This window comes from Agromyces protaetiae, assembly GCF_030866785.1.
GTDB lineage: Bacteria > Actinomycetota > Actinomycetes > Actinomycetales > Microbacteriaceae > Agromyces > Agromyces silvae.
The window spans coordinates 226645-283014 of sequence record NZ_CP133018.1; the positions used below are offsets into that span (position 1 = coordinate 226645).

General features: G+C 70.3%; 56 protein-coding genes (2 of these 56 cut by a window edge). 34 read left to right on the forward strand and 22 right to left on the reverse strand.

What is annotated here, in order from left to right:
- Together QU602_RS01085 and QU602_RS01090 are read right to left on the reverse strand one after the other, a co-directional pair.
- Nucleotides 1–629, reverse strand: the 5' portion of a protein-coding gene (locus QU602_RS01085) for a carbohydrate ABC transporter permease (RefSeq protein ID WP_308798284.1). The gene continues 274 nt to the left of window position 1, outside the view; 629 of the gene's 903 nt are visible here — the first part of the coding sequence; its start codon is at nt 627–629; its stop codon lies off the left edge, out of view.
- On the reverse strand, nt 629–1600 hold the full coding sequence (locus tag QU602_RS01090) for a carbohydrate ABC transporter permease (protein ID WP_308798285.1): 972 nt from the start codon (nt 1598–1600) through the stop codon (nt 629–631). The genes QU602_RS01085 and QU602_RS01090 overlap by 1 nt, the downstream gene beginning before the upstream one ends.
- Nucleotides 1601–1788: 188 nt before the next feature.
- On the opposite strand from QU602_RS01090, the gene QU602_RS01095 reads away from it, so the two are divergent.
- Entirely contained in the window at nt 1789–2898 is a 1110-nt protein-coding gene (locus tag QU602_RS01095) for a LacI family DNA-binding transcriptional regulator (protein WP_308798286.1), read from the forward strand.
- A gap of 10 nt (nt 2899–2908) precedes the next feature.
- Here the strand turns inward: QU602_RS01095 and QU602_RS01100 are convergent, their stop codons facing one another.
- Entirely contained in the window at nt 2909–3991 is a 1083-nt protein-coding gene (locus QU602_RS01100) for an SDR family NAD(P)-dependent oxidoreductase (RefSeq protein ID WP_308798287.1), read from the reverse strand.
- Nucleotides 3992–4052: 61 nt separating this feature from the next.
- Here QU602_RS01100 and QU602_RS01105 point away from each other — a divergent pair, with 61 nt between their 5' ends.
- On the forward strand, nt 4053–4631 hold the full coding sequence (locus QU602_RS01105) for a TetR/AcrR family transcriptional regulator (protein WP_308798288.1): 579 nt from the start codon (nt 4053–4055) through the stop codon (nt 4629–4631).
- Between the two features lie 269 nt (nt 4632–4900).
- On the opposite strand, the gene QU602_RS01110 is transcribed toward QU602_RS01105, so the two are convergent.
- The 11 genes from QU602_RS01110 to QU602_RS01160 all read right to left on the reverse strand — a co-directional run bounded on the left by QU602_RS01110 (nt 4901) and on the right by QU602_RS01160 (nt 13107).
- Nucleotides 4901–5230: a PRC-barrel domain-containing protein gene (locus QU602_RS01110; protein ID WP_308798289.1), complete on the reverse strand. Its 330-nt coding sequence runs from the start codon at nt 5228–5230 to the stop codon at nt 4901–4903.
- Complete coding sequence (locus QU602_RS01115) at nt 5217–5651, reverse strand: hypothetical protein (protein ID WP_308798290.1); 435 nt, start codon at nt 5649–5651, stop codon at nt 5217–5219. The genes QU602_RS01110 and QU602_RS01115 overlap by 14 nt, the downstream gene beginning before the upstream one ends.
- Complete coding sequence (locus QU602_RS01120; protein WP_373692862.1) at nt 5648–6952, reverse strand: NRAMP family divalent metal transporter; 1305 nt, start codon at nt 6950–6952, stop codon at nt 5648–5650. The genes QU602_RS01115 and QU602_RS01120 overlap by 4 nt, the downstream gene beginning before the upstream one ends.
- The gene (locus tag QU602_RS01125) at nt 6952–7416 is read right to left on the reverse strand and encodes a hypothetical protein (RefSeq protein WP_308798292.1); all 465 of its coding nucleotides are present in this window, start codon (nt 7414–7416) and stop codon (nt 6952–6954) included. The genes QU602_RS01120 and QU602_RS01125 overlap by 1 nt, the downstream gene beginning before the upstream one ends.
- 365 nt (nt 7417–7781) lie before the next feature.
- Nucleotides 7782–8528 (reverse strand): YcnI family copper-binding membrane protein, encoded by a 747-nt coding sequence (locus QU602_RS01130; RefSeq protein WP_308798294.1) that lies wholly within the window; start codon nt 8526–8528, stop codon nt 7782–7784.
- Between the two features lie 94 nt (nt 8529–8622).
- Nucleotides 8623–9306 carry a hypothetical protein gene (locus tag QU602_RS01135; RefSeq protein ID WP_308798295.1) on the reverse strand — a complete coding sequence of 228 codons (684 nt, stop codon included), beginning with the start codon at nt 9304–9306 and terminating at the stop codon, nt 8623–8625.
- A 13-nt stretch (nt 9307–9319) separates the two neighbouring features.
- Entirely contained in the window at nt 9320–10123 is an 804-nt protein-coding gene (locus QU602_RS01140; protein WP_308798296.1) for an IclR family transcriptional regulator, read from the reverse strand.
- A gap of 61 nt (nt 10124–10184) precedes the next feature.
- Nucleotides 10185–11018 (reverse strand): 5-dehydro-4-deoxy-D-glucuronate isomerase, encoded by an 834-nt coding sequence (gene kduI / locus QU602_RS01145; protein ID WP_308798297.1) that lies wholly within the window; start codon nt 11016–11018, stop codon nt 10185–10187.
- 42 nt (nt 11019–11060) lie between these two features.
- Entirely contained in the window at nt 11061–11423 is a 363-nt protein-coding gene (locus QU602_RS01150; RefSeq protein WP_308798298.1) for a cupin domain-containing protein, read from the reverse strand.
- Nucleotides 11420–12379: a C-terminal binding protein gene (locus QU602_RS01155; protein ID WP_308798299.1), complete on the reverse strand. Its 960-nt coding sequence runs from the start codon at nt 12377–12379 to the stop codon at nt 11420–11422. The genes QU602_RS01150 and QU602_RS01155 overlap by 4 nt, the downstream gene beginning before the upstream one ends.
- Complete coding sequence (locus QU602_RS01160; RefSeq protein ID WP_308798300.1) at nt 12376–13107, reverse strand: SDR family oxidoreductase; 732 nt, start codon at nt 13105–13107, stop codon at nt 12376–12378. The genes QU602_RS01155 and QU602_RS01160 overlap by 4 nt, the downstream gene beginning before the upstream one ends.
- A 77-nt stretch (nt 13108–13184) precedes the next feature.
- Between QU602_RS01160 and QU602_RS01165 the strand changes: the two genes are divergently transcribed.
- The 10 genes from QU602_RS01165 (at nt 13185) to QU602_RS01210 (ending at nt 24272) form a co-directional block, all read left to right on the forward strand.
- The gene (locus QU602_RS01165; protein ID WP_308798301.1) at nt 13185–14177 is read left to right on the forward strand and encodes a 2-hydroxyacid dehydrogenase; all 993 of its coding nucleotides are present in this window, start codon (nt 13185–13187) and stop codon (nt 14175–14177) included.
- 153 nt (nt 14178–14330) lie between these two features.
- A complete protein-coding gene (locus QU602_RS01170) occupies nt 14331–15896 on the forward strand; it encodes an ABC transporter substrate-binding protein (RefSeq protein ID WP_308798302.1) in 1566 nt (521 codons plus the stop codon).
- Nucleotides 15897–15970: 74 nt separating this feature from the next.
- A complete protein-coding gene (locus QU602_RS01175) occupies nt 15971–16918 on the forward strand; it encodes an ABC transporter permease (RefSeq protein ID WP_308798303.1) in 948 nt (315 codons plus the stop codon).
- Nucleotides 16915–17913 carry an ABC transporter permease gene (locus QU602_RS01180; protein ID WP_308798304.1) on the forward strand — a complete coding sequence of 333 codons (999 nt, stop codon included), beginning with the start codon at nt 16915–16917 and terminating at the stop codon, nt 17911–17913. The genes QU602_RS01175 and QU602_RS01180 overlap by 4 nt, the downstream gene beginning before the upstream one ends.
- A 49-nt stretch (nt 17914–17962) precedes the next feature.
- Complete coding sequence (locus QU602_RS01185) at nt 17963–19120, forward strand: amidohydrolase (protein WP_308798305.1); 1158 nt, start codon at nt 17963–17965, stop codon at nt 19118–19120.
- The gene (locus QU602_RS01190; protein WP_308798306.1) at nt 19120–20010 is read left to right on the forward strand and encodes a tetratricopeptide repeat protein; all 891 of its coding nucleotides are present in this window, start codon (nt 19120–19122) and stop codon (nt 20008–20010) included. The genes QU602_RS01185 and QU602_RS01190 overlap by 1 nt, the downstream gene beginning before the upstream one ends.
- On the forward strand, nt 20007–20852 hold the full coding sequence (locus QU602_RS01195; RefSeq protein ID WP_308798307.1) for a tetratricopeptide repeat protein: 846 nt from the start codon (nt 20007–20009) through the stop codon (nt 20850–20852). The genes QU602_RS01190 and QU602_RS01195 overlap by 4 nt, the downstream gene beginning before the upstream one ends.
- Before the next feature lie 68 nt (nt 20853–20920).
- A complete protein-coding gene (locus tag QU602_RS01200) occupies nt 20921–22423 on the forward strand; it encodes a Sapep family Mn(2+)-dependent dipeptidase (protein WP_308798308.1) in 1503 nt (500 codons plus the stop codon).
- Complete coding sequence (locus tag QU602_RS01205) at nt 22420–23457, forward strand: ABC transporter ATP-binding protein (RefSeq protein WP_308798309.1); 1038 nt, start codon at nt 22420–22422, stop codon at nt 23455–23457. Before QU602_RS01200 ends, QU602_RS01205 begins: the two co-directional genes overlap by 4 nt.
- Nucleotides 23457–24272 carry an ABC transporter ATP-binding protein gene (locus tag QU602_RS01210; protein ID WP_308798310.1) on the forward strand — a complete coding sequence of 272 codons (816 nt, stop codon included), beginning with the start codon at nt 23457–23459 and terminating at the stop codon, nt 24270–24272. The genes QU602_RS01205 and QU602_RS01210 overlap by 1 nt, the downstream gene beginning before the upstream one ends.
- Before the next feature lie 7 nt (nt 24273–24279).
- Here the strand turns inward: QU602_RS01210 and QU602_RS01215 are convergent, their stop codons facing one another.
- Nucleotides 24280–25638, reverse strand: coding sequence for a pyridoxal phosphate-dependent decarboxylase family protein (locus QU602_RS01215; RefSeq protein ID WP_308800241.1), 1359 nt, complete (start codon nt 25636–25638; stop codon nt 24280–24282).
- A gap of 261 nt (nt 25639–25899) precedes the next feature.
- On the opposite strand from QU602_RS01215, the gene QU602_RS01220 reads away from it, so the two are divergent.
- Nucleotides 25900–26337: a hypothetical protein gene (locus QU602_RS01220; protein ID WP_308798311.1), complete on the forward strand. Its 438-nt coding sequence runs from the start codon at nt 25900–25902 to the stop codon at nt 26335–26337.
- 3 nt (nt 26338–26340) lie between these two features.
- Here QU602_RS01220 and QU602_RS01225 read toward each other — a convergent pair whose 3' ends face one another.
- Nucleotides 26341–26592, reverse strand: a complete 252-nt coding sequence (locus QU602_RS01225; RefSeq protein WP_308798313.1) for a CDGSH iron-sulfur domain-containing protein — start codon at nt 26590–26592, stop codon at nt 26341–26343.
- On the reverse strand, nt 26589–27608 hold the full coding sequence (locus tag QU602_RS01230; protein ID WP_373692958.1) for an iron-containing redox enzyme family protein: 1020 nt from the start codon (nt 27606–27608) through the stop codon (nt 26589–26591). Before QU602_RS01230 ends, QU602_RS01225 begins: the two co-directional genes overlap by 4 nt.
- A 188-nt stretch (nt 27609–27796) precedes the next feature.
- Here QU602_RS01230 and QU602_RS01235 point away from each other — a divergent pair, with 188 nt between their 5' ends.
- Nucleotides 27797–28714 (forward strand): DNA-3-methyladenine glycosylase family protein, encoded by a 918-nt coding sequence (locus QU602_RS01235; RefSeq protein ID WP_308798315.1) that lies wholly within the window; start codon nt 27797–27799, stop codon nt 28712–28714.
- 17 nt (nt 28715–28731) lie between these two features.
- Here QU602_RS01235 and QU602_RS01240 read toward each other — a convergent pair whose 3' ends face one another.
- Complete coding sequence (locus QU602_RS01240) at nt 28732–29145, reverse strand: winged helix-turn-helix transcriptional regulator (protein ID WP_308798316.1); 414 nt, start codon at nt 29143–29145, stop codon at nt 28732–28734.
- Nucleotides 29146–29243: 98 nt separating this feature from the next.
- On the opposite strand from QU602_RS01240, the gene QU602_RS01245 reads away from it, so the two are divergent.
- Nucleotides 29244–31505, forward strand: a complete 2262-nt coding sequence (locus tag QU602_RS01245; protein WP_308798317.1) for an LLM class flavin-dependent oxidoreductase — start codon at nt 29244–29246, stop codon at nt 31503–31505.
- A 21-nt stretch (nt 31506–31526) separates the two neighbouring features.
- Here QU602_RS01245 and QU602_RS01250 read toward each other — a convergent pair whose 3' ends face one another.
- Entirely contained in the window at nt 31527–31718 is a 192-nt protein-coding gene (locus tag QU602_RS01250) for a hypothetical protein (protein ID WP_308798319.1), read from the reverse strand.
- A 318-nt stretch (nt 31719–32036) separates the two neighbouring features.
- On the opposite strand from QU602_RS01250, the gene QU602_RS01255 reads away from it, so the two are divergent.
- From QU602_RS01255 to QU602_RS01290, 8 genes are all read left to right on the forward strand, one after another.
- The gene (locus tag QU602_RS01255; RefSeq protein WP_308798320.1) at nt 32037–33911 is read left to right on the forward strand and encodes an alkaline phosphatase; all 1875 of its coding nucleotides are present in this window, start codon (nt 32037–32039) and stop codon (nt 33909–33911) included.
- Between the two features lie 152 nt (nt 33912–34063).
- Nucleotides 34064–35158 carry a COG1361 family protein gene (locus tag QU602_RS01260; protein WP_308798321.1) on the forward strand — a complete coding sequence of 365 codons (1095 nt, stop codon included), beginning with the start codon at nt 34064–34066 and terminating at the stop codon, nt 35156–35158.
- 66 nt (nt 35159–35224) lie between these two features.
- Nucleotides 35225–35878 carry an NADPH-dependent F420 reductase gene (locus QU602_RS01265; protein WP_373692863.1) on the forward strand — a complete coding sequence of 218 codons (654 nt, stop codon included), beginning with the start codon at nt 35225–35227 and terminating at the stop codon, nt 35876–35878.
- Nucleotides 35879–35944: 66 nt separating this feature from the next.
- On the forward strand, nt 35945–36754 hold the full coding sequence (locus QU602_RS01270; RefSeq protein WP_308798322.1) for a DNA/RNA non-specific endonuclease: 810 nt from the start codon (nt 35945–35947) through the stop codon (nt 36752–36754).
- Nucleotides 36755–36988: 234 nt separating this feature from the next.
- Complete coding sequence (locus QU602_RS01275) at nt 36989–38569, forward strand: FAD-dependent monooxygenase (RefSeq protein WP_308798323.1); 1581 nt, start codon at nt 36989–36991, stop codon at nt 38567–38569.
- A gap of 84 nt (nt 38570–38653) precedes the next feature.
- Entirely contained in the window at nt 38654–39568 is a 915-nt protein-coding gene (locus QU602_RS01280; protein ID WP_308798324.1) for an NAD(P)-dependent oxidoreductase, read from the forward strand.
- 188 nt (nt 39569–39756) lie between these two features.
- Nucleotides 39757–40404 (forward strand): asparagine synthase, encoded by a 648-nt coding sequence (locus tag QU602_RS01285; RefSeq protein ID WP_308798325.1) that lies wholly within the window; start codon nt 39757–39759, stop codon nt 40402–40404.
- On the forward strand, nt 40401–41285 hold the full coding sequence (locus tag QU602_RS01290) for a DUF1349 domain-containing protein (RefSeq protein ID WP_308798327.1): 885 nt from the start codon (nt 40401–40403) through the stop codon (nt 41283–41285). Before QU602_RS01285 ends, QU602_RS01290 begins: the two co-directional genes overlap by 4 nt.
- A gap of 21 nt (nt 41286–41306) precedes the next feature.
- On the opposite strand, the gene prpB is transcribed toward QU602_RS01290, so the two are convergent.
- Nucleotides 41307–42206: a methylisocitrate lyase gene (gene prpB, locus QU602_RS01295; protein ID WP_308798328.1), complete on the reverse strand. Its 900-nt coding sequence runs from the start codon at nt 42204–42206 to the stop codon at nt 41307–41309.
- A gap of 43 nt (nt 42207–42249) precedes the next feature.
- Nucleotides 42250–42918 carry a GntR family transcriptional regulator gene (locus QU602_RS01300; RefSeq protein ID WP_308798329.1) on the reverse strand — a complete coding sequence of 223 codons (669 nt, stop codon included), beginning with the start codon at nt 42916–42918 and terminating at the stop codon, nt 42250–42252.
- Between the two features lie 226 nt (nt 42919–43144).
- Here QU602_RS01300 and QU602_RS01305 point away from each other — a divergent pair, with 226 nt between their 5' ends.
- The 10 genes from QU602_RS01305 to QU602_RS01350 all read left to right on the forward strand — a co-directional run bounded on the left by QU602_RS01305 (nt 43145) and on the right by QU602_RS01350 (nt 51927).
- A complete protein-coding gene (locus tag QU602_RS01305) occupies nt 43145–43855 on the forward strand; it encodes a GntR family transcriptional regulator (RefSeq protein ID WP_308798330.1) in 711 nt (236 codons plus the stop codon).
- Entirely contained in the window at nt 43852–45276 is a 1425-nt protein-coding gene (locus QU602_RS01310; RefSeq protein WP_308798331.1) for a dihydroorotase, read from the forward strand. Before QU602_RS01305 ends, QU602_RS01310 begins: the two co-directional genes overlap by 4 nt.
- A complete protein-coding gene (locus tag QU602_RS01315; RefSeq protein ID WP_308798332.1) occupies nt 45257–45940 on the forward strand; it encodes an isochorismatase family protein in 684 nt (227 codons plus the stop codon). Before QU602_RS01310 ends, QU602_RS01315 begins: the two co-directional genes overlap by 20 nt.
- A gap of 27 nt (nt 45941–45967) precedes the next feature.
- The gene (locus QU602_RS01320) at nt 45968–46321 is read left to right on the forward strand and encodes a cupin domain-containing protein (RefSeq protein ID WP_308798333.1); all 354 of its coding nucleotides are present in this window, start codon (nt 45968–45970) and stop codon (nt 46319–46321) included.
- 34 nt (nt 46322–46355) lie between these two features.
- Nucleotides 46356–47324, forward strand: a complete 969-nt coding sequence (locus tag QU602_RS01325; protein ID WP_308800243.1) for an ABC transporter substrate-binding protein — start codon at nt 46356–46358, stop codon at nt 47322–47324.
- A gap of 71 nt (nt 47325–47395) precedes the next feature.
- Complete coding sequence (locus QU602_RS01330) at nt 47396–48199, forward strand: ABC transporter ATP-binding protein (protein WP_308798334.1); 804 nt, start codon at nt 47396–47398, stop codon at nt 48197–48199.
- An 11-nt stretch (nt 48200–48210) separates the two neighbouring features.
- On the forward strand, nt 48211–49002 hold the full coding sequence (locus tag QU602_RS01335; RefSeq protein ID WP_308798335.1) for an ABC transporter permease: 792 nt from the start codon (nt 48211–48213) through the stop codon (nt 49000–49002).
- Nucleotides 49003–49053: 51 nt separating this feature from the next.
- Complete coding sequence (locus QU602_RS01340) at nt 49054–49878, forward strand: ABC transporter permease (protein WP_308798336.1); 825 nt, start codon at nt 49054–49056, stop codon at nt 49876–49878.
- A 37-nt stretch (nt 49879–49915) separates the two neighbouring features.
- A complete protein-coding gene (locus QU602_RS01345; RefSeq protein WP_308798337.1) occupies nt 49916–51298 on the forward strand; it encodes an MmgE/PrpD family protein in 1383 nt (460 codons plus the stop codon).
- A gap of 32 nt (nt 51299–51330) precedes the next feature.
- Nucleotides 51331–51927: a flavin reductase family protein gene (locus tag QU602_RS01350; RefSeq protein ID WP_308798338.1), complete on the forward strand. Its 597-nt coding sequence runs from the start codon at nt 51331–51333 to the stop codon at nt 51925–51927.
- Between the two features lie 7 nt (nt 51928–51934).
- On the opposite strand, the gene QU602_RS01355 is transcribed toward QU602_RS01350, so the two are convergent.
- Nucleotides 51935–53251 (reverse strand): FAD-binding oxidoreductase, encoded by a 1317-nt coding sequence (locus QU602_RS01355; RefSeq protein WP_308798339.1) that lies wholly within the window; start codon nt 53249–53251, stop codon nt 51935–51937.
- A gap of 218 nt (nt 53252–53469) precedes the next feature.
- Here QU602_RS01355 and QU602_RS01360 point away from each other — a divergent pair, with 218 nt between their 5' ends.
- Nucleotides 53470–56370, forward strand: partial view of a cell wall-binding repeat-containing protein gene (locus QU602_RS01360; RefSeq protein WP_308798340.1) — the 5' portion only. It continues 831 nt past the right edge of the window; only the first 2901 of its 3732 coding nucleotides appear in the window; its start codon is at nt 53470–53472; its stop codon lies off the right edge, out of view.

Genomic DNA, 56370 nt, shown 5'->3' on the forward strand with positions numbered 1-56370 from the left:
AGCGGCACTGCGATCGAGACGAGGATGCGCAGTTCGCTCGCGCCGTCGATGCGCGCGGCATCGAACACGTCGCGCGGGATCTGCAGGAAGTACTGGCGGAAGATCAGGACCGCGACCGAGTTGATGGCGAACGGGAGGATCATGCCGATGTAGTTGTCCGCGAGGTTGAAGTACCGGACGACCATGACGTACAGCGGGATCATCAGCAGCTGGAACGGGATCGCCTGGACGAGCAGCACGAGGGCGAACACGAGTCCTTGGCCGCGGAACGACAGGACCGACAGCGCGTACCCGACGAGCAGCCCGAACACGAGCGTGCAGCCCACGACCCCCGCGGTCATGATGAACGAGTTCAGCAGTGAGCCGAGCAGGTCGATCGAGTCGTTGACCTCGGCGAAGTTGTTCAGCGTGAGGTTGCCCGGTAGCGGCAGCAGGCCGAGGAAGCTGGTGTCGCGCTCGGCCTGCAGCGCGCCGATGATCATGTAATAGAACGGCACGAGCGCGAGGAACGCTCCGACGATCAACAGCCCGAAACGGAACGCGGCGAGCGCGCGGCCGCCCCGGCGCGGCGTACCCGATCCGGTTCGCTCGGCGCGGCGGCCTGCCCGCGCGGAGGTGGTGACGGCCATCAGTTCTTCCTCTCCGTGATCCGGCGGGAGACCAGCGACAGGATCATCACGCCGAGCACCAGGAGCATGCCGATCGCTGCCGCGATATCGGGCTGCCCCTGCTGGATGCCCTTCTGGTACATGAGCAGTGCCGGCGTCATCGAGGCGCCGTTCGGGCCGCCGCCGGTGAGCAGGTACGGCTCGGTGAAGAGCTGTCCGGTGGTGATGATCGTCAGCAGGATCACCAACGACGTGACGGGCCGCACACCGGGGAACGTCACGGTGCGAAACCGCTGCCACGTGGTCGCGCCGTCGATCTCGGCAGCCTCGTGCAGCTCCTTCGGGACGTTCTGCAGCGCGGCGAGATACAGCAGCACGTAGAACCCCAGGTTCTTCCAGGTCACGTACACCGCGATCAGGGGCATGATGAGCTCGCGATTGGCCAGCCACGACGGGGATGGCGCGAGCTCGCCCAGCACCGAGTTCAGCACGCCGTTGCCGCTGAACACGAAGATCCAGACCGCGAGCGTGGCGACCGATGCGGTGACGTACGGGATGTAGTACGAGACCCGGAAGAAGCCCTTCCAGTGCACGACCGAGTCGAGGGCGGTCGAGAGCAGCAGGCCGAGGACGACGGTCAGCGGCACGTTGATGACGAGGAAGATCAGGAGATTGAGGAACGCCTGGCCGACCGCCGGGTCCGAGAGCACCTGCTGGAAGTTCTCCAGTCCGACGAACGGATGCGGGACCTCCACGCCCGGCGCGGTGAAGAAGAAGTCATGCAGCGACATCCACACGCCGAACCCGAACGGCACGAGGAACACCACGATGACGAATGCCGTGTACGGCGCGCTGAGCAGCATGCCGAGCGGGTTCTCGCCGAGCCAGCGCTGCAGGCGCCGGCCCGCAGGCCGGGTGGGACCGGGCCGCGCGCCGGCGGGGTCGGCGCCGGGAGCAGGCGACCGGGTGCCGCGGTCGAGAAGAGAGGTCATGCCACGTTCGCCTTGCGGTCTGGACGTCGATCGACGTCGATCAGGTGGGTGCTCGAGTAAGTAAACCGGTTTGAACACAAGACGTCAATCTCGACCGATGGGTCCCCGGTGCGCTTGTGATTCTCGATGAGTCGCAACGAGCGAACCGGATTACTAAATCTGGCCTAAACGCGCGCTATGATCAGGGCGTGGAAGCCCCGCACCCCGACCAGCACGATGTCGCCGCCCCGGCATCGCCCATCGTGCCCGCCCAGAAGCACGACGCCCGCGAGCGTCGGGTCACGATCGGAGACGTCGCCGCCCGGGCGCGGGTGTCCAAGAGCGCGGTCTCGTTCGTCTTCAACGGTCGCCCCGGTGTCGGCGAGGCGGCTCGCGGCCGGATCCTCGAGGCGGCTCGCGAACTCGACTGGCGCCCCGACGCGCGGGCGCGAGCGCTCTCGCGGAGCCGGGCGCAGGCCCTCGGGCTCGTCATCCGGCGCGAACCCGAGCTGATCAGCACCGACCCCTTCTTTCCGCAGTTCGTCGCGGGCGTCGAAAGCGGTCTGTCCAAAGCGGACTATGCGCTGGTGCTCCAAGTCGTGCAAGACGAGGAGTCCGAGCACGCGGCCTACATCCGGTTCGCGCATGAATCCCGCGTCGACGGAGTCTTCCTCACCGACCTGCGTACCGACGACGAACGTCCGAGCGAGCTCGCCCAGCTCGGTCTGCCGTCGGTCCTTGTGGGGCCTGCGGCGCCCATGGCGGACGGCCTTCCTCCGATCGGGCTGGACGACGCGGCCGGCGTGCGGCGCGCCGTCCGTCACCTCTCCGCGCTCGGGCACCGGCGCATCGCCCACGTCGCGGGCGATCCCAGCTACGTGCACTCCGACGTGCGCCGTCGGGCGTGGGCCGACGAGCTGTCGCAGCTCGGCCTCGAGCCGGGCCCGGTCGTGGTCGCCGACTTCACCGGCGCCTCAGGAGCTCGCGCGACCCATGAGCTCCTCGACCTGTCTCAGCCGCCGACCGCGATCGTGTATGCCAACGACCTGATGGCGATCGCGGGCATGTCGGTCGCGACCGATCGCGGCATGCGCGTGCCGGCAGATCTTTCGATCGTGGGCTTCGACGACATCCCGATCGCCCCGTACGTCGTGCCGCCACTCACGACCGTGCGCCAGAGTGTCGTCGAATGGGGCCGGGCCTGCGCGCGGACCCTCGTGGCGCTCGTGGAGTCGCGCGAGCCCGACGAGGTGCACCTGCCCCCGGTGGAGTTCGTGGTGCGGGGCAGCACGGGCCCGCTCAGAGACCGCGAGATCTGAGCGGCCCGGATCAGGTCGCCGACCAGCCGCCGTCCGAGGCGAGCACCACGCCGTTGATGTTCACGCCGTCGTCCGAGAGCAGGAAGGTGATCGAGGCCGCGAGCGCCTCGGCCTCCGCCGCGTCCGGCAGGATGGCCATGGCCTGACGCACGCGCTCGGCGCCGAGCGGGGACGCGAAGGTCGCCTCGATGTTGGTGATCGTCGGGCCGGGCGCGACGGCGTTCACCCTGAGCCCGCTCGGACCGTACATGAACGCGGTCGACTTCGTGAGGCCCACCACCGCGTGCTTCGAGGCGGTGTAGGCGACGCCCGCGGCGGAGCCGCGGAGTGCGGCCTCCGAGGCGGTGTTCACGATCGAGCCCTTGCCCTGGGCGAGCATGACCGGAACGACCGCACGCATGAGCTTCATCGTGCCGTCCACGTTCACGGCGAACACGCGCTTCCAGACCGCATCGCTCAGCTCACCGATCGGCGTCATGTCGTCCATGATCCCGGCGATGTTCGCCAGCCCGTCGATGCGTCCGCCCGCCGCGGCCACGATCTCCGCGACCTTGGTGTCGTCGGTGATGTCGGCCACGAGCGTCACGATGGCGGCACCGGCATGCTCGGCCGCGAACTCGTCGAGGCGTTCCTGCGAGACATCCACCGCGATCACCCGGCCGCCCTCGCGCGCGATGCGCGATGCGGTCGCGCGGCCGATGCCCGATCCGGCGCCGGTCACGATGATCGTCGTCCCGGCGAATCGGCCCTGGTCGATGCGCTCGGTCCATTCGGGCAGCGGCGCGACGGCGGGCGTATGCACGGCGGTGCCCTCGGGTGCTTCGGACGCGGGCTCGGGGGCCTCGGCGGTCGCTCCTGGGGCGGGCACATCCCCCGCCGCGGCGCGGGCGACGAGCTGGTCCACCATCTCCTGGCTGAACTGGCCCTTGCTCAGCTTCACGAGCCGTTTGAGCGCGAGCCGGCTGACCGGCCGCAGCACGTCGGGGCTCTGCCCGGCCTGGGCGAGCAGTTCGCGGATGATCGGGCCGCCGACCGGGTGCTCGAGCCAGGTCTTGATCGAGTCGTCGCCGGTGAGGGTCTTCGGGTCGCTCATGCGGATGCCTCTCTGGGATCAGCTACTCCGGACATCGATGTCCGGTAGTACGCTAGCACCCGTGCCTGATCCGGGGAAGACCGCATCCGCGGGCCGCAAGGCGAATCGAGGGCCGAGCGCCGGGCCCGCCAACCGCCGCGCCCTCATCGCCGCAGGGCGCGAGGTGTTCGCCACCGACGGCCTGCAGGCGCCCTTCAATGCCGTCGCGAAGCGCGCGGGCGTCGGGCAGGGCAGCCTGTACCGGCACTTCCCCGATCGGTTGTCGCTCGCCCTCGCGGTGTTCGATGAGAACCTCGACCAGCTCGAGGCATCCGTCGCCGCGCCCGACGCGACGCTCGACGACCTGCTCGACGCGCTCATCGAACAGGCGGTCGTCTCGACCGCGCTGATCGACCTGATCTGGATGAACCGAGACGACGAACGCGTGACGCACCTCGGCGGGCGGCTCGAACGCATCGCCGGCGCCGCGCTCGAGCGCGGCCAGGCCGCCGGCCGTGTGGGCGAGCAGATCGAGACCGCCGACGTGCTGCTCGTCGTGACCATGCTCGCCGGCCTCGCCTCACGCACCGACGCCTCGGACCGCCGTGCGGTCGCGGCTCGCGCCCGTACCCTCTTCGACGCCGCCTTCGCCCCCCGCTGACCCGCCCACCCGCGCCCCACCCGGTTCGCCCCACCCGGCCCGCCTGGCCCCGCCTCCCTGGCCCCGCCGCCGCTCGGGGCGCCGCCGCGGGCCACCCTCGTCCTCGCTCTCGCTCTCGCTCTCGGGTGAGTTCGCCACCCGGCCTCCTCGTTCCGCGATGGAAGTCGAAAAGTGGGTGAGAGATCGGTGGGTGGGAAGGAAGACGCGCGCGAGCGCGCTCCGACCCACTATCCGTCATCCAACGCACGGGCGGGGCGGCGCGAGGGAGGCTAGAGGGCGGGGTCGAGGGCCTCATGGTCGGGGAGCAGGTGCACGGCGTCCGGCTCGAGGCGGGCGACCGACGACCACGGCACCAGGAACGTGCCGCGATGGCGCCAGGCCAGGAATCGCGCGATCACGGCCGGGCGGGTCTCCTCGGTGCGCTCGTAGCCCCAGTACGACGACCTCGTCCGCGGCGACACGACGAACCCCGCGAGCCGGGCGTCGGCGAGCGGCACCCGCGGCACGCCGTCGATGACGAACCGCACGTCGATCACGAATCCGAGACGCTCGCCGCGGGCGTCGCGCACCGGCAGGCCGAGCAGATCACCCAGGATCATGGCGGCCTCCCGGGATGCGGCGGATGATCCGGTCGCGCACCCACCGTTCGGTCCACGCGGCATCGAGCCCCGTGCCGACGCTGCCGAGCCGCACCACGACGCCGACCTCGGTGACGAGACGCCACGGGATGCGCTGCCACCGCGATGCCGGCGGGCGGCCGCCGAAGATCCGGGTGGCGAGCACCGGCCCGGTGAGGATGTCCGTGATCACGGGTGCGGGCGCGTCGTGGTCGATGGGCTCGCCGAAGGGCACATCGGTCAGCTCCACGTCGTCGACCGTCGTGATGGGCGTGCCGTCGCGGTCGAGCACCTGCCGGTCGAGCAGGTGCAGCGCGGCGTCGAGCACCTGACCGGCGGCCGGCGGCTCCGGCCGGGGCATCCGCTCGCCGTCCGCGCCCCGCCCGCGGCCCCGCGCGCTCATGCGCCCGCCCCCGTCGCGATCATGAGCGGGATCGCCGCAAGCGACGCGATCAGGATGATCACCAGATAGATCAGCGCGATCGCGTTCATGCCCCGCCCGTTCACCTGATCGCCCATGTACTGCCGGTCGTTCGCGATGAGCAGGATCGGCAGGTACGTCAGCGGCAGCGCGACCGCCGAGAACACGACCGAGAACTCGGTCACCGCGATCGGATCGACGCCGGTCGCGAGGATGCCGCCGGCCACGATGAGGCACACGATCATCGACAGGTGAAAGCGCGAGGCATCCGCCGGCCGCCGGAACTTGCCCCACGACCAGCCGAAGAACTGGGCGAGCGTGTACCCCGACGACAGCGTGGTCTCGAGCGCGGCGCCGAACGTCGCTGCGAGCACGCCGACGAGCACGAAGCAGAGCAACAGCACGCCCCCGGCGTCGGCGATCGGCAGCACCACCTGCGACAGGCTCGTCACCTCGATGTCGCGGGGCAGCAGCACGACGGCCGCGCACGCGGCGATCGCGATCGAGAGCAGCCCGCCGAGCGGGAAGCCGACGAGCACGTTCGCTCGCGACTGGGAGAGATCCTTCGTCGTCCAGCCGTCCTCGATCGCGCCCGACGAGAAGAAGAACACCTCGTAGGGCGTCATCGCCGCGCCGAAGAGCGCGACCGCGTAGAAGAAGTAGGTGCCGGCCGTCTCACCCTGCGGCACGTGCGGCACGAGCTGGCCGCCGAGACCGGCCCAGTCGGGCTGCAGCAGGAAGAGCGCGACGACGAACACCGTCAGTGACAGCCCCAGCAGGCCGGTGATGTTCTCCAAGAACGAGAACTTCGCCCGCCAGACCGCGATCCACACGCCGAACGCGGCGAGCGGGATCCAGAGCGCCGGCGGCAGGCTCGAGGCGAGCTGCAGCGTCAGCGCGATGCCGCCGACCTCGGCGGTCACGGTGAGCAGGTTGATGAAGAACGAGCCCGCCAGGTTCGCGAGCGCGGCGCGCGGCCCGAGCCGTTCGCGGATGATCTCGAACGTCGCTCGTCCGCTCACGGCCGCGACCCTGCCCGCCATCTGCGCGTACACGCAGATGCCGATGACGCCGACGATCACGACCCACACCAGCCCGAGCCCGAAGCGGGAGCCCACGACGGCGTTCGTCACGAGGTCGCCGATGTCGACGAACCCGCCGATGGCGGTGAGGATACCGAGCGCGACGGCGAAGAGCTTCAGCCCGCCCGACCTCCCGCCGGACGCGGGCGCCTTCGCGCCCGCCTTCGCGCCCGCCTTCGCGCCCGCCTGCCGACCGGTCATCAGCCGCCGCCCGCCGTCACGAGCGCGTCGAGCTGCGCGGATGCCTCGTCGAGCGCCTCGGCGACCTCGTCCGGGTCCGTGACACCTTCGAGGCTTTCGCGTGCGGCGTTCACCGCGTCGATGCCGTCGCGCAGCGCGTCGGCGGTCGCGGTGCGCAGTGCGCGGTCCGCCTCGGTCGAGACATCCGCCTCGTCGACCGTCGCCACGGCGTCGCCGAGCTCGCGCTGGGCGTCGTCGAACGCCGTCGCGGTGAGGCCGAAGATCGACCGGCCGTCCTGCTCGAGCTCGAGCGCGAGGCTCGCGGTCTCGACGGCAGAGCGGCCCTGGGCCGCGGCATCCGTCATCGTCTGCGAGAGCGGCGCGCAGCCGGCGAGCGCGAACGTCGTTGCGATCGCGGCGATCGCGGCCAGCCGGGCCCGCGCGCAGGCCGTCGTGCCCGCGCCTCGCCCCCTCGACTGCCGCATAGCGTCACCGTAGACCCGCGGCGCGCGCCCGTGAGCCCCATTGACGCGGCGTGCGTCTCCGGTCAGCGCGCACCGCACACACGCCGCGGCATCCTGAATCCCTTGCTCAGGAATCCGCGAACGCCGCGCGGGCTCGGCGGCGGCCACGCGCGGCGTGTCGCCGGGATCTTCCTGAGCAAGGAAATGGGACCGGGCGGTGCGCTCGGCGACAGGGGTCCCGGTGCGAGCGCGCAACGGACGGCGGATGCCTCGCCGCACACGTGTGCGACGAGGCATCCGCTCGATCGTCGGCGGGCGCACGCGGGGCGTGCGGTCGCGGGGTCAGCGCTTGCCGGGCGGGCGCACGCGGGGCGTGCGGCCGCAGGTCAGCGCTTGGCGGGGCGCCGCCAGGCGACGGCGGCGAACACGACGCCGGCGACGCCGACGATGAGGCCGCCGATGCCGAGCCAGCGCGCGACCGGGTCGTCGACCGTGGCGGGTGCGGCGTCGACCACCTCGGACTCGCTGTGCTCCTCGGCGGCGGTCTCGGCGCCGTGTCCGTGGCCGTCGCCGGTCGCCGCGGTCACGACGATGGCGGGTGCGGGGCTGGCGGGCTCCGCCTCACCCTCCTCGGCCAGCTCGTTCCAGTCGGTCGAGCCCTCGACGCACTCCTGCAGCACCGGGAACGCGAGCGTCTCGCCCGCGGTGTCGGCCGGCAGCTGGAGCGACAGCTCGATCACGTCGCGCAGCTCGCTCGGCAGCGGCGTGACCGCCGTGTAGATCACCTGGGCGTCGCGGTCGACGAGGTTCGCGCCGTGCGAGTCCTGCAGCGGCTCGGGCAGCTCCTCGACGACCTTGTCGATCGTCCAGTTGGCGTTCACGGTCGGGGTGACGCGATTGACGCCCTCCGGCATGGTGAAGGTGAGCTTGGTGGTCGGGCTCTCGCCGCAGCCGTGCGGAACGCTGAAGCTCAGCACGGTGTACGAGCCTTCGGCCGTGCTCGAGGCGGCGAGGCCCACGTGCGCTGAGGCCGACAGCGGGGCGGAGATCGCGAGGAGGACGGCGCCGCCGAAGGCGGCGGTCGAGGCCAGGGCGGTGCGGGTGGTTCGGGTGGTGCGGGGACGCGTGGTCATGGTGTCTGCTCTCGTACGTGCGCGGGCTCCGCGTGCCGCGCATGCAGCGTCGGCCGGCGGTGGACCCGAAAGAAATAGTGGTCGGCGTGACCGCTCAGGCGGCCGCGAGCGTCACGGGCGGACCGCGGCGCGGTGCCGCGAGCAGATGCAGGTCGCGCGCCGCACCGATCGCCCGCGTGACGATGGGGGCGGAGCGGCTCGGCGTGCGCGATGCGCCCAACGGCGCGCGCGAGAGCACGAGGGCGATGCGGATGCCTCGGGCCGAGGCTGAGACGGCGGCGAGCACGCGATCGGCGCCCGCGATGAACGCGATCGTGAGCACCGCCGCAGTCGTGTGCGTGACGAGCATCCAGACGCCGGGGTGGGCGCCGTGCACGACGGCGCCCACCGCCATGTCGGCGCCCGGCAGCGCGAGGGCATCGGTGTGGTGGCCGGAGTTCGGTAGGCCGGCTTCACCGGCGTGCGCGTGGGCATGCGCGTGGGCGGACAGCGCCCGGCCCGCGGCATCCGCCAGGGGCGTCGCACCCGCCGAGCCCAGCGAGTAGAGCGCGTGCAGCGCGAGCTGGGCGCCCAGCGCCGCGATCCCGCCGCGCGCGGCGCCGGCGCGGCGCCCGACCGTCGCGATGGCGAACGGCACCGAGAACGCGAGGGCGAGGGCGATCGCGAGGACGCCGGGCGGGGTCCCGCCGCCGAGCGTGTGCGCGAGCGATGCGGTGAGCGTCGCGAACACCGCGATCGCGCTCCCGCGCGCGACCCTGGCTCCCCGCTCGTTCCGCACCCGTCAAGCGTAGCTACTGCAGGACCGCGCCCATCTCCACGCTGATGATCCGGGCCGCGCGCAGCACCTCGTCGGCCATCGTCGCCTCGAGTTCCGGTGTGATCCGATCGCTCGGCGCCGCGACCGCGACGGCGGCGATCACCTCGGTGTTGTGATCGAAGATCGGCGCCGCGAAGCCTCGGACGTTCTCGCGGTTCTCCGTCTCGTCGATCGCATAGCCGCGTTCGCGCGTGGCGCGCAGGTCGTCGAGCAGACGTTCCACGCTCGTGATCGTGTTCGGGGTGCGCGCGCTCAGCGTCTTCGGCAGATGCTTCAGGATCTGCTGATGCGGCAGCCACGCCAGGATCGCCTTGCCGGTCGCGGTCGCGTACGCCGGGACCGCGTCGCCGATCTGGCTGAAGATGCGGACCGGGACGTCGTTCTCGACCAGCTCGACGTACACGACGTTGGTCCCGCGGAGCACCCCGAGATGCGCGGTCTCACGGGTCGCGGTGACGAGCGCTCGCATATGGGGGAGCGCGCGCGACCGCACGTCGATGCGGCGAAGGTACTCAGCGCCGAGATGGATCGTGGTCGGGCCGAGCGTGTACAGCCCGGTCTCGGAGTCCAGATCGAGGAAGCCGCGTCGCACGAGCGTCTGCAGCATGCGGAGCGTGGTGGCCTTGCTCAACCCGAGCTCTGCCGTGCACGCGGCGAGGGTCAGGCCCGGTGGGGGGCTGCTCGCGACGTACAGCAGGAGCGCGAGCCCGCGATCGAGGCTTTGCGTGCCGACGATCGCCTCGCCGGATTCGGCGGAACTGGCGACGGCGCCTCTCACCGGGGAGCCTCCAAAGGTGTGTGTTCGAACATCATGCCAGGCATCTTCGAAGTCGAATCGGTCAAATTTCGACGACCGAGACCTGGTCCATGTCCTCGAACGCCTGGTTCTCGCCCGCCATCACCCAGATGAAGGCGTAGTTGGACGTTCCGGCACCGAAGTGCATCGACCAGGCCGGCGCGATCACGAGTTCCTCGTTTCGCACCGAGATCGTACGGGGCTGGCCCGGCTCTCCCATGAAATGGAAGACGCGGTCGTCCTCGGGAAGCCCGAAGTAGAGGTACATCTCGGTGCGGCGGCCGTGCAGGTGCGGAGGCATCGAGTTCCAGACGCTCCCGCGCTCGAGAGAGGTGATCCCCAGCACGAGCTGATCGCTCTGCGCGCCGTCCGCGTGGACGTACTTCGCGATGGTCCGTTCGTTGGCCGTGTCGACGGCGCCTGCGGCGGCCGAGGCGGCCGCGTCGGCGGTGATGAGCTCCACCGGCCGATCCCGGTGCGACGTCGCCGAGGCCAGGAAGAACTTCGTCGCCTCCGTCGCCGTGCGGAACTCGATCTGCGCGTGCCCACGCCCGATGTACAGGCAGTCGCGATGGCCCAGCTCGTACGCTTCGCCGTCCACGACGACGGTGCCCGGCGTGCCGATGTTCATGACCGTGAGCTCGCGCCGATCGCAGAAGTTCGCGGTGCGGAACTGATCCGGCGCGACGAGCTCGAGCGGAACGCCCGGCACGGGGAACGCGCCGCCGACCGCCATCCGGTCCTCGTGCGAGTAGACGAGACTCGTCGCCCCTTCGCGGAAGAGGTCGGGGCAGACGAACCGCTCCCGTAGCGCGGTGGAGTCCATCGTGAGGTACTCCGCGGGGTGGGTCGCGTAGCGCTCCTGGGTGTGGTGCATGCTCGTCTCGGTCCTCTCGTAGGGTGGCGCTGCCCGGTGGCGTCAGGCCGCGGTCTGGTATGCGACGAAAAATTTGCGGGTGGTCTCCGACACGCGCCAGATGCCCCGCCAGCCCGGGCCGACGACCAGCACGGCGCCGGGTTCGATCGTGGTGATGGTGCCGTCCGGGTGCTCGATCGTGCCGGCGCCGGAGATGAAATGCATGACCTCGGTCATGTTGTCCTTGATCGACACGAACTCGCCCGGTGTCACCTCCCACAGCCCCGACGAGACGGCGCCCTCGGCGTGGATGCGGAGCCGGCTGGCGATGGGATCGCCGCTGATCAGCTGCTCGGGCGGGACGGTCGGGCCGATGTGCTCGAGCGGGATGCGCGCCGAGGGCTCGGGCCAGGAGGTGAAGGTCATGGGCGTGTCCTTTCCGGTGCGACCAGCTCGGCCGCATTGAGTGGGGCGGTGAGCGGCGAGCCCGCCAGGTAGGCGGCGCACCGTTCGGCCAGGAGACGACGCAGGCGCGGCTCGGAGCTCTCGGACAGCCACGCGATGTGATTGGTGATCACCAGGTTCGGGGCGGAGAACAGCGGCGAGTCCGGCGACGGCGGTTCATCGTCGACGACGTCGAGGGCGGCGCCGCCGAGCGACCCGGACGCCAACGCGGACGCGAGCGCCGCAGCATCGACCAGACCGCCCCTGGAGACGTTGATCAGGTGCGCGCCCGGGCGCATGCGGGACAGGGTCTCGGCATTGATGATGTGCTGCGTCGCCGGCAGCAGCGGGCAGTGCAGCGACAGGATGTCGGATTCGGCGAGCAGCCGGTCGAACGAGACCGCGGTGAGTCCTTCGCCGCTCACGCCGGCCGGGTCGTGCGCGATCACCCGGCGGACGAACGGGCCGAGCAGCCGTCCGGTCTCGCGCCCGATGTGTCCGACGCCGAGGAGTCCGAGTGTCAGTTCGGAGAGGTCCGGGATCGGGCGCAAGGTGGCCCAGTCGTGCCAGCGCCCGCTGCGGACGAGGGCGTCCGCGCCGCGGATGCGCCGGATGCTGGCGAGCGCCAGCGTCGTGGCGTGGGTCGCGACCTCACGCACGCAGTAGTCGGGGACGTTGTACACGGCGATCCCGCGCGCGCTCGCCGCGTCGAGGTCGATGGTGTCGACGCCGACTCCGTACCGGCCGACGACGCGGACCGAGGGGTGACGCTCGAAGAACTCGCCATCGATGGTCGCGTACTGGACGAGCACGCCGTCGTGCGCGGTGACGTGACCTTCGACCCGTCGATCGTCGACCGCCACGCTCCAGGAGGCCGCGGCCTCACGTTCGATGGCGGTGTCCGCATATGTCGTGTCGAGCACGGCGATCGTGCTCATCGGGCGAGCCACCCGCCGTCGACGGGGATGACGGCGCCGTGGACGTAGCGCGCGGCGGGCGAGGTGAGAAAGACGCACACCTCGGCGATCTCGTCGGGGGTGCCCCAGCGGCCGGCGGGGATGCGCTCGGTGATCTGCCGGTGGCGCGCCTCGTCGGCGACGAGCGCGGCGTTCATCTCGGTGTCGATGTAGCCGGGGGCTACGGCGTTCACATTGACACCGAGCGAAGCCAGCTCGTTGGCGAAGGATTTGGTGAGCTGCGCGACGGCGCCCTTGCTCGCGGCGTACGCGGGGGCCATCAGCCCGCCCTGGAAGCTCAGCATCGACGCGAGGAAGACGATGTGCCCGCGCCCACGCTCGGCCATGTCATGGCCGAAGGCGCGGGCGAGCAGGAAGCCGGCGTCCAGATTGACCGAGATGACCGCGTCCCAGTCCTCGAGCTCGAACGAACGGACGCTGGCCCGGCGGTTGACGCCCGCGGCGTGGACGAGCACGTCCACGGCGGCGAGGGCGCGGATGGTCGGCAGCAGGACGTCCGAGATCTGCTCGCGCGACGAGAGGTCGCTCTCGAGCGGTGTGTATGTCGCTGCGTTGGCGTCTGCGGCGGCGGTGAGCTCGGAGACCGTCGACGGGGGATGCGTCCGGGAGACCCCGATGACGTCGAGCCCGCCCTGGAGCAGTGCTCGGCACACCGCAGCGCCGATGCCGCGGCTCGCACCCGTCACCACAGCCGTTCGCCTGACCCGGGTTGGATCTGCGATTCGTCCTTGCGGAAAATTCATGATGCGCAATACCCTTGCACATCATGACGCAACGAAGCAATGATGAAACGACCGGGACCCTGCCCGTCGTCGCCGTTCCCAGGGCTGACATCTTCGACGCGCTCCGCGACTGCGAGGGCGTCGAGTTGCGTCAGTGGACACCCGACACCGACCCCGCGTCCGCGCTGGGCGATGACGCGGATCGGGTCGAGATGGTGATCTGGCCGTATCCGAATCCGGACGGCGTGAGCCGGAGGCACCTCGAAGCGCTGCCGCGGCTCCGCGCCGTCCAGGCCATGACGGCCGGCGTCGACGCGGTCGAGCCCTACGTGCCCGACGGCGTCGCGCTCGCGAACGGGGCAGGCATCCACGCGACGAGCACCTCCGAGCTCGCGGTCGCGCTGACCCTGGCCAAGCGGCGGCAACTCGACCAGTTCTTCCTGGATCAGCAGCGGCAGAGCTGGCGGCCGCGCCGCCAGCCGTCACTCGCGGACAGCCGGGTGCTGATCATCGGCGTCGGCAGCATCGGCACCGCTATCGCGCGCCGGCTGGAGCCGTTCGAGGTCGGCATCACGAGGGTCGCGCGCTCCGCGCGCACCGATGGTCTGGGGCCGATCGAGGCGATGACCGAGCTGCCGAGGCTGCTCCCGGAGCACGACATCGTGATCGTCATCGTGCCGCTGACCGACGAGACGACGGGGCTGGTCGACGCGGACTTCCTCGCGGCGATGCCCGACGGTGCACTCCTCGTGAACGTGTCCCGCGGCGCCGTGGTCGACACCGATGCGCTGGTGGCCGAGCTGCAGTCCGGCCGCATCGAGGCCGCGGTCGATGTCACCGATCCGGAGCCCCTGCCGGAGGGGCACGCGTTGTGGACGGCGCCCGGCGTGATCATCACGCCGCACATCGCCGGGTCATCGGCGGCCGGCGTCCCGCGCCTGCACGACCTGCTGCGTTCCCAGGTGCGGGCGTTCGTCGGCGGGGCCGAGCTCGCCAACCTCGTGGCGCGCTCGGCTGAGCAATCATCGAATGCATAAATTGAAACGCCTGCAACACATATGAAACACCGCTGTGCTGAGGTGGGGGAGTTCGCCACTCGATGACGGCGACCGCCGCCACCTGCGGCACGTGATCTGTTCGCACCACCCGGCACCTCCCCCGAGATGTCCGGCCAAGAGTGAAGGTAGGGAATGGAAGCCATGAACACCGTGCGCAATCGACTGATCGGGGCGGCCTCGGCCGTCGTGATCGGGTCGCTCATGTTGGCAGGATGCGCCTCCGGCGGCGGCGGCGACGCCGGCGGCGAAGAGCGCGAGAAGCTCGTCGTCGCCCAGACCATGGAGATCTCCTCCGCCGACCCGGCGAACCAGTCGAACCTCGCCTCCGGGCAGTTGGTCATCCAGTATGCCGAGCCGCTCGTCTACCTCGATGACGAGTACAACGTCGAGCCGCTGCTCGCCGAGTCGGTCGAACGCATCGACGACCTCAGCTACGAGGTGGTCCTCAAGGAGGGCATCACCTTCCACAACGGTGAGGAGCTCAAGGCCAGCGATGTGGTGTTCTCGCTCATGCGGACCACCGACAACCCCCAGACCGCCGCGCGTCTCGGAGACATCGATCCCAACGGCTTCGAGATCATCGATGACCAGACGCTGATCATCCGTACCAAGACGCCCGTGGCGTCCTTCCTCGCCAACCTGGCCGGCCCGCAGGCCGCCATCGTGAGCGAGAAGGCGGTCACCGAGCTCGGTGACGACTTCGGGACGGATGTCACGGGCGCCGGCACCGGCCCGTACCAGTTCGTCGAGTGGACCCCCGGTGTCGAGATCGTCCTCGAGGCCTTCGACGACTACTGGGGCGAGCCCGCCAACATCGAGCGGCTCGAGTACAAGTTCGTGCCCGACGCCAACACCCGGACCGTCATGCTCGAGACCGGTGAGGCCGACGTCGTCTACTCGGTCAACAACTCCGCGATGGGAACGCTGAGCGGCAACGACGACGTCACGGTGTACGAGGCGACGCCGGCGGCCGTCCGCTCGATCTTCTACAACCAGGGCGAGGGCATGCCGTTCGCGAACGAGGACCTCCGGAAGGCGGTGTCCTACGCGATCGACCGCGATGCGCTCGTCGAGGCCGCGTACGGCGACGCCGCCGAGGTCGCGCGCGGATACCTCGGGCCGAACGTGCTCGGACACAACGAGGACATCGAGTCCTACGAGCTCGATCTCGACGAGGCTCGGGCGAGCCTCGCGGATGCCGGGTACGGCGAGGGCGAGCTCGAGCTCAAGCTGACCTTCTGGGCGCAGAACGAGCTCGTCCGCATGGCCGAGATCATCCAGGCGAACCTCGCCGAGATCGGCATCACCGTGACCCTGGAGCAGCTCGAGGCGTCGGCGTGGGTGGACGCGCTCGCCAACGGCACCGTGCAGTTCGGCTTCAACGGGGTGTCGTCTCCCGGCGGCGACCCCGACCCGCTCATGCACAGCCACTTCTTCAGTGGCAACCTGCCCGCGCCGAACCACGGCCAGGTGAACGACGCCGAACTGGACGCACTGCTGCTGGAGGGGCGCTCGACGTTCGACCGGGACGACCGCGACGCGATCTACCAGCAGGCCGAGGCGCTCGTCGCCGACCACTCGTACGCCTATCCGCTGACCCACGAGAAGCTCGTGATGGCCGCGCGTTCGGACCTCTCAGGGTTCGTGCTCGACCCGACCAACTCGACGCGATACCACACCGTCACCGCGACGAAGTAGTGCTCATCCGTCCTGCTCCCGGACATCCGCCCGGGAGCAGGACGGGCACGCGCGAGACCCTGGAGGGCTGACCGATGCTGAAGTACATCGCGTACCGGCTTGCGATGTTGATCCCCGTGCTGTTCGGCGTCGCGGTGATCGTCTTCACGCTCATGTACGTGACGCCTGGCGACCCGACCGCCACGCTCCTCGACGAGAACGCGACCGAGGCCGAACGGCAGGCGCTCCGCCGGGAACTCGGGATCGACGGTTCGTATCTCGAGCAGCTCTGGGGGTTCTTCGTCGGTCTCATCCTGCATTTCGATCTCGGGAACAGCTACGTCAGCGGCATGCCCGTGATCGACCTGATCGGGAGCCGGATGGAGGCGACGGTCGCGCTGGCCTTCTGGTCGACGCTCGTCGCGGCCGTCGTCGGCATCGGGCTCGGCATGGTCGCCGCGATGCGCCCGAACTCGAAGCTCGACGACATCGTGATGACGTTCTCGCTGTTCGGCGTCTCGATGCCGAACTTCTGGATGGGCCTGCTGCTCATGCTGCTGTTCTCGCTGTATCTCGGCTGGCTGCCGGCCGCGGGCTTCAACGGCTGGGAGTACCTGATCCTGCCGGTGATCACGATCGCCACCGACTCCGCGGCCGTGATCGCCAGGATGACGCGCAGCGCGATGCTCGAGGTGTTGAGCCTCGGCTACATCAACACGGCGCGCTCGAAGGGGCAGCGCGAGTCGGTCGTGCTCTTCCGGCACGGCCTGCGCACCGCGCTCATGCCGATCGCCACGACGATCGGGCTGCAGTTCGGAGCGATGCTCGGCGGCGCGCTGCTCACCGAGACGATCTTCAACATCCCGGGCATCGGCAAGCTGCTCGTCGATTCGATCTCGTCGCGTGACTTCCCGGTCGTGCAGGGGGTGGTGCTCGTGATCGCGCTGCTGTTCGGGGTCGTGAACCTGCTGGTCGATCTCGCGTACGCGTACATCGATCCACGCGTCCGTACCCAGTTCGACCTCACCCGGAGGACCGCATGAACGCCATCGCCACGCCGATCGCGACGACGACGTCGGACGAGACGCTCCGCACGATCGATTCGCTCCGGTTCCGCGGGCGGGTCGAGCGCCTGTGGACGACGCTCCGCAAGAATCGCCGCGGCGCGTGGGGACTGGTCATCCTGGTGGTGATCATGCTCGCGGGGGTCTTCGCGCCCTGGCTCACGCCGTACGACCCGCTGCAGCAATCGCTCGGCGACGCGCTGCAGCCGCCGTCCTGGGCGCACTGGATGGGCACCGACAGCTTCGGGCGCGACATGTTCACCCGGATTCTCTACGGGGTGCGCACGTCGCTGCTCTCGGGCGTCCTCGCGGTGGTCGGGGCGCTCCTCATCGGCGGCGCGCTGGGCGCGATCGCCGGCTACTACGGTGGCCGCCTCGACAACGTGATCCTCCGCGGCATGGACGTCCTGCTGGCGCTGCCGACGCTGCTGCTGGCCATCGCCATCGTCAGCGCGCTCGGCGGCGGGCTCGTCAACATGCTGCTCGCGATCGGGCTCGCACAGATCCCCATCTATTGCCGCACCGTGCGCGCGGAGGTGATGCGGATCCGAGAGCAGGAGTTCATCGAGGTGGCGCGATCGCTGGGGGAGAAGGACGGCACGATCATCCTCCGGCACGTCCTGCCGAACTGCACCGCACCGATCATCATCCGCGTCGCGATGGGGATGGCGGCGACGATCCTCGCGTGTGCCTCCCTCAGCTTCATCGGGCTCGGCGTCGCACCGCCGACGCCGGAGTGGGGGTCGATGCTGAGCGGTGGGCGCGAGTACCTGCGCACCTACCCGCACCTCACGATCTTCCCCGGCCTGATGATCATGATCACCGTCCTGGCCCTCAACTTCATCGGTGACGGGCTCCGCGATGCGCTGGATCCGCGGATGAAGGCGACGAGTGCGACTCGGAAGCGCTCCCTGCGCCGTTCGAAGACCCCCCTCTACAAGGCTGTGGCGCCCGGAACACCCGGAAGCCACTGACGAACGTCACGACACGATCGTGTCGACGAAACACAATGAAGGAGAAGCAATGCTCGCCCTGACCAACGCCAAGGTGCTGACCGTGACGAACGGTGTCATCGAGAACGGCACCGTTCTCGTCGAGGACGGGAAGATCACGGCCGTCGGCTCCGACGTCGTCGTCCCCGACGGTGCCCAGGTGGTCGATGCGACCGGAAAGTGGGTGACGCCGGGCCTGATCGACGCGCACTCGCACATGACGGTCAAGGGTGAGCCGGCCTGGGGTGGGAGCGTCAGCGACATCACCGAGATCACGAGCCCGATCACGCCGGGTGTGCGGGCGATGGACGCGGTCAACCCGCATGACTGGTCGGTCCCGCTCGTTCGGGCGGCCGGATTCACAACGGTCGCCGTGCTTCCCGGGTCGGGCAACCTGATCTCGGGACAGACCGCGGTGTTCAAGCTGAAGGAGGCCGCGACCGTCCTCGACCTGCTCGTCGAGGATGCGCCGGTCCAGATCAAGTTCGCCTTCGGCGAGAACCCGAAGCGCATCCACGGCCAGCAGCAGAAGCACGCGCCGCTCACCCGGCTCGGCAACGCACTGATGGTGCGCGAGTTCCTGGCCAAGGCCGTCGAGTACTCGGACGCGCTCGCCGCCGCCGAGCGCGGCGACGGCGCTCGGCCGGCCCGGGACCTGCACCTTGAGGCGCTCGTTCCCGTCGTCCGTGGCGAGCGCACCTGCCGCATCCACTCGCACCGCGCCGACGACATCGTCACCGCGACCCGGGTCGCCGAGGAGTTCGGCCTGCGCTACATCATCGACCACGCGACCGAGGCGTGGAAGATCAGCGACTACCTGAAGGAGAAGGACGTCACCTGCATCGTCGGCCCGATGAACATGGAGCTCGACAAGCAGGAGGTGTGGGAGCGCCGCATCGACCAGCCCGCACTGCTCGAAGCCGCGGGCATCACGTTCTGCCTCACCCAGGACGCGCGCAGCGGGACGCGGTTCCTGCCGGCGTTCGTCGGCATCGCGATCGCGCACGGCCTCTCCTTCGAGACCGCGCTGCGCGCGGTGACCATCAACCCGGCGACGGTCCTGGGCATCGACCACCGGACCGGGTCGATCGAGGTCGGGAAGGACGCCGACCTCGCGGTGTTCTCGGGCAACCCGTTCAACAGCATGAGCAAGTGCGAGCACACCATCATCGAGGGAGTGCTCTACTGATGATCGCGGCGCGGCCGTTCGACGGCCCCACGTCGATCTCGGACGAGCAGCTGGAGGTGATGTACCTCGGCCTGCCGACGAAGGGCCGGCTCGCGTTCGACGAGGCGGAGCTCGCGCTGATCGACGAGGGGTTGCGCGTGAACCCCGACGACTATTTCCTGTGGTGTGCGCGAGCAGCGCTCATGACGGATGCGAGTGAGGCGGTCGAGTGCTACAGCCAGGCGCTCCGCGTGCGGCCGCTCGCCTCGCACGCGCTCTACAACCGCGGGCGAAAGCTGCTCGGTCTCGCGTCCACGGCGATGGCCGCGGCCGATCTCCGCGCGGCGACCGTGCTCGATCCCGACGAGCCGTGGAAGTGGCATTTCCTCGGCGTGAGCCTGTACTTCCTGGAGCGTTACGAGGACGCGGTCGCCGCCTTCGAGGCGGCGGTCGCCGCCGCCGAGCGTGCCGGCGAGCCCCTGCTGCCGTTCGAACTGGAATGGGTCTGGAACTGCCACATGAAGCGCGGCGACGCCGACGAGGCCGCCGCGAGCATCTCGCGCGTGGACGAGCGCACGCCCGTGCTCCCGAGCGAGGCCACCTACAAGCGCCGGATCCTGCTCTACCGCGGCGCGCTCACCGAGGCGGAGTTCCTCGACGGCATCGATCGCGAGGACGCCGTCGAGGCGGCCAACCAGTTGTACGGCTACGCCAATCACCTGCACTACCTGCGCGGCGACACCGCGGGATCCGTGGCGGTGCTGCGTGAGGTGCTCGCGACCGCGCCCGGAGGCGCGGGCTGGGGCGCCAAGATGGCCGCGCTCGATCTGGTCGAGCGCGAGCGGCAGCTGCAGCGCGGGGATGCCGCGAACCACCCTGAACCTCGAGAGAAGAAAGGCGGATCACTGTGATTCGGGAAGAGAGTTGGAAGCAGATCCTGGAGATCGCGTACGGCAGCGGGCCTGCCAAGGGCTACATCTGGATGGAGAAGGACGAGGAGGCGAAGGTCGATGCGGGGCTCGCAGAGAACCCGTACGACTACTCCCTGCTCACGGCCAAGGCCATCCTCAACTTCAACCACGATGCGAACGTCTCGATCGACTACTTCTCGCGCGCGCTCGCGATTCAGCCGTTCGACTCGCACCAGCTGTACAACCGTGGCCGGAAGTACCTGAACACGGGCCGGCATTCGGAGGGGCTCGCCGACCTGGAGCTCGCCGTCCGCCTGGATGCCGAGGACAACTGGAAGTGGCACTATCTCGGCGTCGGGTACTGGATGGAGGGCCGGCTCGAAGAGGCACTGCCGAACTTCGTGAAGGCGCAAGAGGTCTCGGCACGCCACAACCAGGACCTGATCAGCTGCGAGGCCGACTGGCTGTGGACGACGTACATGCACCTCGGGCGCCCGGAGGAAGCCGCGGCGGCGATCGCCGACATCACGGAGGACACCCTGGTCGTGCCGGTCATCGGTGACGACGAGGGATACCGTGACGCGTGCCTGCTCCTGAACGGCCGGATGCCGGTCGAGGAGTACGTGAAGACGATCAGCGCAGAGAACGAGGGCGGCGCCTCCAACGGGCTGTTCACGGTCGCCAAGTACTACTACTACGTCGAGAAGGACCTCGACAAGGCGATCGACTACCTGCGCAAGACGCTCGCCGACCCGATCGGCAAAGGCTGGGGTTTCCGCTTCGCGAAGATGAACGAAGCCAAGTGGGAGGCCGAGTACGCCGCAGCGCGCGGCGCGAACTGAGGCAGTGAGGTCCGGGGGCTGGGGCACGTCCCGCCCCCGGACGACGCCCATGGAGCGAGAGGAACGGCATGGGGCTGAGCGAGGCAGAACAGCGGGTGCGCGCCGACGCGCACGCGTGGTTCGACGACCACCGAGACGAGTTCGTGTCGACCCTCGTCGACTGGGTGCGGATTCCGAGCGTGAGCCGAGCCGACCTTGCGGAGCCCGGCGCGCCGTTCGGCCGGGAGGTCGCACGCATGCTGGACGCCATCGCGCGCACCGCCGAGTCCTCCGGGCTCGAGGTCTGCTCGCACGACGGGTACGCCGTCTCGGTGCGGCACGGGGCGGAGGATCGCGAGATCGGCCTGATCTCGCACATCGACGTCGTGCCGGCCGGCGATGGCTGGCACTTCGACCCGTTCGAGCCGACCGTCCGGGATGGGTACGTCATCGGGCGTGGCGTGCGCGACAACAAGGGTGCGGCGCTGCTCGACGTCTCGCTGCTCCGGTTCTTCCGCGATCGGGGCCATCCGCTGCGGTGCGGCCTGCGGGTCATCCTCGGCGGTGCCGAGGAGACGGGCATGGCCGACATGGAGCACTACGTGCGCACCGCACGGGTCCCCGAGGTGTCGCTCGTGACGGACGGATTCTTCCCGGTGAACCACGTGCAACACGGCCGGATCGCGGTCGAGGTGCGACTGCCGTGGTCGCCGGCGGCCGGGGTCCTGTCCACGGACGGGACCACCAACTCGGTGCCGGCACGAGCGCGGGCCAGGTTCGAGGACGCCGACGTGGTCGCCGGCCTGGAGCGCATCCTGCGTCTCGGGGAGACACCGCGGGACGGTGTCCAGGCTCACCGGGAGGGGGAGGCGCTCGTCGTCGAGGCGGAGGGCATGGCCGGGCACCCGGCGTTCCCCGGCTCGACGGTGAACGCGGTGGCGGTGCTCGCCGAGTTCGTGCTGCGTTCCGGCGCGCTCTCGGGCACCGACCGGCTCGTGGCCGATCTGCTGGCACGGCTCCTCGGCGACCAGTACGGCGTCGGGGCGGGTCTCGACCGGACCGACGATTCCGGCAGGCTGACCCTCAACGGCGGCGCGCTCGAGTGCCGGGACGGCGAGCTGCACCTCACGATGACCATCCGTCATCCCGTGCGGCAGGAGGCGCGGGACATCCTGCGCCAGCTCGACACGCTGGTCGCGCCGCTCGGCGGCGCGGTCGAAGAACTGAGCATCGTCCCGCCGCACGTGGTGCCGGCGGATGACCCGATCGTCGAGCTGCTCCGGGCGACCTTCGACGATGCGACGGGGGCGACGACCCGGCCGATGGCCATGGGCGGCGGGACGCACGCCAGAGTCGTGCCGAACTCGCACACATTCGGTCCGGGCCTGTTCACCGATCAGGCCATCGAGTACGCCGCTCGGCGCCAGGCCGGGTTCCTGCCGGCGGGGCACGGCGATCCGCACGGCCCCGACGAGTGCGTCGCGATCGACAACCTGCGCATGGCGTTCGGCATCTACGCCGTCGCGCTGACACGACTGGATGAGCTGACACGACTGGATGAGCTGGCGAGACTGGACGAGGTGGTGAGATGACCAACGACGCGATGACGCCGAAGGCTCCGCTCCTGGAGGTGCGCGGACTGAGCGTGGAGTTCCTGATCGGCGACGACCACGCCAGAGCGGTCGACGACGTCAGCTTCCGGGTCTACGAGGATGAGGTCCTCGGCGTGGTCGGCGAGTCGGGGTCGGGCAAGAGCGTCGCGATGGCGGCGCTCACCCAGCTGTTGCCGTCGAACGCGTCGATCCCGACCGGAGAGATCGTCTACCGCGGCCGCGACCTGCTCGACCTGAGCGCCAAGCAGCTGCGGTCCGAGATCCGGGGCAGCGAGATCGCCACGATCTTCCAGGACCCGATGACCAGCCTGAATCCCGTCATGACCGTCGGGGCGCAGATCGTGGAGGCGCTCCGCCTGCACGGCAGGTACTCGCGACGGGCGGCGAGGGAACGCGCCGTCGAACTGCTCGAGCTCGTCGGGATCCGGGACGCGCAGGACGCGTTCCGCCGGTATCCCCACGAATACTCGGGCGGGATGCGGCAGCGCGTGATGATCTCGATCGCCGTGGCATCCGACCCCTCGCTGATCATCGCGGACGAGCCGACGACGGCGCTCGACGTCACCATTCAGCGCCAGGTGATCGACGTGCTCGTCCAGCTCCGCGCGCAGCGGCACACGAGCGTGATCTTCATCAGCCACGACCTCGACCTCGTCGCCGACATCGCCGACCGCATCGTCATCATGTACGCGGGTCAGATCGTCGAATCGGGTTCGGTGCGCGACATCTTCGACAACCCGTTGCATCCGTACACCAAGCTCCTGCTGCGCTCCGTGCCGCAGTCGACGAAGGATCGCGGCGAGCTCCCGACGATCGCCGGCTCCGTTCCGGCGATCCTCGACATCCCGCGCGGCACCTGCCGGATCGCCCCGCGAGTCCCGTGGCTGCCTGACGACGCGCACGAGGAGGCCCCCGAGCTGCGGGAGGTCGAGCCCGGTCACGCGGTGCGCTGCGTCTGCTATCGATCGTTCACGTACCCGGATCCGTCTGAGATGAGTGAGGAGGCGGCGTGATGACCGAACCGATTCTCGAGGTGCGCGACGTGCGGAAGACGTTCCGGACCGGTGGATCCGGGCCGTTCTCACCGAAACGCGAGGTGCACGCGGTCAACGGCGTGTCATTCGACCTGCGTGCCGGCGAGACGCTGGGCATCGTGGGCGAGTCGGGGAGTGGCAAGTCCACGCTCGGCCGTCTCGTGACGAGCCTGATCCCGCCGACGAGTGGAACCGTGCGCTTCAAAGGGCAGGAGATGACGACCGCGTCGTCCGACGAGATGCGCCGCATCCGCAAGCACATCCAGATGATCTTCCAGAACCCGCTGGCGAGTCTGAGTCCGCGGCGCATGATCATCGACTCGCTCACCGAGCCGATGGAGGTCTTCAAGATCGGCACCCGCGTCGAGCGCGTCGAACGCGCGATGGAGCTGCTCGAGGAGGTCGGGCTGAAGCGCGCGTACGCGACCCGGTACCCCCACGAGTTCTCGGGCGGCCAGTGCCAGCGGATCAACATCGCCCGCGCCCTCATGCTGGCGCCCGACCTGCTCGTGTGCGACGAGCCCGTGTCGGCCCTCGACGTCTCGGTCCAGGCCCAGGTGATCAATCTGCTGACCCGCCTGCAGCGCGAGCACGGGCTGAGCTACATCATCGTGTCGCACGATCTCAACGTCATCAGGTACATCTGCGACACGATCGCGGTCATGCAGCGCGGCGAGATCGTCGAGTACGGGCCGGCAGAGCGCGTCTACGAGGACCCGCAGCACGACTACACGAAGACCCTGCTCGCCGCGATCCCGGGTGCGGCCCGGCACGCGGATCGGACCGAGCCGTGAGCGGCGATCACTGCATGGAGTCGAGAATCGCGACGAGCTGCGCGAACGTGGTGCGCGGATTGAGGATCGCGAACCGGGTGTTCGGGCGGCCCGCGTGCGAGCTCGGCACCACGAAGGCGCGCTGTTCGTCGAGCAGACGCTGTGACCACGCGTCGTAGTCGGCCTTGGTCCACCCGTCGCGCTCGAACACGACGATGGAGAGCTGCGGGTCGCGCACGAGTGTGAAGCCGGGCCGCGCGGCGATCTCGGCCGCGATATCGGCCGCGAGCCGGATGGAGGCGCCGATCGCCTCGCGGTAGGCGGCGGCGCCGTAGGTCGCGAGCGAGAACCAGAGCGGCAGTCCACGTGCCCGCCGCGTGAGGTGCGCCGCGTAGTCCGACGGGCTCCATTCGCTCGCCTCGGTGAGCGTGTCGAGGTACTCGGCGTGCTGCGTGTGCGCGCGGCGGCCGGCCTCCGGGTCACGATAGATGAGTGCGCACGCGTCGAACGGCGCGAACAGCCATTTGTGCGGGTCGACGATCGCCGAGTCGGCGTGCTCGACGCCCGCGAACCGATCGCGCGCGAGCGGCGACAGCATGGCGGCGAGGCCGTACGCCCCGTCGACGTGCAACCAGAAGTCGTGGTCGGCTTTGAGCGCCGCGATCGACGCGAGGTCGTCGACGATCCCGAAGTTCGTCGAGCCCCCGGTCGCGACGACGGCGAAGACGGATGCCCCGTGTTCGGCGAGCGCCTCGCGCACCGCCTCCCCGCGGAGCGCGCCGTCACGTCCGGGAGCGACCGTCACGATCTCGACGTCCATGACCCGTGCCGCCGACGCGATCGACGAGTGCGCCTCGGCGCTGCACACGACCTTCCAGCGGCTCGGCTGCTCGCGACCCGCCTCGGCGGCCGAGAGTCGCGCCGCCTCGCGCGCCGCGACCAGTGCCGAGAGATTGCCGAGCGTGCCGCCCTGGACGAAGACGCCGCCCGCACCGGACGGTAGGCCGAACTCGTTGGCGAGCCACGTGAGCACCTCGTTCTCGGCGTGCACCGCGCCGGCGCCCTCGAGCCACGAGCCGCCGTAGAGCGCGCTCGCCGAGACGACCAGGTCGAACGCGATCGACGCCTTCGTCGGCGCGGTCGGGATGAACGAGAGGTACTGCGGGTGGTCGGTCGTGATGCACGCGGGCGCGAGCGCGTGTTCGAAGATCGATACGGCGCGCGCGGCGCCGATGCCGTCCTCGTGGATCGTTCGCCCGGCGAGTCGCGCGAGCTCGAGCGGGGCGAGCGGCTTGTCGAGCGGCGTGTCGGTGTCGAGGATGCGCCGACGCGAGTAGTCGAGCACGAGGTCGACGAGCTGGGTGTTCTCGGCGGTGACCTCGTGCATGCGCGCGGCGAGGTTCGCCGCGGCGGGCCGGCCGGAGTCGGGTTCGGCGGCGTGGTCGGTGATGGTCACGGCGGGTCCTCTCGCTCGCGGCGTGGGCAGTCGCACAGCAGCGTCGCACACACTGGGCTCCGCGCAAAATGCGCGCGTGTTTCTCGCAAGCAGCACAACAAACACGCGTTATCACGCGTCAAGAGTCATGAAAACTGCGTGCGGCCTGAAGCCGCAGAGTTCCGACGTGTAACATACTGATATGCTTGCCTGATGAGTAACCAACGTCAGGTTCGCGCCGGGGCTCTCGCAGTGGCTGTAGGTGCCGCGCTCGTCTCGGCCGTCGGAATTCCGGCGCCGGCGCACGCCGCCGAGGGCGATACCTGGACGGTGGGCGATCGGTACTACGAGGTCGTCTTCGACCGCACCATCCCGGCGCACGAGAACGCGGACTGGCGCGCCTCGTGCCCCGACTCGCACCCGTACCTCGACGCGGGCGTCGGCACCAGCGAGCTCACGTCGATGGGGAAGGGTGTCGAAGTCCATCGCAGCAGCTGGAAGGTCGAGGCGTGGCAGACCGGCCATCAGGCCTGGCCTGATGGCACCGCCTCGGCGAGCTGGGGCACGGCGAGGAACTGGCTCGTCGGCGACGACGCGATCCGGCTCACGATGGTCTGCACCTGGACGTTCGCCAACGCCTGGCGCCCCTGACCGTCAGCTCGAGGAGCTGGAGTCGTCGTACACGACCGCTGCGGTGCGCTCCGGTGGGACGGTCCGGAACCCGATGAGCTTGTGGCTGCCGTCGCAGAACGGGCGGATCGCGGAGGCGCCGCACCGGCAGAGCGCGACCGTCCTCCGGTGCGGATCGACCGGCTCGCCCTGCTCATCGAGGATCTCGACTTCGCCGCGCACGATGAGCGGGCCATTCGGGCAGGCGAACACGGAGGGCGCGGCCGCATGCGTCATGGCGCCGCCTCCTCCGAAGCCACCGGCTTCCTCAGGGCGGAGCCGCCGCCTTCGAAGGCCGAGCGGATGCTGCCCCAGAGGCGGCCGTCGACGGTCAGGCACGCGGATGCCCCGAAGAGGACCTCGTCCGCGAGTGCGGGCTCGTCCTCGGTGAGGCCGCCCCCTAGATCGCGCGCGGCGATCTGCTCGTGCACCGCGTCGGCCTCGACGTGCTCGTCGAAGTACTCGGCGGCCTCGTCGTCGAAGCCGAGCCTGCGCAGACCTGCCGCGTACGCCTTGCACGGGATCGACGAGGTCATCTCGTACGCGGCGAGGTGCCCGGCGATCGCGCCGCGGAGCCGGCGCTGCAGGCCGAACATCGACATGAGGTTCATGGACGAGTACACGAGCGCCGGGACGTGATCGGCGTATGCGCCGTAGCGGTCGTCGAGCCCCATCGAGCGCATGGTCTTCGCGAAGATCTCGGCGTGCAACCGATCCGCCCGGCCCCCGCCGTACTCGTCGGCCTGGATCTCGACGAGCGCGGCCTTCGCGCGTCCGTGCAGCCGGGGGATGGCCCAGCTGTGCGGGTCCGCTTCCTTGAGCGTGTAGATCGAGCGATGCACCATCACCTCGCGCACCTGCTCGGCGGTCGCGTCGCGCTCGACCCACGTGGAGAGGCCGGGTCCGTCGTCGGCGTCCTCGACCAGCGCGAAGAGCGCCTCAGGGATGTCGCGCGTCGCGTGCGGCTGCGGGATGACCTCGCGCAGCTCGGCCTCGTAGGCGCGTTCGATCTCGCGCCGGAACGCGAGGACGCCCGGCTCCCATTCGAGGTCGTCCTCGACCCCTTCGACGCCGCCGTAGTGCAGCTCGTACAGGAGGAAGAGTGCGAGCTGCACGTCATCGTCCTCGAGCAGGCTCGGCGAACGGCGGGCGGCGGCCGCCGCGACGCGCGGGTCGAGCTCGACGGGAGCGGTGCCGAGCAGGCGCTGGAGCACGAGTTCGCTCACCTCGCCACGGGCCTCCGGTGGCCGCATGGGCCAGCGCTCGCCGGTTCGAACGACTCCCGGTGCCGAGATCGTCACGTGTGCCCCCTCAGTGTGATGCTGCTCGCCTCACGGTAGGCACGGGAGACCCGCGGGGAACGGGGCTTGACCGTCTCGGAGCGAGAGGTGTAGCCGCACGCGCACAGGCCGCTGTCGGTCGGGCGGTGCACACTGGACCGGTGCTCGCTCCGCATTCGCACGAGTGGCGGCCGAGGCATCCGACCGATCTGCACCAGACCGTCGGCAGCCTCCGCCGCGGGCCGGGCGACCCCACGTACGTCGGCGACGCGGCCGGTGCCGTCTGGCGCACGACGCGCACGGTCGCCGGCTCGGCGACGATCCGGCTCACGCAGCCCGCACCCGATCTGCTGCGCTGCGAGGGGTGGGGTGACGGCGCCGCGCTCGCCGTGGCGCAGGCGCCCGAGCTGCTCGGCGATCGCGACGATCCGACGGGGTTCGAGCCGCGCCTCGACCTCCTCCGCGACGCCCACCGCCGCAACGCGGGGCTGCGCATCCCGCGCACGGCGGCGGTCTTCGAGGCACTGGTGCCGGCGATCCTCGAGCAGAAGATCATCACGCTTCAGGCGCACGCCTCCTGGCGCCGGCTCGTGCAGCGGTTCGGCGATCCGGCTCCCGGCCCGGTGCCGCGACCGATGTTCGTCGTGCCGGCCGCCGAGACCTGGGCGGACGTGCCGACCTGGGAATGGCATCGCGCCAACGTCGACCCGAGGCGCGCCCGCACGATCGTGAACGCGGCGCACTTCGCCGCGAAGATCGACGCGGCGGCCGACCTGTCGGCCGAGGGTGCGGCGGCGCGCCTCATGCTCTTCCCGGGGATCGGCCCGTGGACCGCCGCCGAGGTCGCGCAGCGCGCGCTCGGCGATGCCGACGCGGTGTCGGTCGGCGACTTCCACCTCTCGAACCACGTCGGTCACGCGCTGTACGGTCGCGACATGTCCGACGACGAGATGCTCGAGGCGCTCGCGCCCTGGGCGGGGCACCGCTACCGGGTCATCCGGCTCCTGTTCGCCGCCCGCGTGCCCGGCCGTCCGAGGCGCGGCCCGCGCCTCGCCTTCGTCGACCACACCGGGCACTGACGCATCCCCGGCGCTCGCTACTCGGCCGACGCGGCGGCGCGATCGCGCGCCGCATCCTGCGCGTGCCCCCACTCGGCCAACGGCTGCAGCAGCTCGATGAGCTGGATGGCGCGCGAGCTGGGTGTGTAGCTGACGGTGACCGGCGTGGTCGCCCGCACATGGCGCTCGATGAGCCGCTCGGCCTCGAGTTCGCGCAGCCGAGCGGCGAGCAGCCGATCCGAGATGCCGGCGATGTGCGCGCGGTACTCGGAGAACCGGCGGGCGCCGCGCACGCCGGCGAGCAGGATGGCCGCGTTCCACTTGCGGCCCGCGAACTCGACCGATGCCGTGAACCTGCGGCACGCCTCTTCATCGATCTGCCCCAGCTCGTGCAGTCGCGCGCTGCTGCGGTGCCGGGCGAGGTCGTCGATGGGAACGTGCGACTCCTGCATGCGGATCTCCTTCGCTTACTTCAAGTAAGTAGCTTACCTCACATCTGCGGTTGGCCGGCAATGGACGCAGGATGGGAGCACCCCACGATCGGAGCACGATGCACTACGGACGCCCCCTGCAGTTCGGCACCTTCATCACGCCCTCGAACGATCCGCCCCAGGTCCCCGTGCAGCTGGCGCAGGTCGCCGAGGCGGCTGGATTCGACCTCGTCACCTTCCAGGACCACCCCTACCAACCGCGGTTCCACGACACGTGGACCCTGCTGACCTGGGTCGCCGCGTCGACCGAGCGCATCCGGGTCGCGGGCAACGTGCTGAACGTGCCGCTGCAGCGGGAGCCCGCGGTCCTCGCGCGTGCCGCCGCGAGCCTCGATCTGCTCTCGGACGGGCGCTTCGAGCTGTCGCTCGGTGCGGGCGGCTTCTGGGACGCGATCGAGGCGATCGGCGGTCGACGGCTCACGCCGGGCCAGGCGGTGGACGCGCTCGCCGAGGCCATCGAGATCATCCGCGGCACGTGGGACGCGGGCAACCGCGAGCGGTTCGTGGTCGACGGCGAGTACTACCGGGTCGACGGTGCGAAGCGCGGGCCGGCGCCCGCGCACGACATCCCGATCTGGATCGGGGCCCTGAAGCCGCGCATGCTGCGCCTCATCGGCCGGGTCGGCGACGGCTGGCTGCCGTCGCTCGCGTACGTGCAGGATGGGGAGTACGCGCGCTCGGCCGCCGTCATCGACGAGGCCGCAGTCCGGGCCGGTCGCAATCCGGCCGAGATCCGCCGGCTGCTCAACGTGGCTGGCCGCTTCTCGGCTCGCGGCGGCGGCATGCTCGACGGCCCGCCCGAGCAGTGGGTCGAGCAGTTGCTGCCGCTCGCGGTCGAGGACGGCGTCGACACGTTCATCCTCGCGAGCGACGACCCGCCGACCATGCAACGGTTCGCGGCCGAGGTGGCGCCCGCGCTGCGTGAGGCCGTCGCGCGGGAGGTCGGTGCCGGTGCGCCCGTGCGGATGCCTCGGTCGAGCATCGCGCTCGCGAAGCGGCGCGACGGCATCGACTACGACGCGCTGCCCGCCTCCCTCGCCGCCGAGGCGGTCGAGCCCGGAGACGCCGCTTTCGCACGGGTGCACTCGACGTACCTGCGTGGCGGTGCACCCGGCCTCGTGCTGCGGCCGGGGAACGCCTCGGAGGTCGCCGAGGCGGTCGCGTTCGCGCGCGAGCACACGCACGTCCCGCTCGGCATCCGCAGCGGCGGCCACGGCATCAGCGGTCGCTCCACGAACGACGGCGGGCTCGTGATCGACCTCTCGCGTCTGCGTGCCATGACGGTGCTCGACGAGGCCGCGCGACTGGTTCGCATCGAGCCCGGTGCGCGCTGGGCGGAGGTCGCGGCGTTCCTCGATCCGCATGGCTGGGCGCTCAGCTCAGGCGACTACGGCGGGGTCGGGGTCGGCGGGCTCGCGACCGCGGGCGGGATCGGATGGCTCGTGCGCGGGCACGGGCTCACGATCGACCATCTCAGGGCGGTCGAGGTCGTCCTCGCCGACGGCTCCATCGTGCGTGCGAGCGCAGACGAGCGGCCCGAGCTGTTCTGGGCGATGCGCGGCGCGGGCGGCAACATGGGCATCGCCACGGCCTTCGAGTTCGAGGTCGACGAGGTCGGTCAGGTCGGCTGGGCCCAGCTCGTGTTCGATGCGAGCGACACGGCCGGGTTCCTGCAGGCGTGGGGCGACTGGGTCGTCGACGCCCCGCGCGACGTCACGAGCTTCGCGCTCATCGGCGGCGCCCGGCCCGGGCAGCCGCGCTACGCGCAGATCATGGCCATGATCGACTCGGCCGACCCCGACGTCGTCATCGAGCGCCTGCAGCCGCTCGCCGCGGCGGCCCACCTCGTCGACCAGGACGTGCGCATGACGACCTATCGCGCGGTGATCTCCAACTCGAGCGACGCCATGCACGCGGGGCAGGGCGAGCCGCTCACGCGGTCCGGGCTCGTGGGCCGGATCACACCGGAGTTCGCGGCCGACGCGGCGCGATTCCTCGACTCGGGGGCGACGTACTTCTTCTCGATCCGTGCCGTCGGCGGCGCGGTGCACGATGTCGCCGCGGATGCGACCGCGTTCGCGCATCGCGACGCGGAGTTCTCGATCGCCGCGTTCGGCACCAGCGCGATGCGCACGAGCGAACGGTGGAACGAGCTCATCGCCCCGCATTCGACCGGTGCGTACGTGAGCTTCGAGACCGAGCAGGGCTCGGAGGTGCTCGAGCAGGCGTTTCCCGCAGCGACGCTCGAACGCCTGCGGGCGATCAAGCGCGAGGTCGACCCGGGCAACCTGTTCCGCGACAACGCCAACGTCGGCGTCTGACCGGGCCCGGTCGCGGCGGCCTCACCCGAGGTAGAGCCGGAGCTGCTCCTCGGTGACGCCGATGCCCGCATCGGACAAGCGCTGCCGCAGCAGCTCCTCCTCGTCGCCGGCGTGACCCATGCGCACGTCTTCCTGGACCTGCGCCAGGATGCCGCGGATCTTCTCCTCGCGCGTCGCCTCGGTGGCGCCTTCCTCGATCGGGCCGTCGGTCATGTCATCCTCCAGTGCGCTGGGCGAGCGGGCCGCGTACCGCGGCCCTTCCCCATCCTGGGCGCCCGGATCGACACGCGTCGAGCCGTTGACAGCGCGGGCGGTCGCACGCAACGGATGCCTCGGGCTCGGTGAACTGGCCCCCGAGGCATCCGTCACCGCGCCGTTCGCGATCGTGAGATGCGGACCGCCGGACGGCGTTCACCGCGCCGTCGAACGGGCTTCTCCTCCACGCAACCTCCCCCCGAAAGGGTGACAAACGCGGCGTCCCGGCGCCGCGTCACTACGCAAGAGACCCCTTACGGAACGGAAGAGGAATCCATGAGCGCGAACACGTTCGGGCCCGCGCGGCGCCTGATCGTCCTCGGCACGGTGGCGGGCGTCGCCATCGGCGTCGTCCCCGTCGCGGCGTCGGCAGAGCCGGCCGAGGCTTCGGTCCCCAAGAACGTCATCGTCCTGATCTCGGACGGCGGCGGGTACAACCAGTTCGACGCGGCGCGTCTCTACGACGCCGGTGCGAGCTACCAGCAGGTCACGGTGGACCCCGCGACCGGCGTCGTCGAGCACACGCCCGGCACGGCCAGCCAGGTCTACGACTCGTGGCCGATCCAGCTCGGGCAGTCGCACTACTCGGCCAACGGCCGCGCGAGCTACAGCCCCGAGTCGGCGTGGGGCTCGTTCGACTGGGTCGCCTCGGGGGCGACGGACTCGGCCGCAGCCGGGACCGCGCTCGGCACCGGCGTCAAGACCAACAACGGCGTGCTCGGCCAGCGGCCGAGCGGCGAGCAGCTCCTCACGCTCGGCGAGCAGGCGCAAGCCGTCGGCAAGAAGGTCGGGCTCGTCACGGACGTGCCGTTCAACCACGCCACCCCGGCCGGATTCATCGCGCACAACGACAACCGCAACGACTACCACGGTCTCGCGACCGAGATGATCGACTCCGGGGCGGACGTGCTCATCGGTGGCGGTCACCCGAACTACACCGACGCGAACGCGCCGCGTGCGTCGCACTTCGGCCAGGGCTCGTGGATCTCCCAAGCCGACTTCGAGCGGGTGACCACGGGTCAGACCGACTTCACCTACATCGAGAGCAAGGCGCAGTTCGACGCGGTCGCGAGCGGCACCGACGTGCCCGAGAAGCTCTTCGGCCTCGCCCGCGTCGCCGAGACCTTCCAGTACAACCGGCCGGGCCTCGCGAACGACGAGGTGCTGCCCTACACCGACCCGGCCAACACGGACGTGCCGTCGCTCGAGACGGCCGCGGACGCCGCGCTGAACGTGCTCGAGGGTGACGAGGGCTTCTTCCTCATGGTCGAGGCCGGTGCGGTCGACTGGGCCGGTCACGCCAACCAGACGACGCGCATCGTCGAGGAGCAGCAGTCGTTCAACGCCGCGGTCGAGACCGTGAACGAGTGGGTCGAGACCAACAGCAGCTGGGATGAGACCCTCGTCATCGTGACCGCCGACCACGAGACCGGCTACCTCGCCGGCCCGGGCGCCGGCGCTGAGACGGGCTGGACCCCGCTGACCGGGCAGGCGGGCGCACTGCCCGAGGTGTCGTGGCACTCGGGCGGGCACACCAACGCCCTCGTCCCGGTGTACGCCAAGGGCGCGGGCTCCGAGGTCCTCGACGCGCGCGCGACCAACTGGGACTCGGTGCGCGGCGCCTACCTCGACAACACCGACATCGGTGAGGCGATCTTCGATCTTCTGGGCCACGCGGCCCCGGAGTCGGAGTCGGCGCTCGGCATCGAGGCATCCGTCCCCCTGCCCGCATCGGGCGGCGTGCTCAGCCTCGCCCTCCCGGCGACCGAGGAGCCGGTCGCCTTCGCGGGCGACGCGGCCGCGCAGAACGCCGTGCTCCCCGAGATCGTCGTGAGCGACACCCGCAACGAGGCGCAGGCGCAGGGCAAGGGCTGGACCCTCGCGGGCTCGGCGACCGACTTCGTGGCTGGGAACCGCTCGTTCGGTGCCGAGCACCTCGCGTGGGCCCCGCGCGTCGTGAGCTCGGACGCAGGAGCCGTCGCCGGCGGCGAGGCGACGCTCGACGCGCCCGCGACCCTCGCCGACGCCGACCGCGTGAACCGCGTCGGCGCCACCGTGGTCTCGGCCGACCTCGCGCTCACCGTGCCGTCGGAGGCCAAGAGCGGCCGGTACGGCAGCGAGATCACGCTCACCCTCTTCCCGAAGGACTGACCGTCCCGACGGCGTGAGGCGGCGCGGCGTCAGCCGCACCGCACCGGCGGCCCTCCGGCGTATCAGGGGGGCCGCCGGTCCCGTCGTCCCGAATCCGCTTGCCGTTTCTGCGTTCCGCCTGCTGCTTCAGGTCTTCATGTAAGGACTTCCGCGTGCCAGTCACCTCCCGTCTTTCCCGCTTCGCCGAGCGGATGTCTCGGCGGCGCGCGGCGCCCGGCCGCGGCCTGCGCATCGCGGCCGTCGCGGCCCTTGCGGTCGCCGGCGTCGCAGCTGTCGCGCCCGTCGCTGCTGCCGTGCCCGTCGCTGCTGCCGTGCCGGTCGCTGCCGCCGTGCCGGTCGCTGCTGCCGTGCCCGGCGCGACCACGGCGCAGACCGCGGCCTCCGCCGCGCAGTGGACCGTCGCGCCTGCCGACGCGGCGGGGCCCGACGGGCGCATCTCACTGCGGCACGTGGTCGAACCCGGGGCCGCGGTCGAGGACGCGATCGCCGTGACCAACCTCGGTACGGAGTCCGCGCGTTTCGCCGTGGTCGGCGGCGACGGTGTCGTGGCGGCGGACGGCGCGTTCGACCTCGCCGCCGGCGAGCCGGCCGAGGCCGGCACCTGGCTGACGATCGACGGCCTCGACGCCGGGCAGATCGAGGTGCCCGCGGGCGAGAGCCGTGTGCTTCCGGTGCGCATCGAGGTGCCGGCGGATGCGACGCCGGGCGACCATCCGGCGGGCATCGTCGTCGGCCTCTCGCGCGCCGACGACGGCGTCACCGTCACCAATCGTGTCGGGGTGCGCGTGCACCTGCGCGTAGCCGGCGACCTCGCGCCCGCGCTCGACGTCTCCGAGGTGACGACCTCGTTCACCCCGTCACTGATCCCGTTCGCGCCCGGTACGCTCCGGGTCGAGCTCGATGTCGTCAACGTCGGCAATACGCGGCTCGGCGCGGTCGCCGCCGCACGGGCCTTCGGCGCCGAGACCGCCTCGACCGACCCGTCGGCGCCGACCGAACTGTTGCCGGGCGACGCGTCGACGGTCGTGCTCGAGAGCGTGGCCTGGCCCGTAATGCTCCTCGGCGGCGAGGTGACCGTGCAGCCGGTGGTGCTCGGCGACGACGGGATCTCCTCACCCGAGCCGGTCGCGGCCTCGTTCAGCCACCCGGCCGTCTCGTGGACCGGCCTCGCGCTGATCGTGCTGATCGCCGGAGCGATCGTGGTCGTCGTGCGCCGCCGCCGGCGCGGTGATCAGGAGCCTGGGTGACGCACCGTGACGAGTTCCCGCACCCGTCACGGAATGCGCTCGCTGCCCGATGCGTTGCCGACCCTCATGACCAAGACACGATTCGGAATCATCGGCGCGGGCCACATCGGGTCCGCCCTCGCGCGGAAGCTCGGCGAGCTCGGCTACGACGTGGTGCTCAGCAACTCGCGTGGGCCAGAGACACTGGCGGACCTCGTCGACGAGCTCGGGCCGCGGGTCACCGCGGCGACCGCGGAGGAGGCCGGCGCGGCGGGTGACGTCGTGGTCGTGACCGTCCCGCTGAAGGCGCTCGCCGAGGTGCCGGTCGAGCCGCTCGCGGGCAAGATCGTGCTCGACACGAACAACTACTACTGGGAGCGCGACGGGCGCATCCCCGCGCTCGACGAGGGCCGTGCGACGACCTCGGGTCTGCTGCAGGCGCACCTGCCCGAGTCGAAGGTGGCCAAGGCGTTCAACCACATCCTGTCGAGCGACATCGGGACGAGCGGGGCGCCAGCGGGGACGCCCGACCGGCGCGCGCTCGCGACCGCGAGCGACTTCGACGAGGCCGCCGAGTTCGTGGCGCGGCTCTACGACGAGTTCGGGTTCGACACCGTGAACGTCGGGCCGCTGTCGGAGAGCTGGCGCGTCGAGCGCGACCGGCCGGCGTACGTCGTGCGTCAGAATCGCGAGGAGCTGGAGGCGAACCTCGCCCGCGCGGAGCGATCCGACGCCGCCTGATCCGCCGCCCGCCGACACGCGCGTCCGCCAGGCCCGCCTGTCGGCGGGGCATGATCGACTCGTCGCATGGGATTCGACTCCACCTTCCTCGGCCTCGACGCGGCCATGCCGCGGGTGTCCCCGGCCCAGGTCGACGCGTGCGTCGAGCTCGAGTACGTGCACTTCACGGTCGTGCTCGACACCGTGCGCCGGTTCGCGCGGGTGACGGGCGTCAATCTCGACGGCGCCGAGCTCGTCGATGTCCCACGCGTCGGCGACCGATGGGCGCTCGACGAGCGGGTGCCGGCCGATCAGCAGGCGGGCCCCGAGATCTACGCCGCGAACGACCTCGACCGCGGGCATCTTGTGCGGCGCCGCGACCCCGTGTGGGGTGCGCCCGCGGTCGCGGCCCGCGCGAACGCCGACACGTTCCGGTACCCGAACGCGGCCCCGCAGGCCTCGGGCTTCAATCAGTCGAAGGCACTCTGGCTCGGCCTCGAAGACCACGTGCTGGCGTTCGCCGATGCGAACGGGCTCCGGCTCTCGGTGTTCACGGCCCCGGTGCTCGAGCCGGGCGACCCGGCCTACCGTGGCATCCGTATCCCGCTGCGCTTCTGGAAGGTCGCGGCGTGGCGCGACGGCGACGAGCTCGCAGCCGCCGGGTTCGTGCTGGATCAGGCGCCGCTGGTCGAGGCAGCCGACCTGGGCCCGACCGCGGCGGGCCGGGCCGGTGTGCCGGCGCTCGGGCCGTTCCGCACCTTCCAGGTGCCGATCGCGGATGTCGCGGCGCTCACGGGGCTCGCCATGCCCGAGCTGATCGACGCCGATCGATTCCCGCCGACCCTCCTCCCGGCCGGCTGGCGTGCGCTGGCCGAACCCGCCGACCTTCTGCTCTGACGCGAACCGTCATCCCCACGTCGGTGAGGACGGGAATCGTCGTCCCGACGTCCGTGAGGACGGGAATCGTCCATGTTCCCGGCTCAGACTCGACGAATGTCGTCCTCACGGACGTGGGGTGGACGAGTGTCGTCCTCACGCGCACGGGGGCTGGACGCGTGTCGTCCTCATCGGTGAGTCGGGGTGCGCCGCCGAGGCTGGCCGCGGCGCCCGCGCGGTGCCAGAGTATGCGGCATGGCCGATCGCACGATCTCCACCGACGTACTCATCGTCGGTGCCGGCCCGACGGGGCTCATGCTCGCGGCGTGCCTCGCCCGGCTCGGCGTCGCCGCCGAGATCGTCGATGCGAAGCCCGGGCCGACGCGCGAGTCCCGGGCGCTCGTCGTCCAGGCGAGAACGCTCGAGATCTACGACCAGCTCGGCATCGCGGGGCGGGCGGTGGCCGAAGGCCACCCGATCGAGGCCGTCGTGCCCGGGGCCGGCGACCGGCCGTTCGGGCGGATCGTCTTCGGGCGGGCGGGTGCCCGGGTCAGTGCGTTCGCCGAGGTGCTCGGCTTCGAACAGAGCCGCAACGAGGCGCTGCTCGCGGAGCTCATCGTGGCCGAAGGCCGAGGCATCCGCTGGCAACACCGGCTGACCCGGTTACGCCTGCTGTCCGAGGTCGGTGACGAGATCGAGCCGGATGCGTCGGGCGCGACGCGCGCGCTCGGCGCGATCGCGACGCTCGAGACGCCCGACGGCGAGCTCACCATGCGGGCCCGGTACTGCGTGGGCGCCGACGGCGCGCACTCGCCAGTGCGGGAGGCGCTCGGCGTGCCGTTCGTCGGTCATACCAACCCGCTCACGTACTTCGTCGCCGACGCCGTCGGGGCCGCCGGATACGTTCCCGACGCCGTGAACCTGCGGGTCGCCGAAGACGATCTGCTGCTCGCCTTCCCCATGGGCGACGACGGCCGGGCCCGGCTCCTCGGGCTCGTCCGCGATCGCGATCTCGCCGGTGACGGCACGGTCTCGGAGGCCGGCACCCGCGAACGCCTCGAGCGGACCTTCGGGATCACCTCTCGCGATCGCACCTGGTTCGCCACCTACCGCGTGCACCACCGCCTCGCCGACCGGTTCCGCGTCGGTCCGTGCTTCCTCGCGGGCGACGCGGCGCACATCCACTCGCCCGTCGGCGGGCAGGGCATGAACACCGGCCTGCAAGAGGCGCACAACCTCGCGTGCGCGCTCGCCGACGTGCTGGTCGGCGGCATGCCCGACGCCCGCCTCGACCGGTACGAGGCCGAGCGCCGACCCGTCGGACGCACCCTCGTCGCCACGACCGACCGACTGTTCGCGGCGATCACCTCCGAATCGCGCACCGCGCGATTCGTGCGCGGCCGGCTCGTGCCGTTCGTGGGACCCGTCGCGGTCCGGGTGCTTCCGCGGGTGATCGGCACGCGCCGCCTGTTCGGGTACCTCTCGCAGACCCGGATCAGGTACCGGATGTCGCGTCAGGGCGAGGCCGCCACGCAGCCCGCGGGGCGGGTCGACGAGGTCCTCGGCCGCCGGCTGCCGTGGTCGGGCGACAACCACCTCGCGCTCCGCGCATTCACCTGGCAGGTGCACGGATACGGCGCACCCGCGGCGCTCGTCGCGCGACTCGGCGGCGACCTCGGCGTCGAAGCGCATGTGTTCCCACCGGACGTGCACGGCCTGCTGCGCGCCGATCGGGTGTACCTCGTGCGCCGCGACGGGTTCGTCGCCGCCATCGCCACGGCCGACCCGGCGCGCCGCGGCGTGCCGCAGAGCTTCCTGGACCAGCTCGCCGGCTGAGGTGCCCCGGCGACGGGGGTGCTCCCGCCGGCCGACGAGCGGGCGTAGCGTGGCAGCACACGACAGCGGAGTCGAGGAGGGGCCATGGCCGTCATCGGATGGATCGGACTCGGACACATGGGCGCGCCGATGTCGGCGCACCTCGTGGCGGCCGGGCACGAGGTGCGCGGGTTCGACCTCGACGAGGTCGCCGTCGAGGTCGCGCGCGAGAACGGCGTGCACGTCGTCGAGAGCATCGCCGACGCCGTCTCCGGTGCCGACGCCGTGTTCACGTCGCTCCCGCGCAACGAGCACGTGCGCGAGGTGTACGCGGCGACCGCGGGCATCTGGGCGACTGCGCCGGGCGGCGCGCTCCTCCTCGACACGTCGACGGTCGACATGGAGACGTCGTCGTGGTGTCACGAGCAGTCCGCCGCGACCGGCTTCCGGTTCGTCGACGCGCCGGTCTCGGGCGGCATCGCCGGCGCCGTGGCCGGCTCGCTGACCTTCATGCTCGGCGGTGCCGCGGCCGCGGTCGACGCGGCGCGACCGCTCGTCGAGCCGATGGCCGGGCACGTCTTCGACCTCGGCGGGCCGACCCTCGGCATCGCGGCGAAGCTCGCGAACAATCTCATGCTCTTCGTGTCGCTGCTCGGCGTCGCCGAGGGGGCGCAGCTCGCGGCGTCGCTCGGCCTCGACCCGCGCCGCTTCTACGACGTCGCCTCGGTGTCGTCGGGGGAGTCGTGGCCGCTGCGCCTCTGGTATCCCGCGCCCGGCGTCGTGCCGACCAGCCCGGCCAACCGCAACTACGACGCCACGTTCACGACCGCGCTCGCCGAGAAGGACCTCTCCTTCGCCGTCGCGGCGGGCGAGGCATCCGGTCTCGACCTGCCCGCCGCCGCGATCGCCCTCGACCAGTTCCGCCGCCTCATCGGCGAGGGCCACGCGCAGAAGGACTGCAGCCTCATCGCGAAGTTCCCCTCGCCCGACGGCACCGTCGCGGGCTTCACCGCCGACTGAGTGGCGACCAGTCGTCGGGAGAATCCGGCGACGCGCCGTGCCGATGCGCGGTGTCGCGGCGTGTCGCCGCGAACTCCCGACGACTCGCACGCGAGCGAGTTCGGTCGCGGACGAAGCTGAAGCACGTCTCCGCGCGTGCCTCGGTAGGCTCGACAGCGGGCTCGTGCGAGGAGTGGAGGTGAGCGGGCATGCGCTGGTTCGAGCGGCGGAAACGCCGGAAGTTCAAGCCGTTCGACCGTTCCGCGCTGCCCGAGGTGGTGCAGGCGCCGTTCGACGAGATGGTGGAAGACGGCGTCATGATGGCCGAGTCGGCGGGCCGGCTCGCGCTGAAGAACCGCTTCATCGTGCAGGCGCTCCGGGGTGAAGAGCCCTACGACGATCAGCGCGCCGCGGCGGCCGCACGCGAGGTGCTCTACGAGCTCGTGCAGGAGGCCGACGAGTCGGCCGAGCGTTCGGCCGAGGAGCGCGAGCTCGCCTCCCGCCGCGAGGGGCGCTCGGTGCACCAGCACGACTACCACCGCGCCGACGCGCTGAACCTGCGGCGCCGTGAGAAGGTGTACGCCGAGATCGCGAAGCAGCTCTGGCAGCGTCGCGAAGACGAGGAGTATCTGCTCGGGTTCGCGACGCGCGCCCGCGATGCGGCGTGGGACGAGGTGGCCGGGGTGATCGAGCAGCGGCTCGACCGGGAGTGGCCCGACATCGTCGTCGACGCCGAGTACGAGCTCGCCCGGCACCAGCGCATGCTCGAGCTCGCCGACGACCTCGATCTCGCGGTCCGGCGCGCGGCCGAGAAGCGCGAGGAGCAGAACGATCCGTTCGCGGGGTTCGTCGGGTGAGCGGCGCGGTGGGCGCAAGCGGCGCGGGCGGCGGCGACGACGGCGACGGCGGGCGGATGCCTCGGGCTGACGCCGAGCGCGAGCCGGCGCCGATCGAGCTGGCGCCGATCGAGCCGGCGCCGATCGAGCCGGCGCCGATCGAGCTGGCGCCGGCCGAGCGGGTGCCGGCCGAGGCGGTGCCGGCCGAGCTGGTGCCGGCCGAACCGGTGCCGGCCGAACCGCGGGCGAGCGAGGCCGCGGCGGCCGAAGGCCTGGCGGCGGCCGGGCTCGCGGCGGCCGACCGTGTCCGAGTGGACTGGACGGTGGGCACCTGGACGCACCGGCCGGCCGACGTGCGTCGCGAGGGCGACGCGCTCGTCGTGCGCGCCGTCGAGGGCAGCGACTTCTGGCGTTCGACGTACTACGGCTTCGTCCACGACGACGGGCATGCGCTGCTGACCGAGTGGCCCGCACGCGCCGCCGTCGAGGTGGGCTTCGACGCGTCGGCGCTCACCGGGCTGTACGACCAGGCCGGCCTGCTGCTGCGGGTCGGGCCGGACCGGTGGATCAAGGCCGGCGTCGAGCTGAACGACGGCGTGCCCCATGTCGGCGCCGTCGTCACCGACGGCCGCTCGGACTGGTCGCTGGCGCCCGTGCCCGAGTGGGCGGATGAGGTCGTCACGATCCGTGCGAGCCGGACGCCCGACGCGGTCGTGCTCAGGGCGCGCGCGGGCGGCGGCCCATGGCGCACCCTGCGGGTCGCGCCCTTCGCCGAGCTTCCGGCGACCGCCTGGGCCGGCCCGATGGTGTGCAGCCCCACGCGCGACGGCCTCGAGGTGCGCTTCACCGGCTGGTCATGGACCGAGCCCGACACCGACCTGCACGAGGATCCGCCCGCCTGAGCCTGGCGACGCCCACCCCGCCTACCGGCGGATCTCGAAGTTGTAGATGCTCGTGTCGAACTGGTTGTAGCGCTCGTAGTCGAGGAGCTCGTAGAGGTCGGCTCGGTGCTGCATCTCGTCGAGCTTCGACCTGAGATGCCCGTCCTCGGTGAGGGTGTCGAGGGCGCGGCCGGCCGAGCCCATGGCGATCCGCAGCAGCGACACCGGCCAGATCACGATGTTCACGCCGACGTCGCGCAACTGGTCGACGGAGAACAGCTCGCTCTTACCGAACTCGGTCATGTTGGCCAGGATCGGCACGTCGACGGCTTCGCGCATCGCGGCGAACTCCTCCAGATCGCGCATCGCCTCGGGGAAGATCGCATCGGCGCCGGCATCGACCAGGGCTTTGGCGCGGTCCAGCGACGACTGGAGCCCCTCGACCGCACGGACGTCCGTCCGCGCCATGACGAGGAAGTTGGGATCACGGCGCGCGTCCGCCGCGGCGCGAATGCGATTGATCGCGGTCTTGAGGTCGACGACGGCCTTGCCGTCGAGGTGGCCGCAGCGTTTGGGGTTGATCTGGTCCTCGATGTGCGCACCCGCGAGACCGGCGTCCTCGAGCTGCTGGATGGTCCGCGCGACGTTCATCGGCTCGCCGAAGCCGGTGTCGGCGTCGATGATCGCCGGAAGCTCCGTCATGCGCGCGATCTGTGCACCACGCCCGGCGACCTCGGACAGCGTCGTCAGGCCGACGTCGGGCAGGCCCAGGTCGGCCGCGATCACGGCGCCGGAGATGTACACGCCGTCGAAGTGCTTCTGCTCGATGAGCCTGGCGCTCAGTGGATTGAATGCGCCCGGGAAACGCATGATCTCGCCCGAGGCGAGGCGCTCGCGGAACAGGCGGCGCTTCTCGGCCGCGGGGGTCTGGGAGTACAGCATCAGCAGTCCTCGCTCTCGTGCACGTGTGCCGGGTGGGAGATGGTCATGACGGCCCTTCGGGTCGGTGGTCGGACGTGACGGCGGTCGCGCCGATCGAGTCGAGGATGTTCGCGAGCGCGTGGTGCAGGTGGACCTGGGTGGCGTGCGCGGCGAGCTCGCCCCGGCCCTCCGAGATCGCCGTGGCGATGAGCTCGTGCTCCACGACCGACGCCGCGAGCCGGCTCGGGTTGGCGCGCGCCAGCGCACGAACCCGGCTGAGCTGCGTGCGAACCGCGCGGAGACTGGCGGCGAGGTACTCATTGTCGACCGCCGCATCCAGCTGCGCGTCGAACCGGGCGATCAGCGCGTAGTACACGTCGTGGTCTTCCGCGTCGCCGAGTCGTGCGTGCGCGAAGTCATCGGCGAGCTCGGCGAAGGTCGCCGGATCGCCTCGCTCTGCGGCGAGGCGGACCGCCGCGTCCTCCAGCGCGCGGCGCACGTCGAACAGCTTGCGGATGTCGTCGGCGTCGAACCCGGCGACGACCGTGACCCGGGCCGACTGCTGCTTGACCAGGCCGTCGGCGGTGAGACGCGCTATCGCTTCACGCAGGGGAGTGCGACTCACGCCGAGTCTCGCCGCCTGCTCGACCTCGCCGAGCACGCTTCCGGGTGCGAGGCGACCCGACTGAATGTCGTCGAGGAGCGACGCGTACGCTCGTTCGCTGGCTCGCATCCGCACCTCCTCCTCATGTCTATGTATACATAAAGGTCGCAACTATCGCAAGTTCGGGCATTCAGCCGGGAGAACGTATACATAGCTAGGCAGGTGGCCCCCCGGTGTCGGCATGTCGACAGCGACAGGATGCCTCGAACTGAAAACTCTCAACTGAAAACTGTTGACAGTTTGGCAGGCGGTGAGCGAGGCTATCGGAAATTCATCTGCAGAAAGTCGAGCAACGATGCCAGCGGACCGTTCGACGGCCATTCGTCGGGACTCCATTCCCTCGCAGGCCGAGGAGTTCGTCCGGAACCTGATCCTGGACGGCACCCTCGGTGCGGGCGAGCGGCTCAACGAGGTCGCCCTCGCGGAGTCGATCGGGATCAGTCGTGGCCCGCTCCGCGAGGCGATCAAGCGGCTCTCCGGCCAGGGGTACCTGACGATGGAGGCGCACCGCGGCGCCTTCGTGAAGAGCTACGAGCCGCGCGAGATCGTCGACCTGTACGAACTGCGCAGCGCGCTCGAGCTGTACGCCGTGCGACTGACCGTGGAGCGTGCGAGCGACGAGAGTCTCACGATCCTCGCCGACCGGCTGGCCGAAGAGAGCGAGCGGATCCGGCACTACGAGGACCAGCCGCAGAGCGAGCCGTATGTCGCCGAGCTGGACTTCCACCAGCAGCTCGTCGCCCTGAGCGGCAACCGGGCGATCCAGGACCAGCTCGCCGACGCGATTCACAAGCTGTACATCGCGCTGCGTCCGACGCGGCGGACGCCGACCCGCATGGCGCACGCGGTCGCCGCGCACCTCGAGGTCCTCGATCGCGTCCGTCAGCGTGACGCCGACGGTGCCCTCGCGCTGCTCACCGAGCACATGCGCGACTCGATGGACAACAGCCTGAGCGTGATGGGCCTCTCCGCGACGGCCGGCGCAGATCGGAGCGACGACCGATGACTGAGTCGTACGATCTCCGGATCAGCGGCGGCGACGTCTTCCTCGAGGGGCACGGCCGGGCGCCGGTCGATCTGCTCATCCGCGACGGCCGCATCGCGGCGATCGTCGACCGGGCGGAACCGGCGGCGGCAGACGAGATCGTCGATGTGACGGGCAAGCTGGTTCTGCCGGGGGCGATCGACCCGCATGTGCATCTGGGCAAGGACATCCGCGTCCCCCGCGACCCCGACGACGCCGAGCGTGAGACCGCCTCGGCGGTCGCCGGGGGCGTGACCACGATGCTCGTGTACCTCATGAGCTCGGACTCCTACGTGGGTGAGCTGGAGTCGGCGCGTCGCGCCATGGACACCAACTCGCACACCGACTACGGCTTCCACTTCGTGCTCGGCACCCCCGAGCACCTGCGTGAGTTCGGCGAGTACATGGACCTCGGCGTGTCCTCGTTCAAGTTCTTCATGAACTTCCGTGGCGACGAGGGCAAGTACCTCGGCATGCCGGGCAACGACGACTCGTTCATGTACGACCTCCTGAGCATGAGCGCGCAGCACGGCGCGATGATCAATCCGCACCCCGAGAACATCGAGCTGGTGCGGATGTTCCGCGACCACGACCGCGACGACGACCTGTCCCCGCTGGCGGCGTGGAACGCCGCGCGCCCGGCGTTCGTCGAGGCCGAGGCCGCGCAGCGCGTCGCGTATCTCGCGAGTGTCACCGGCGCCTCGGTCTACTGCGTGCACACCAGCAGCCGAGAGGCCGTCGAGGCGATCGCCAGGCACCAGCGCACGTATCCCAACCTCTTCATCGAGACGTGCACGCAGTACCTCACGCTCGACACGTCCTCGGCCGCCGGCGTCTACGCCAAGGTCAACCCGCCGGTGCGTCCCCGTGAGGACGTCGAGTTCCTCTGGCAGACCTTCCTCGCGGGCGGGATCGACGTCGTCGGGTCCGATCACAATGCGCGGCATCGCGTCAACAAGGAGAAGGACGTGTTCAGCGCGTCCGCCGGGTTCCCCGGGACCGGCGGCGTGCTCCCGCTCACGCTCGCCGAGGGGCTCAGGCGCGGCGCAGACCTCGAGACGATCGTGAACGCCGTGAGCACGCGCGCGGCCAAGCTGTTCGGGATGTACCCGCGCAAGGGCGCGATCATGGTCGGCTCGGATGCGGACCTCGTCGTCGTCGACCTGGACACGCCGTCTGTCATCACGGCCGAGACGCAGCATTCCGGGGCCGAATTCACGCCGTGGGAGGGCACGGAGCTGCCGCTGTCCGTGGTGCACACGATCGTCCGCGGCCGGTTCGCGCTGCGCGACGGGGCCTTGACCGGCGCCCGCGCCGGTGACTACGTCCCTCGTGCGCACAGCGGCGCAGCCGCGTTGGCCGAGCAGCAGGAAAGGGGGGCGCATGCCTCGCTTCACGTCTGAGTTCATCGATCCGGAGACGACGGCGCGCTACGACCTGGCCGGGTTCGGCCGTCCGGTCGGTCTCGGCTCGCGGCCGGCGCTGCTCGTCATCGATGTGCAGTACCGCACCACCGGCACCGCGCGGGTGCCGTTCCGTGAGGCCATCGAGGAGTTCCCCACGGCGGTCGGCGAGGTCGCCTGGGACGCGGTGGGCAACATCGTCAAGCTGCTCGAGGTGTTCCGCCGGAACGACTGGCCGGTGCTCTACCCGCATGTGGCGCCCAAGATGGGCTTCGACGGCGGCGCGCTCGGCGCCAAGGTGCCGGCGATCATGGGCATCCCCGCTCGCGGGTACGACTTCGTCGAAGAGGTCGCGCCGCGCGAGGGCGACGTGCTGCTCCCGAAGAAGCACCCGAGCGCGTTCTTCGGCACGCCGCTCGCGTCGTATCTCATCCAGACCGGGGCGGATTCCCTCGTCGTCGCCGGGTGTTCCACCTCGGGCTGCGTCCGGTCCACCGTCATCGACGCGTTCTCCTACAACTACAAGGTCAGCGTGCCGAGCGACGCCGTGTACGACCGCAGCTCGGTCATCCACGACGTGAACCTGTTCGACCTCGACCAGAAGTACGCGGACGTGACCCCCACCGACGAGCTCATCCGCGCGCTCGACGCGCTCGCCCGGTAACCCCCACCCCCAAGGAAGGACGCAGTCATGTACAAGACCTCATGGGACGCGCTGAGCGAGGTGGAGGTGGCCCCGGGGAACTACCGCCGAGCCGCCTCCGGCGTGACGATCGGCCTCAACAAGATCCGCTGGGAGCACCCCTCGGGCGTCGGGCTGCACCGGCACGAGACGGCCGAGCAGGCCATCATCTGCATCGACGGCCGGATGGAGTGGACCGTCGCCGGCGAGACCCTCGTCGTCGAGACCGGCGAGGTCCTCGTCATCCCGCAGGGCGTCGAGCACGGCGGCCGGACCGTCGGCGTGGACGCGACCTTCTACGAGGTGCTCAGCCCGACCCTGATCCAAACCCTCCCCGGGTTCCTCGGTACCCCCCTGCACTGAACCGTGTCACAACCAGCCAAGGAGTGAAGCAGTGATGAAGAAGTTCCGTTCGAAGCCCGCCCTCGCCCTCGCGCTGCTCGCTGCAGCGGGCCTCGCCTTGAGCGGCTGCGCCGACGCCGCCGGCGGCGACACGGCGAGCGACGTGGAGCCCATCGGCACCATCTCGCTCGGGGTCGTGCCCGATGCCACCACGGCTCCGCTCGTCGTGGCCGCCGAACAGGGTCTGTTCGAGAAGTACGGCCTGACCCCGGAGGTGAAGATCTTCTCCAGCGGAGGCGCCGCCAACCAGTCCGTCGCCGCGGGCGACATCGACGTCACCGCGAGCGGCCAGTACGCGGTCGTCGTCGGTGCGGCGGCCGGCACGAACGTGGACATCCTCGCGCGGATGAGCGTCGCCGACGAGCAGGTCGGCATCGTCGCCAACGAGTCGATCACCTCGATCGAGGACCTCGAGGGCAAGACGGTCGGTGTGCAGGAGGGCAGCACCGCCGCGCTCTACGCGATCCTCCTGCAGCAGGCGAGCGACGTCTCGTTCACGCTCGAGAACGTCGGCAACGACCAGATCATCGCGGCGTTCGCGAACGGTCAGGTCGACGCGATCGTCACCTGGCAGCCGAACGTGGACCGTGCGGTCGAGGCCGTCGACGGATCCAGCATCCTCGCCTTCTCTGGCGATGACGACATCATGCCGCTGGTCACCTATCTGGTGTCCTCCACGAAGTTCGCCGAGAACACCGCGGCAGTCGAGGCGGCCGTGAAGGCCATCAGCGAGGCGTCCGAGTGGAGTGCCGAGAACCCGGACGAGCTCACGCAGCTGCTCGCGCAGCAGTTCAGCGTCGACGAGGGCGCGGTCCGCGGCAGCGTGGACGTGTTCGCCTTCGACTTCGGCTGGGACGACGCCGCCGAGAAGACCCTCGCGGACGCGGCGGGCGTCGTCGAGGCCCAGCAGGGCACGACCGTCGACCTCGACCAGATCCTCAAGATCAGTGTCTCCTCGCGCTGACCGATTCCCGAACGTCAGCGCATTTCCCCGGAGCCGGAGGGCTCCCCAGGCAGGAAAGGACGTGATCCACCGTGGCGCAGAGCACTGAGAACGGCATCCATCTCGACCAGGTGACGTTCGGCTACCCCGGAGCGAAGCCCATCATCGATCAGTTCTCGCTCGAGGTCCGACCCGGGAGCTTCACGGTCATCGTGGGCGCCAGCGGGTGCGGGAAGACGACCCTCCTGAACCTGATCGCGGGCTTCCTCTCGCCGGTCGACGGCGAGGTCGTCGTCGGCGGCAAGGTCATCACCGGACCGGGTCCCGACCGCGGTGTGGTGTTCCAGGGCGACTCCTCGCTGCTCGGATGGCGGACCGTCGAGGACAACGTCGGGTTCGGCCTGGCGATCGCGGGGGTCAAGAAGTCGGAGCGCCAGGAGCGCACCCGGCGTGCACTCGAGACCGTCGGACTCGCCGCGGACCACCGCAAGTACCCGCGCGAACTCTCCGGCGGCATGAAGCAGCGCGTGCAGATCGCACGAGCGCTCGTGAGTGACGCGCCGATCCTCCTGATGGACGAGCCGTTCGGCGCCCTCGACGCCATCACGAGGGGCTCGCTGCAAGCGGAGATCGCCCGGATCTGGACCGCGGATCGGCGCACGGTGGTCTTCATCACGCATGACATCGGCGAGGCCATCACGCTCGGCGACCAGATCTGCGTGATGCGGAAGAACCCCGACAACACGGTGCACTTCAAGCAGTTCGACAATGAGCTGCCGAGGCCCCGTCACAAGTCGGATGAGGCGTTCGGCCGGCTCTACGACGTGATCGAATCGAACCTGAACGCCAGCGCAACCGGGTCATCAATCCCGACCTCGCGCGCGGCGGCGACGTAAGCGGCCCGGTCATGATCAGATCAGGACTCAGTCTGGCGGGGGCGACCCCGCGCCGGGAGCTGCCGCGCAAGCTCGGCTACGGTGCGCTCGCGGTGTGCGCGCTCCTGCTGCTCTGGGCGGTGACGTCCGCGTGGATGGCGCAACCGCTGCTCTACCCGGGCCCCTGGGAGACGCTCGTCGGTCTGGTCGGCGAGCTCGGCACGCTCGACTACTGGGCGGCGATCGGGCTCTCGGTCGGGCGGATCATCCTCGGGTTCGCGATCGGCTCACTGCTGGGCGTCGTCGTCGGGATCCTGATCGGCTCGTCACGACTGGTCCGCACCGCGCTGGAGCCGTACGTGCACTTCTTCCGGTCGATCATCGCGATCGCCTGGATCGCCCCCGCGGCGATCTGGTTCGGCGTGGGCTCTCCGTCCGTGATCTTCCTCGTCATCTACGCGACGATGTTCATGGTCGTCGTGAACACCGTGCAGGGCATGAGCGAGGTCGACGAGCAGCGCCTGCGAATGGCACGGGCGGCGGGGGCCTCGCGGCTGCGGACGGTGCTCAGCATCGAGATCCCGAGCTCGGTTCCCCACATCCTGAGCGGCATGCGCGTGGGCATGAGCAACGCGTTCGGCACGGCGATCGGTGCCGAGATGCTCGTCGGCATCGTCGGCATCGGCTACACCGTGTACGAGGCCAGGTTCCTGTTCGAAGGCGCCGTGATGTTCGGATCGATCGTGGTCATCGGCATCCTCGGCTTCCTGTTCAACTACGTCCTCTCGCTGCTCGCCCAGCTCGGACTCCGTCGGTTCGCCTGAGCATGAGGTCACCGAACTATGGACGCAACGTGATGAGGCTGGTGAACGTCAGTGACTACCGCAACTGAGTACATCGATGTCGACGGATTCGTGCGAACGCGGGTCAGGCCATACCGGCGCGTCGCGAAACAGGTCGCCGTGTACGCGGGCGCCGCGCTCATCCTCGGCACGATCTGGTGGCTGAGCGCGCGTGCCTTCGACACCGAGCTGCTGTTCCCCGGCCCGGTCGAGACGCTGGACCGGCTCTGGCAGCTGCGTAGCATCCTGCTCGAGAACACCGGGGCGTCGATGGCGCGGGTCGCCGTCGGGTTCGTGGCCGGCGGGGTGCTCGGCGCGGCCCTCGGGCTCGGCATGGGGTACGCCAAGCGCGTCAGGTACTTCTTCACGCCCTATGTGGACTTCTTCCGGTTCATCCCGGTGTTCGCCTGGTTCGGCCCGATCCTGGTGTGGATCGGCGCGGGCAACACCAGCATCGTGCTGCTGATCGTCTATACATCGGTCTGGGTCGTCGCCATCAACACCCTGGCCGGCTGCGTGAAGGTGAGCCCCGACGCCTGGCGGATGATTTCGATCTACCGGCCGTCGCGGTGGCAGGAGGTCACCCGGCTGCTCTTCCCGGCCGTGCTGCCCTACATCCTCGGCGGCATGCGGCTCGCGATCAGCAGTGCGTTCATGACCGTGGTCGCAGCCGAGTTCCTGCAGGCGAATGAGGGCCTCGGTGCCCTGCTCGCCAGGTTCCAGACCTTCTACGACATGCCCGGGGTCTTCTCGACCATCATCTGCCTCGGCCTGCTCGGGATCCTCGTCGATCAGCTGTTCGTCCTGCTCACCCGGATCGCCGCGGCACGCTATCTGCCCAACGGCCGGCTCGCGTGATCCGGCACCGCGCACCCATCTCAACGGAGGACTGACCATGACCATGACCGCGTTCGGTGAGATCACCGAAGGAGCGCCGCCGCCGGTCGAGATCGAGCAGATCGCCGACCAGCTCGTGGCGTTCGCGCGAGCGGCGAGCCGAGTGGAGCTCGATGAGGTCCCGCAGCAGACGCGGGACCACGCCGCGCTCGTCATCGCCGACACGATCGGGGTGATCAAGGCGGGCGCCGAGCGCGAGGAGTTCCGGGCGCTCATGCGCGACGAGCACGGGCTGTTCGGCACGGCCGGCGGCGGAGCCGCTCAGACGGCGTTCGACCCGTCGCGCCGGGTCAGTCCTGCCGCGGCGGCGTTCATGAACGGCAGCGCCGGCAACGCGCCCGAGATGCACGAGCTGATCGAGGGCGGCGGCATGGGCGGCCACCCGGCGGTGCACATCGTGCCCGCCGCACTCGCCGTCGCGCAGACCCTGCACAGCTCGGGCCGCGACCTGCTCAGGGCCTTCATCGCGGGCTATGAGGTCGACGCGCGGCTGTTCCACATGCTTCGTCTGCACGAGGCCGTTCACCCGCACGGCAACGTGGCGGCCGTCGGTGCGGCCGTCGCCGTGGCGACGCTGCTCGGCTCGGACGCCGGCCAGGCCGCGCTCATGGCGTCGAGCCTCCCGTTGCTGTCGCTGTGGGAGGCGGGTCTCGAGGGCGCCACCGTGCAGCACGCGTACACCGGGATCGGCGCGAGCATGGGGGTCGTCGCGAACGCGATGGCCTCGGCGGGGCTGGTCGGCTCGCGCCGCGCGTTCGCGATCGCGTACACGGGCGTCATGGGTGAGCTCGTCGATCGAGGCGGACTCGATCACGAGTTCGATCCGAAGCATCTGCTGATCGAGCAGAACCTCACCAAGCAGTACAGCTGCTGCGCCCGCGCCTTCCCGGCGGTGCACGCGACGCTCGGCGTCGAGGCGGTGGACCTGGGGTCGGTGCGCCGGATCGTGGCCCGCGTGGATCCGCTGGCGCTCCGCATGACCGGCCGGGGCGACCCGCGGACGAGCCTGGCGGCACGGTTCTCGCTCGAGTACTCGATCGCCACCGCGCTCGTGCACGGGCACGCCGATCCGTCCGCCTTCGACGACCTCCGTCCCGACGCCGTCGCGCTCGCGAGGCTCGTGGAGGTCGAGATCGTCCCCGCATTCGCCGGGGCGAGCGGCATCGCCGGCCGACAGGCCGAGATCGAGGTCGTCGACGCCTCCGGATCGCATCGCGGTGCCGCGACCGGCGGGCATCTCGACGGGCAGAGCGGCGCCGCGGCGTTCAGCGCGAAGTTCGAGGCGCTGACCGGCGAGCTGAGCCACCCGCTGAACGATCGTGCCCTGGACGCGCTTCGCGACCTCGAGCGCGTTCCGGACGTGTACGACCTGCTCGGGTGAGCGGGCGACGACGGAGGCGCGGGTGAGCGACCGTGTTCGTTGAGGCATCGGACCTCGGGCCTGACGCGACCTACGCGCTCCTGGTCGGGTCGGTCGTACCGCGGCCGATTGCCTGGATCACGTCGGGGCTGCCGCCCAAACCGCTCAACCTGGCGCCGTTCAGCGCGTTCACCTGGGTGAGTCAGTACCCGGCGATGCTCGGATTCACCGCGAACCGCCGGGGTGATTCGCGCAAGGACACGGTCCGGAACATCGAGGAGGACGGGCAGTTCGTGGTCAACATCGCCGCCGACGACATGCTCGACGATCTGCACGCCAGTTCGGCCTTCCTGGAGGCCGGGGCGAGCGAGGCGGACGCGCTCGGCCTCGTCGGCGCACCATCCGACGTGGTCGGGGTCCCTCGCCTCGCGCGCGCACCGATCAGCATGGAGTGCGAGCACACCCACACGATCGAGTTCAGCCCGACCGGCGGCGAGTTCGTCGTCGGACGCGTCGTCGGATGGCATGTCGATGACGCGGTGGTGGAGCGCGGACGGATCGTGACGGAGCGTCTCCGGCCGATCGGCCGGCTCGGAGGGCCGAGGTACACCTCGCTCGGCCCGGTCACCGAGCTCGCGCCCGTCGATTGATCGGTCGTCAGGCGGGCGCGATGTGATGCACGGCGCGGAAGACGTCGCCGGGGTCGTACTGCGCCTTGATGCGGCGTAGCCGTTCGAGGGTCGCCGGTGGGTAGATCGACTCGAGCACGTCGTCGCCGAACTCCTGGGTGAAGTTCGCGTAGCGGCCGGAGGTGAACTCGAGCGGGCGATCGAGCTCGAGCTGGGTGAGGGCGACCTGCTCGTCGGTCGCATCGGCCGGGAGCAGGCCGTTCACCACGAGCAGCGCCTGCGCGTCGCGGAACGCGATCGGCGTCGCGTCGGGTGCCACGCGCGCGAACGAGCCGCCCATCGCGCGGAGCATGAGCATGGTCGGCACGCTGCCCTGCAGCGCGCGCTCGCACGCCTCGATGAGCTCGTCGGAGAGCTCGGGTGCGAACCCGTTGCCGCCGACGAAGCGGAAGGGCGGCTTGCCGGGCGGTGCGGCCTCGAGCAGGTCACCGTAGGCGATGGGGCCGAGCGAGACGTCGGACACCGACGGGAGCGAGAGCAGTGGTGCGAGCACCTCGCGGAGCTCGGCCTCGGTGCCCCGGTAGGCGACCGCGAGCTGCGGGCCGGCCGGCATCTCGGGTGAGAACGGCGGCAGCACCAGCAGGGTCGAGTTGAGCTCGTCGGTGGATCGCACGGTCACGTCGCGCCAGGCGCGCAGCACCGCGCCGACGTCGGACTGGTCGAACATGATCTGCCCGCCGACCAGGCCGTCGACCGGTGACGCCGCGAACCGGAATCGCGTCACGACCCCGTAGTTGCCGCCGCCCCCTCGGAGCGCCCAGAACAGGTCGGGGTGCGACTCGGCGCTCGCGACGACCACCGCGCCGGCGGCCGTGACGATCTCGAGCTCGCGGACCGCGTCGACCGTCAGACCGTGCGTGCGCACGAGCCAGCCGATGCCGCCGCCCAGCGCGAGCCCGCCGACCCCCACGTCGAGCGTGTCGCCCGAACTGACGCCGAGCCCGTGCGGCGCGAGCGCCGCCGCGACGTCGCCCCAGTGCGCGCCCGCCCCGACGCTGACCGTGCCGTCGTCGTGCACGTCGACCGAGGAGAGCTCGGCGAGGTCGACGACGACGCCCTCGGTCACCGGCATGGCACCGTGCCCGCCGCTGCGCACGGCGACCGGCTGCTCGTGCTCGATGGCCGCGCGCACGGCCTCGGCGACCTCGGCCGCGGTCGTCGGGCGCACGACGACAGCGGGCTCGCCGACTCCCGCGAAGACGGTGCGGCCGGCGTCGTAGGCGGCGGAACCCGGGCCGTGTGCGCGACCCGGCAGGCGTTCGAGGAGCGCTGCGAGGATGGACATGGCGGTCAGTCTGGCACCGGCCGCCGACATCCGACACCCCTCGCCGCGGGCTTCCACGACCGTTCCGTCCGGGCGGACGGAAGATCAGTGCGTGACTCTTGGACTCATTTTCAAATAGGTTGGCGATTGTCCGCTTCAATCGGCCCTGACTTGCGTCCCACGGTCTCCCCGCTCCACCGCCCCGCTCGGGATGCTTTGTCCGTACACATGGAGCCCCCGTGTCTCTCCGCCCGCCGCGCCTGAGCCCGTTGCTCGCTGCCAATCGAGCTCCGCTCGTCGCGCTGGTCACCGTCGCACTGATGATGTTCGGAGTCACCCCGTCGTTCGCCGGTTCCGAGCCTTCCCACGCCGAGCGACCATCGCAGATCGGTCTGAGCGGCGCGGTCATCCATTCAGAGCCGGTGGTCGGCCCGGTGGAGGGGCTGGCGTCGATCGCAGGAGTGGTTCGGGGACTGAACGGAACGCCGCTCCAGGGGGTCAGGGTCTCACTGCAGAACCACGGCACTGGTGCCGCACAAGTTCGTGACGTGTTCACCGATGAGCATGGTGCGTATCGACGAGAGGGGCTGCTTCCAGGCACTTACGGCCTGGGCTTCAGGTGGCATGGCTCGGAGTATCTGTCCGGATGGCAGCCGGTGGGGTGGGAAGGCGGGCCCATCGCACTCGGCCTCGGAGAAACGCGTTCGAACGTAGATGCCAGGATGACCGCAGCGGGTTCGATCGCCGGTGTCGTCACCGGGTCGGATGGGCAGCCCGCTCGGTGGGTCAGCGCTGTCGTGAGGCGCTTCGAGCCCTCTGGTGAATCCTGGCAGGTGGGTTCTGCCTACACCGATGCGCTTGGTGTGTATCGAGTGGGCGATCTCGAGCCAGGCACATATGTGGTGGGATTCGAACCCCGCGAGCCCGTCGACGCCGGGCTGTGGTGGGGCGGAGCACAGAAGCGCGCGAACGCGCAGCGCTTCGAGGTCGCCGAGGGCGAGAACGTCACCGCCATCGATGCCGAGCTGCCTCACGGCGGGTCGCTCTCAGGAGTGGTGACGTCAGACGCGGGGGTGCCGCTCGCCGGCGTTCGGATTATCGCCTCCGGCGCGGAAGGGATCGTTCAATCCCGGATCACCGATCGCGAGGTCACGACGGACGCGATGGGGAGGTATCGGATCGGTGGTCTCATGACCGGCGAGTACACGTTGACCTATCGACCACCCTACGAGGCGTGCCACCTGCAGCAATGGTGGCCCGATGCCCGCGATGAGTCAACCGCGCAGAGGATCCCAGTCTCCGTCGGTGCCGAGGTGGCGGGGCGTGACGCTCAGCTATCGCCCGGCGCCACAGTTTCCGGCGTGGTGTCCAACGACGCGCAAGCAAAGGTGCAGCTCTACGAGGCGGATGGGTATCGGTATCCGTACGGCCCGGCGAAGCACCCCGAGCCTGATGGCTCGTATGAAATCTGTGTCACGCATTCTGGCAAGTACACCGTCAACTTCGCCCCTTCCGACTCGGCATATCGTGCGGAGTGGTGGGACGACAAGGAGACCCGGGATGCCGCCGACACGCTCGAGATCGAGATGGGCGAAGCGATCTCAGGAATCGACGCGACCTTCACGACCGGAGCGACGATCGCGGGCAGGGTGACCGCCGGCGCCGGAGGGCCCGCGATGGCAGACGTCGACGTCAGACTCCATCGTGAGGTAGACGGCCGGTTGTCCGTCGCCGGCCGTTTCACAACCGATGCGAGCGGGGAGTACGCGTTCACGAAGGTCGAATCGGGCACCTACTCCGTCCAATTCGAAGCACCAGACGCCAGTGCCTATGTCGATCAATGGCTGGGCGGATCAGCCGACGAGGTCTCGGCGAAGAGGATCACCGTAGCGAGAGATGCCCTGATCGGAGGGTTGGACGCGCCACTCGAAGTCGGCGCCTCGCTCGTCGGAACCGTGGTCGACTCGGCGGGTCGGCCGGTGGCGGGTGCACAGATCTCTTCGAGCGTCGCCGATGGCGACGCCTCGGCCAGAAAGCTGGTCACCACCAACAGTGTTGGAGCGTACGAGCTGCATGGTCTTCCAGCAGGGGAGTACACGCTCTGGATCAACGCGACAGGATACTTCAGCGACGTGCGCACCCCGCTCGAGCTTGCGACCGGTGCCCACCTCTCGGTCGGCGCGGTCGTGCTCACGCGGATGGCGACGCTGAGCGGCACGCTCAAGGCTGACGGCGGCTTCGATGTCGACGGGCAGGTCCTGGTGGAGCTGTACCGGTTCGAAGCCGGTGAGTATCGATTCGTCGTCTCCGAGTCCACACGATTGCGCCCGTTCTACGAGCCGGGAACGTACACCATCGGTCAATTGCGGCCCGGGAAGTACAAGCTCGCGTTCGGTCACGGTTGGAGCGGATATGCGACCGAATGGTGGTCCGACCAGCCGGATCTGGCCTCAGCCACGGTGTTCGAGTTGGCCGAGGGAGAAACCCGGTCGGGCTTCGACGCTGAACTCGCCGGTGGCCGGGTTCGCCTGTCCGATGTGAGGGTGGAGGGCGTTCCAGCGGTCGGTCATGAGCTCACCGCCACGGGATCGTCGTCGACCGCGGGCGCGACGTTGACCTACCAATGGTCGATGAACGGCACGCCGATCGCCGGTGCGACGGAACGAACGCTGCGTCTGACGCCGGCACACCTCGGCGCTCGGGTGTCCGTCACGGTGTCGGCCGGAGCGACCGGTCACATCTCCGTGTCGGCGTCCGCCGGGCCAGCCGCGATGGTCGGCGCCGGCACGATTCCACTGGAGGAACCGACGATCTCCGGCGAGGCCAAAGTCGGCCGAACGCTGACGGCGCACATCGCATCGACACTGGAGACCGCACATTTCGGTTTTCAGTGGTTCGTCGGAGATGCCCCGGTCGCGGGTGCGACCGATTCCACGTTCGTCCCGGGCGCCGACCACGTCGGGCAGCACGTCTCGGTCCGGATCACGGCGTCGGCCCCCGCGTTCACCACCGTGGAACGCTCCTCCGCCCCGACCGCACCGATCCTGCCGTCGTCCGTCAAGGTCGAGCGGATCGCAGGCGTGGACCGGTACGGTACCTCGGCACAGCTGTCGAAATCGGTGTTCTCCCCAGGCGTTCCC

Excerpts from the sequence above, each read along its gene's own strand:
- QU602_RS01245 (WP_308798317.1), top strand. The coding sequence starts at position 29,244 with ATGCACTACGGACGCCCCCTGCAGTTCGGCACCTTCATCACGCCCTCG.
- QU602_RS01210 (WP_308798310.1), top strand. The coding sequence starts at position 23,457 with ATGACCGAACCGATTCTCGAGGTGCGCGACGTGCGGAAGACGTTCCGG.
- QU602_RS01250 (WP_308798319.1), bottom strand. The coding sequence starts at position 31,718 with ATGACCGACGGCCCGATCGAGGAAGGCGCCACCGAGGCGACGCGCGAG.
- QU602_RS01300 (WP_308798329.1), bottom strand. The coding sequence starts at position 42,918 with ATGCGAGCCAGCGAACGAGCGTACGCGTCGCTCCTCGACGACATTCAG.
- QU602_RS01355 (WP_308798339.1), bottom strand. The coding sequence starts at position 53,251 with ATGTCCATCCTCGCAGCGCTCCTCGAACGCCTGCCGGGTCGCGCACAC.
- QU602_RS01200 (WP_308798308.1), top strand. The coding sequence starts at position 20,921 with ATGGGGCTGAGCGAGGCAGAACAGCGGGTGCGCGCCGACGCGCACGCG.
- QU602_RS01190 (WP_308798306.1), top strand. The coding sequence starts at position 19,120 with ATGATCGCGGCGCGGCCGTTCGACGGCCCCACGTCGATCTCGGACGAG.
- QU602_RS01175 (WP_308798303.1), top strand. The coding sequence starts at position 15,971 with ATGCTGAAGTACATCGCGTACCGGCTTGCGATGTTGATCCCCGTGCTG.
- QU602_RS01240 (WP_308798316.1), bottom strand. The coding sequence starts at position 29,145 with ATGCAGGAGTCGCACGTTCCCATCGACGACCTCGCCCGGCACCGCAGC.
- QU602_RS01320 (WP_308798333.1), top strand. The coding sequence starts at position 45,968 with ATGTACAAGACCTCATGGGACGCGCTGAGCGAGGTGGAGGTGGCCCCG.
- QU602_RS01270 (WP_308798322.1), top strand. The coding sequence starts at position 35,945 with ATGGGATTCGACTCCACCTTCCTCGGCCTCGACGCGGCCATGCCGCGG.
- QU602_RS01165 (WP_308798301.1), top strand. The coding sequence starts at position 13,185 with ATGACGCAACGAAGCAATGATGAAACGACCGGGACCCTGCCCGTCGTC.
- QU602_RS01215 (WP_308800241.1), bottom strand. The coding sequence starts at position 25,638 with ATGCACGAGGTCACCGCCGAGAACACCCAGCTCGTCGACCTCGTGCTC.
- QU602_RS01100 (WP_308798287.1), bottom strand. The coding sequence starts at position 3,991 with ATGAGCGACCCGAAGACCCTCACCGGCGACGACTCGATCAAGACCTGG.
- QU602_RS01180 (WP_308798304.1), top strand. The coding sequence starts at position 16,915 with ATGAACGCCATCGCCACGCCGATCGCGACGACGACGTCGGACGAGACG.
- QU602_RS01315 (WP_308798332.1), top strand. The coding sequence starts at position 45,257 with ATGCCTCGCTTCACGTCTGAGTTCATCGATCCGGAGACGACGGCGCGC.
- QU602_RS01130 (WP_308798294.1), bottom strand. The coding sequence starts at position 8,528 with ATGACCACGCGTCCCCGCACCACCCGAACCACCCGCACCGCCCTGGCC.
- QU602_RS01275 (WP_308798323.1), top strand. The coding sequence starts at position 36,989 with ATGGCCGATCGCACGATCTCCACCGACGTACTCATCGTCGGTGCCGGC.
- QU602_RS01225 (WP_308798313.1), bottom strand. The coding sequence starts at position 26,592 with ATGACGCATGCGGCCGCGCCCTCCGTGTTCGCCTGCCCGAATGGCCCG.
- QU602_RS01220 (WP_308798311.1), top strand. The coding sequence starts at position 25,900 with ATGAGTAACCAACGTCAGGTTCGCGCCGGGGCTCTCGCAGTGGCTGTA.
- QU602_RS01120 (WP_373692862.1), bottom strand. The coding sequence starts at position 6,952 with ATGACCGGTCGGCAGGCGGGCGCGAAGGCGGGCGCGAAGGCGGGCGCG.
- QU602_RS01230 (WP_373692958.1), bottom strand. The coding sequence starts at position 27,608 with ATGCGGCCACCGGAGGCCCGTGGCGAGGTGAGCGAACTCGTGCTCCAG.
- kduI (WP_308798297.1), bottom strand. The coding sequence starts at position 11,018 with ATGCACCACACCCAGGAGCGCTACGCGACCCACCCCGCGGAGTACCTC.
- QU602_RS01090 (WP_308798285.1), bottom strand. The coding sequence starts at position 1,600 with ATGACCTCTCTTCTCGACCGCGGCACCCGGTCGCCTGCTCCCGGCGCC.
- QU602_RS01255 (WP_308798320.1), top strand. The coding sequence starts at position 32,037 with ATGAGCGCGAACACGTTCGGGCCCGCGCGGCGCCTGATCGTCCTCGGC.
- QU602_RS01155 (WP_308798299.1), bottom strand. The coding sequence starts at position 12,379 with ATGAGCACGATCGCCGTGCTCGACACGACATATGCGGACACCGCCATC.
- QU602_RS01125 (WP_308798292.1), bottom strand. The coding sequence starts at position 7,416 with ATGCGGCAGTCGAGGGGGCGAGGCGCGGGCACGACGGCCTGCGCGCGG.
- QU602_RS01345 (WP_308798337.1), top strand. The coding sequence starts at position 49,916 with ATGACCATGACCGCGTTCGGTGAGATCACCGAAGGAGCGCCGCCGCCG.
- QU602_RS01265 (WP_373692863.1), top strand. The coding sequence starts at position 35,225 with ATGACCAAGACACGATTCGGAATCATCGGCGCGGGCCACATCGGGTCC.
- QU602_RS01285 (WP_308798325.1), top strand. The coding sequence starts at position 39,757 with ATGCGCTGGTTCGAGCGGCGGAAACGCCGGAAGTTCAAGCCGTTCGAC.
- QU602_RS01205 (WP_308798309.1), top strand. The coding sequence starts at position 22,420 with ATGACCAACGACGCGATGACGCCGAAGGCTCCGCTCCTGGAGGTGCGC.
- QU602_RS01115 (WP_308798290.1), bottom strand. The coding sequence starts at position 5,651 with ATGAGCGCGCGGGGCCGCGGGCGGGGCGCGGACGGCGAGCGGATGCCC.
- QU602_RS01335 (WP_308798335.1), top strand. The coding sequence starts at position 48,211 with ATGATCAGATCAGGACTCAGTCTGGCGGGGGCGACCCCGCGCCGGGAG.
- QU602_RS01280 (WP_308798324.1), top strand. The coding sequence starts at position 38,654 with ATGGCCGTCATCGGATGGATCGGACTCGGACACATGGGCGCGCCGATG.
- QU602_RS01185 (WP_308798305.1), top strand. The coding sequence starts at position 17,963 with ATGCTCGCCCTGACCAACGCCAAGGTGCTGACCGTGACGAACGGTGTC.
- QU602_RS01170 (WP_308798302.1), top strand. The coding sequence starts at position 14,331 with ATGGAAGCCATGAACACCGTGCGCAATCGACTGATCGGGGCGGCCTCG.
- QU602_RS01110 (WP_308798289.1), bottom strand. The coding sequence starts at position 5,230 with ATGATCCTGGGTGATCTGCTCGGCCTGCCGGTGCGCGACGCCCGCGGC.
- QU602_RS01150 (WP_308798298.1), bottom strand. The coding sequence starts at position 11,423 with ATGACCTTCACCTCCTGGCCCGAGCCCTCGGCGCGCATCCCGCTCGAG.
- QU602_RS01310 (WP_308798331.1), top strand. The coding sequence starts at position 43,852 with ATGACTGAGTCGTACGATCTCCGGATCAGCGGCGGCGACGTCTTCCTC.
- QU602_RS01325 (WP_308800243.1), top strand. The coding sequence starts at position 46,356 with ATGAAGAAGTTCCGTTCGAAGCCCGCCCTCGCCCTCGCGCTGCTCGCT.
- QU602_RS01305 (WP_308798330.1), top strand. The coding sequence starts at position 43,145 with ATGCCAGCGGACCGTTCGACGGCCATTCGTCGGGACTCCATTCCCTCG.
- prpB (WP_308798328.1), bottom strand. The coding sequence starts at position 42,206 with ATGCTGTACTCCCAGACCCCCGCGGCCGAGAAGCGCCGCCTGTTCCGC.